Below are 56,695 nucleotides of genomic sequence, written 5' to 3'. Positions count from 1 at the left end.
GTGATCGCGATTGCGAAGCCGTCCGTTCGATGGTAAATCGGACCCATCGCCCAAGGCTCTTCCAGAGGGCTGGCGGAGTGAAGCCGTCAGGACCAGCACTCCAGAGCGTCTCGAAGCCTAGGCCTTACCGGGCAAAAACAAAAACTGCCGTGTCTCCTACCGGAACGCTATCCTTGACGAGCAGATCAGCCGTATCGGCCAGCGCTGAAACGAACCCGGAGCCCGTCGCGCTCAATGTCCTGTTGCAGGCCTGCGGCCAGGGCAATCGCCTGGCCTTCGAAACGCTCTACCGGGTGACCTCGAGCCGGCTGTTCGGCGTATGCCTGCAATACGTGGCAGATCGTGCGGAGGCGGAAGAGGTCCTGCAGGAGGCCTATACCGCTATCTGGCTCAAGGCCGGTACCTTCGACGCCACACTTTCCAGCGCCCTGACCTGGATGGCGACCCTGGCGCGCCACAAGGCCATCGATCGACGCCGCGCCCAGCATCGCCACGAGCCGCTCGACAGCCTGGCCGAATGGCCGGCAACCCCGTCCGTCGCCGAAGACTTCGAGGCCCATCGCCAGCGTCGCCAGATTGATCATTGTCTGAAAACCCTGGGCGAGGACCAGCAGACCTATATCCGGGTCGCCTTCTTCGAGGGCTATTCCTATGCCGAACTGGCCGCCCGCCACCGTATCGCGCTCGGCACGATGAAAAGCTGGATTCGGCGTGGCCTTCTGCAACTGCGAGCGTGCCTGGGCTTATGAACGACGACATCCCCTCTACCGACCGACACGCGCTGCTCATCGCGGAATACGCCCTGGGCGTACTGTCCGCCGAAGAGCGCCTGCAGGTGGAAGAACTCGTTCGGCGGGAGCCTGCACACCAGGCGCAACTGGCGGCCTGGCAGCGGCACTTCGCCGAGTGGCTCGACGAGTTTCCGGTCGTCGAACCGCCGGCTCACGTCTGGCAAGGTATCCAGCAACGGCTCTTCCCGACGGAGCAACCGGCACCCGAGCCGATCCGCCGCTGGAACGACCCGCGCCTGTGGCGCTGGGCGACCGGACTGGCGCTCGTTGCTGCCCTGGTGCTGGCGGTGCTCATGCTGATGCGCCCGGTGCAGGTCGCGACGCCCGCCCTGCTCGCCCGCCTGGAACAGAGCAATGGCAGCCTGGCATTCAGCGTCACCCTGCAGGGGAACGGCCGGCAACTGCTGTTCGTGCCCGCCGGCAAGCCGGATTGGCCAGACAGGAGCGCCGAGGCCTGGATCATCACGGCGGATGGCAAAGCACATGCGCTAGGCCTGCTCCAGGACGCTACGGCCGTGACCCTGACCGTACCCGCCGGACTCGCACCGGCACTGACGCCAGGCGCGGTACTGGCGGTCTCCCTCGAACCGCGAACCGGTTCGCCGACCGGCGCGCCCACGGGACCGATCATCGCCAAGGGAAAAATAATCGCGCTCTGATGCATCCGTTTGCCGGGCCGCTCCGTACATTCATCACCCTCATCCGGAGGGCCGAAGAACTCAGGAGACGCACCATGCACACCTTGCTCAAGCGCATCGCCATCGTAGCCAGTCTCGCGATCCTAGGTGCCACCGCCCCACTCAGCTTCGCCGCCGATACCGTCATGGTCGGCGGTGCGCCCATGTACCCATCCAAGACCATCGTCGAGAACGCGGTCAATTCCAAGGACCACACCACGCTGGTGGCGGCCGTCAAGGCGGCGGGCCTGGTCGACACCCTCAACGGCAGCGGTCCATTCACCGTCTTCGCCCCGACCAACGAAGCCTTCGCCAAGCTGCCGGCCGGCACCGTCGATACCCTGGTAAAGCCCGAGCATAAGGCGGACCTGACCAAGATCCTGACCTACCACGTGGTGCCCGGCACCCACACCGCCAAGCAGTTGATGGCCGAGGCGAAGATGCATGGCGGCATGACCAGGCTGAAAACCGTCCAGGGCGAAGACCTCACCGTGAAGCTGCATGACGGCAAACTCTGGCTGGTCGACGCCAAGGGCGGCAAGGCCGCCGTCACCATCGCCAACGTGATGCAGTCCAACGGTGTGATCCACGTGGTCGATACCGTGCTGATGCCGAAGTAAGGGGCATGGACAACGCGGACACCTGTGAGGGGTGTCCGCTTTTATTTGGTATCGACCCGCATGGCCGTTGACTCTTCCGTCGCGAGCTATATCAGACCGCATTCTGGCGAGTCAGCTACGCGAAACGCGCCTAGATCCCGCAGGTTTTGAATTCTCGACGAAATACCATCTGCGAAGCTAAAAGGCAGCTTTGATGCGATCATGGCGCCGCTTAACGTACATAGACGGGGATTTAGATAAAGCGGAGCACTTGGACCCTGTGGGCCATCGCAGGGCGGGACTGGCTTTTGTAGCGGTAGACCAGTTGATTAAGCTCGCTGCGCTGGCTCAGCTTGCAGCAATCTCCTATCGACTTGGCACCTCTAGCCTATGGATGGATGTGGTCCTGAGTCTGAATCCTGGCGCCTTCCTCAGCATCGGTAAGGATCTGCCGCCGACAGTGAAATCAGTGATTTTCCTTGGCGCGCTGGCAGCTGTGGCAGCCGTTATCTACTGGGCACTCTCGCGTTGGAAGCAGTCCCCAGGTCGCTCGGCGGCTTTGTATCTGATCGCTCTTGGAGGCGGTTCGAATCTGATCGATAGATTCTTCCGCGATGGCCACGTTGTCGACTACCTGGTCCTGAACCTGGGTTCACTCCATACGGGCGTCTTCAACCTCGCAGACGTGACGATCATGGCAGGTGTGGCCTACCTGGCCCTGTCAGGATCTTCGAAAGAACAGAAGACGCTAGCCTGATCTGCGGGGACAGCGACCGGAACAGCTACTTGTAGGCCGACCGCAAGCGCTACGACGTCAACAGCGCCAAGAAGCAGGAAGCCATCGCCGGCGGCGGCGAGAACGTGAAGGACCTGCGCCACACCTATGCCGACCCGCTCTCCGCGCTACGCGCCGCCCTAAGCCGTGGAACCGCCCGCAGTGCGGTACCGTCCCCTCACCTACCAGCTCGCCCTGGGCCGCCCGGAGCTCACCTACACCCTGCAGGGCGTGAAGGCCAAGATTGACGCCATCATCTGGTATGAGGGGAACGTGCAGCACAGCCTCACGGCGGACGGCGTCTACATCACCCGCCTGGCGCTGGAAGCCAAGCTGCCGGAGGACCTGCTCGACGAGATCCAAGGCGACTACACCGGCATCATCGCCTACTACCGTGATCCCAAGACCGGCAAGGAACACACCCTCACCGCCAGCGACCAGAAGAAGCCGCGGCGGCTGTGGCATCTGTACGCGATGAAGGCGACGGCGAAGCGGGCGGTGGAGCAGGAGTGGAAGAAGAAGCAGGAGCGTTCCATCTGACTGTCAAGGCCAAAGAGAGATGTCGCTCGGGCGACCAAATAGAGAAATGTCAGAATAAACCTTTTCAAAAAGTCTGGTGACAAAAATAACTTCCTGTAAAAGATACAAAATTATAGATCGAATGCACAAATTTTAAATTATTAATCGAAGTGAAGAAATAATGGAGCTTGGATATGATTAATGGCACTGTAGTGATAGATCACATTGGATTCTCAGTCTCTTCGCTCGAAGATGCAATCAAATTCTGGACGGAGGCTATGGGTTTCGAAGTTGTACGTAAGGGCGAAATGGGCGGTGACTTCCTGCGAGAAGTAACGGGTGTCGATGATCCACGGTGCCGTATGGCACTTGTTGTATCACCTTCAGGATTCCCTATAGAGCTTCTGGAGTATTCGACCGCTAGCACTTTAGGTAAGGCGCCTGGCAGCGCTGGCGCGATCGGCGCAGCACATATCGCTGTAAGTGTGGAGAATATAAATGTGACTGTCGAAAAGATCAGATTGCACGGCTGGGAAATAAAAGGCTCTTCACAAGCGATCCCGAGCGGCCCGCGTGCAGGGACAGTTGTTGCCTATATAAGCAGCCCTGACGGAATCACTATTGAGCTCATGCAACCGCCCAAATAATTTTTTATCATGGAAGGTCAATAATAACTTATTGGCAAAAAATATTTATAGTTTACCCCGCCTGCGGCAACAGCTCCCGCCGCATCTGCCACCCCGGATCAGCGGGCGTCTGCACGATGTTGCCCAGCACCACAGCGCCCTTCGAGTAGGCGTAACCCTCGCGATAGATCGGGTCCAGCCCGGCAAGGCGGCCTGCACCAGGATGCGGGTGTCGTCGGTCGGATGCGCCAGCTGGATGCCCAGGCTGCGGTAGTAGCCGCGCTCCTCGGGTTCGTGCTGGCCGGTCTGCACGCTCACCAGCAGCGTGGAGCACAGCGACCTCTGTTCACGCAGCTTCTCGGCCGCCCCGGTCGCGTAGGTAGCCATGGCTTCGCGTAGCGCCTCCAGGCGGTACACCCGGTCGCTGAAGATGCGCGAACCGATGAGGTCCGCCTAGCATTCGTCGATCGAATACACCTCCAGGTCCGGCACCATCCCCTGGAGGGTACGCATCACCCGATTCGACAAGTCGGCATAGAGCTCCACAGCTGGAGCCGAAGACGGCCGCGTGGTGCGTTGAATACGCTCCATATCTCACTTTTTCATCAATGCCTGAAGGGTCCGCTTCCGGTCGGATGCCTGGCTTTCCTGATAGACTCGACCTTCATCCCGCACTATGCGGAGTTGGGCCGTAAAGGCAGCGCCCTGTACTTCCAGCGGCTTGACATTATCGTCCCCGCTTCGTCTAGCTACATGATCTTTCGCGCTTGCTACGTTGTAGCAATGCGCCTGCCAAAACCGGCTGAAATGTAGCAACAAGAGCCTAGAACAGACGTACCCAGATGCTTGCCGAAACCGCCTCAAACCCAGCAACCACGCGCCCTGAGCCGTCCCGCCGATTTTCCGTGGCGCCCATGATGGACTGGACGGACCGTCACTGCCGTTATTTCCACCGCCTGCTGTCCCGGCACGCCCTGCTCTATACCGAAATGGTCACCACCGGTGCCTTGCTGCATGGCGATGCCCAGCGGTTCCTGCGCCATGACGAGACCGAGCATCCCCTGGCCCTGCAGCTGGGCGGCAGCGTGCCGGCCGAGCTGGCCGCCGCGGCGCGGCTGGGTGAGCAGGCGGGGTATGACGAGATCAACCTGAACGTCGGCTGCCCCAGCGACCGGGTGCAGAACAACATGATCGGCGCCTGCCTGATGGCCTATCCTGAGCGGGTGGCCGACGGCGTCAAGGCGATGCGCGATGCGGTGGCCATTCCGGTGACGGTCAAGCACCGCATCGGCATCTCTGGGCGCGACAGCTACGACGCCCTGCGGGACTTCGTCGGTCAGGTCGCGGAGGCCGGTTGCCATAGCTTCACCGTGCACGCGCGCATCGCCATCCTTGAAGGGCTGTCGCCCAAGCAGAATCGCGAGATCCCGCCGCTGCGCTACGACGTGGCCGCGCAGCTGGTGCAGGATTTCCCGGATCTCGAATTCATCCTGAATGGCGGGATCAAGACCCTGGACACCTGCCGCGAGCAGCTGGAGGTCTTCGACGGGGTGATGCTGGGTCGCGAGGCCTATCAGAATCCCTACCTGCTGGCTGAGGTGGACGCGGCGCTCTACGGCTGTGACCGTCCGCAACTGACCCGCCATGACGTCATGCTGCAGCTGAGACCCTATGTCGAGGCGCATCTGCAACAGGGTGGGCTCATCCACCACGTCACCCGCCATATCCTGGGCCTGGCGCAGGGCTTTCCCGGCGCGCGGCGCTTCCGTCAACTGCTGTCCACCGATCTGCATCGCAGCCCTGAACCGCTGCGCCTGTATGACGAGGCCACTGAACTTCTCAGGGGCCACTGAGTCACGTCTCCACGATGTCCATTCGTTAACCGAAGGAAAGACCTGCCATGAGCAAGCTGGAACAACTCAAGCAATACACCACGGTCGTCGCCGATACCGGCGATCTGGACGCCATCGCCCGCCTCAAGCCCTACGACGCCACCACCAACCCCTCGCTGCTGCTCAAGGCCGCTGCCCTGCCCCGCTACGAAGAACACCTGCAGGCCGCCTTCAGCGGTGCAGGCGGTGACATCGGCCTGGCCTGCGATCGCTTCGCCGTGGCCGTCGGTGGCGAGATCCTCAAGCTGATCCCCGGTCGCATCTCCACCGAAGTCGATGCACGCCTGTCCTTCGACACCAGCGCTACCCTGGATCGCGCCCACCGCCTGATCGAGCTGTACGAGAAGGCCGGCATCGGCAAGGACCGCGTGCTGATCAAGATCGCCTCCACCTGGGAAGGCATCCGCGCCGCCGAGCAACTGGAGAAGGAAGGCATCCAGACCAACCTGACCCTGCTGTTCTCCTTCGCCCAGGCCGCCGCCTGCGCCGAAGCCGGCGTGTTCCTGATCTCGCCCTTCGTCGGTCGCATCTACGACTGGTACAAGAAGGCCGAAGGCCGTGACTACGAAGGCGCGGAAGATCCAGGCGTGAAGTCCGTGACCCGCATCTACCAGTACTACAAGGCCAATGGCTACGACACCGTGGTGATGGGCGCCAGCTTCCGCAACCTGAACCAGATCGAGCAGCTGGCCGGCTGCGATCGCCTGACCATCAGCCCCGAATTGCTGCAGCAGCTGTCGGAAGCCCAGGGCGACCTGCCGCGCGTACTGAACGCCGACAGCACCGGTGGCGAGCCCAAGCAGCAACTGAACGAGGCGGCCTTCCGCTGGGCGCATAACGAAGACGCCATGGCGACCGAAAAGCTGGCCGAAGGCATTCGCCAGTTCGCGCGCGATCAGGAAAAGCTGGAAGTGCTGCTGCCCGGCAAGCGCTGAGAGCCGACGCGGTCAGTGCCTTTCGAGGGCACTGACCAGATCGCGAAAGGCGTTGCGATTGGATTCATTGAGGCCCATCAACACCCGATGGGCTTCAAGCACACGACTGCGCACCTCGGCTTCGGACTGGTCCTGCGGTGGCAGGTCGGTCAGGCAATCCGGGCAAGGCAGTACGGTCTCGACGATGTTGAACACCTGGTCGAAACCCATGGAATCCAGCAGGCGCAGGATGTCCGGGTTGTTGGTGGTCAGCATGGGCAGCAGCCCGATGCGCTGCCGCGACAGGATCGACAGTTTGGCCAGGAGGCCCAGGGTGGTGCTGTCGATGCTCTGCGTCTCGGTCAGGTCGATGACGATGGACGAGAAATTCAACGACGAGAAGATGTGCTCGATGGTCGCGTCCAGCGCCGAGCAGAGGGTCAGACGCACCTCGCCGGTAAACTTCAGGACGAAGGTGCCATCCTGCTCGGCAAATTGGATTTTTCCAGTGCTCATGCCAGGTTCCTGCTCAACACCAGCAAAGCGATATCGTCAGGCATCTCGGTGACGGATGCCAGATCCAGGGCTTCGCTCAGGCCTGCCAGTGTACCGCCGGCGCGGCGGACGTAGTCGGGCAAGCTGTGTTCTTTCTCTTTCAAATTGTCTCCCGGCAGCAGGTCGAAGATGCCATCCGAAAAGAGGGTCAGGCTGAAACGCTCGGGCAGATCCATCTGGTGGTCATTGTAGGTCGCCTCCTGGAACAGGCCGACCGGCAGCCCCTTGCCGACCAGGAATCGCGTTTCTTCCGGGGTATGCAGGACCGGCAGCGGCAGATGGCCACCGATGCTGTACGCCAGGGTACCTGTGGTTTCGTCGATGACGCCACCCAGCATGGTCACGTGCTTGCCCAATTTGCAATCCAGTAGACCCCTGTTGATGTGGCCGAGCACATCCGAGGGCTTGAATTCGGGCAGGGTGCCGTTGCGCTTGGATTCGTAGAGCAGGCGCGTGGTCATGAACTTGAGCAGCACGGTCACGAAGGCCGAGGACGCGCCATGGCCGGAGACGTCGGCCAGGTAGAAGGCAACGCGGTGTTCGTCGATGCGAAAGTAGTCGACGAAGTCGCCGGACAGATACAGCGACGGGATGATCTCGTGGGCGAAGTTCAGCCCTTCGGTTTCCCAGGGCGTCACCGGCAGCATGTTCATCTGCACGTGGCGTCCGGCGTTCTGGTCTTCCTGCAGCAGGCTCAGGCTGGCCTGCAGCTCGCGATTGGTGTTTTCCAGCTTGACCCGGTAGCGATCGTTTTCCAGGCGCAGGCGGGCGCGATCCAGGGCACGGTTGACCGAGTGCTCGAGCACCATCAGGTCTTCCAGCGGCTTGATCAGGTAATCGGCGGCGCCCAGGCGCAGGGCTTCCACGACGTCGCTCATGACGCCGGCACCGGACAGCACCAGCACGGGCGTATCGATGGACAGCTCGCTGATGCGACGCAGCAGCGTCAGCCCGTCGACCTGCGGCATGCGCAGGTCGCAGATGATGAGGTCAGGCTGTTCGCGCTCGAATATTTCCAGGCCCTGCTGGCCATTGCTGGCCTGCAGGACGTTGAAGCCACTGTCTTCGAGATAGTCGGCGAGACTGAGGCGAACCACCTCGTCATCGTCAATGATCAAGAGCGTGGCAGGCGAATTAGACATAGAGGATCCAGGCATGCACCCGAACGGCAAACCGGCGGACACTATCCGACACGGGCCACGGTGATTACGACACGGCGGAGACACTACTCCCATCCACCGGGGCGTTCAAGCTTGCCAACCGGATGGAATTTCTTTACAGGGTGCCGTTATGGAGTTTATACCTCCAGCAACCCGCCATCCATCCTCCCCAGCAGTAGGATTGCCATGAGTACCATCGACCGTTCTTACAGTGAAAAGCGCGACTTCATTCGCATGCACGTCGACTCCAAGGCCGTATTGAAGGTCGGCGACGCCTCCTTCGAGGCGCGCTGCGTCGATCTGTCCAGCACCGGCTTCCAGATCGAGGCCGCCACCAGCCTGCAGGTCGGCGACAAGGTGACCGTGCTCATCCCCTCCAGCCATGCCGAACTCCCCGGGCTGGAAGCCGATACCGAAGTCCTGCGCGTCCAGGCCACGGACGCCGGCAAGCAGCTGCTCGGCCTGTCGGTGTTGGAAATGCGCTAGACGCGCCGATCCCCAATAAAAAAGGCAGCCCGCGGGCTGCCTTTTTTATTGGGCCGGGACTAGAAGTCGTCGACCACCTGGCCATCCTTGACCTTGAATTCGCGGGTCTGCAGGTAGGCATTGCGGATGAACACGTACTTGTCGCCGGTGATCAGGCGCTCGGCCTGCAGCAGACCGGCACGGGTGTCGACGGTGCTGAGCGCGAAGGCGCTGTTGCGCACGGCGACGTCGTCCACATAGGGATAGGCGCTGGTGTAGCTGTCCGGGATGCGGCCGAGGCCGTCACGCACGCTGCTGGGGCCGAAGAACGGCAGGACCAGGTAGGGACCGCTGTTCGCGCCCCACTTGCCCAGGGTCTGGCCGAAGTCCTCGTCGTTGCGCTGCAGACCGGCCTTGGTGGCCACGTCGACCAGGCCGAGACCACCCAGGGTGGTGTTCATCAGCAGGCGCGCGGTATCAACCCCGGCGTGCTCGACCTTGCCTTGCAGCAGGTCGTTGGCCAGGTTGCGCACGTCACCCAGATTGTTGAAGAAGTTGCTCACGCCGGTCTGCACGAAACCGGGCGTGAAGCGCTGATAGCCCTGGGCGACCGGCTTGAGGGCATAGGTGTCCAGGGTATCGTTGAACACGAAGATCTTGCGGTTGAAGCCTTCCCAGGGATCGGGATTCTCGGCTTCGGCCGCCATCGCCTGACCGGCAAACGTCAGGGCCGTTGCAAGGAGCGCTCCCCAGACCCTGGAACCACGTCGCTCGACCGTCATCGCTTCTCTCCTCGTTGCACTCAGACGCCTGAAAGGCGCCGATTATAGTCATAGCTTTGCCAGTTTGGCTTAGGGCCAGGCGCAGTCACTCGATCTTTGACCCAACGTTGCGGTCAAAGAGTCCGGACACAGGAGAAACGCCATGACCACCTCTCATCTGCAGGAACAACTCGACCACCTCCGCCACCAGTTGGACCAGGATCCGCCCGCCTCGCCCGAGGACCGGGAAGAGCTGGAACTGCTGATCCGGGACATCGAATTCCAGCTGGCCAACGAAGACGCCACCCATACCCGGGATGGCAGCCTGGTGGAAGGCGTCAATCTGGCGGTGGAGCGCTTCGAGGTCAGTCACCCGACCATGGCCGGCACGCTCCGCTCGATCATGAACAGCCTGAGCAGCATGGGCATCTGATCACTGCCGGACGTAACGCTCCGCGGCGGGCTGGATGGCGTCACTGCTTCGGTAGGGATTGATGTCCAGTCCGCCACGCCGCACATAGCGGGCGAACACGGTCAGCTTCGCCGGCTTGAGCAGCCGCCACAGATCCAGATAGATGCGCTCGACACACTGCTCGTGGAAATCCGCATGCTGGCGGAAGGCGACCAGGTAGCACAGCAGACTGGCCGGTTCCAGCGTCAATCCCTCTTCATAGTCGATCACCACGGTACCCCAGTCCGGCTGGCCGGTGACCGGGCAGTTCGACTTGAGCAGGTGGCTGTAAAATCTCTGACCATCCCGCGCTTCACCCACGCTCAGCAGTTCCGCCTGCGGGTGGGCGTAGCGATCCACGCTGATATCCAGATCATCGACGCACTGGCCAGCGGGGCGTTGCACACCCCGTGCCGTCCAGTCATCCAGGGACACCAGGCTGACACCGACGGTACCGCCGGCTGCGGCGCTCAGGTCCCTGACCAGTACGGCTTCGAGTTCGGCCAGGCTGGCGAACACCGACTGGTTCAGGGAGTTGAGGTACAGCTTGAAGGACTTGGACTCGATGATGTTCGGCGAATCGGCCGGGATGGCGAACTCGCCAATGGCCACCACCGGCTTGCCAGACGGCAGCAGCCAGGACAGCTCATAGCAGGTCCAGACGTCCACGCCGCGAAACGGCAGGTCCTGCCCGTCCAGGCCCAGTTCCGCCCACTTGGGCGCGCGCGGGATCGGATACAGCAGCGACGGAGCGTACTGGCTGACGTATTCGGTGCTTTTGCCCAGGGGCGATTGTTCTACGCTATGCATGACGCTCTGACACTCAATGACGCATGCCGCGCCCGCTCACGAGCAGGCGGATGCTGACCAGATAAAGCACGACCACGGCGAACAGCATGAAGGCGATCGCCACCCCGATGCGGATGTCGGATACCCCGAGGATGCCGTAGCGGAAGGCGTTGACCATGTGCAGGATCGGATTGATCAGGGACACCTTCTGCCAGAAGGCCGGCAGCAGGTCGATGGAGTAGAAGACCCCGCCCAGGTAGGTCAGCGGCGTCAGCACGAAGGTCGGCACGATGGAGATGTCGTCGAAGTTGCGCGCGTAGACGGCGTTGATGAAACCGCCCAGGGCGAAGATCGCTGCAGTAAGGATGATCACCAGCAGCATGATGCCCAGGTGGTGCACCTGCATGTGGGTGAAGAACAGCGACAGCACGCTGACGATGGCGGCCACGGCCAGGCCGCGCAGGATGCCGCCCATGGCATAGCCGATGAGGATGACGTGCGGCGATACCGGCGAGACCAGCAATTCTTCCACCGAGCGCTGGAATTTGCTGCTGAAGAAGCTGGAGACCACGTTGCTGTAGGCGTTGGTGATCACCGACATCATGATCAGGCCCGGCACGATGTACTGCATGTAGGTGAAGCCACCCATACCACCGATGCGATTGCCGATCAGATTACCGAAGATCACGAAGTACAGGACCATGGTGATCGCCGGGGGCAGCAGCGTCTGCGCCCAGATGCGGGTGAATCGGCGCACTTCGCGATGGACGATGGTCCGCAGCGCCACCATGTTGGCTTGGAATTCGGTACTCATCGGGCGACCTTGGCTAGATTCTTTTCCACCAGGGAGACGAACAGCTCTTCCAGGCGATTGGCTTTGTTTCTCAGGCTCTGCACCTGGATGCCGGCGGCGTCCAGCTGGCGGAACAGGGCGTTGACCCCGCTGGCCTTGTCGATCTGCACCTCGAAGGAGTGATCGCCCAGCAGCTTGGCCGGATAGCCGTCCAGCTGCGGCGCTACCGTCAACGGCTGGACCACGTCGACGATGAAGGTCTCGACATTGAGCTTCTGCAGCAGCTTGCGCATGCTGGTGTGCTCCACCAGCTCGCCATGGTCGATGATGGCGATGTTGCGACAGAGGTGCTCCGCCTCTTCCAGGTAGTGGGTGGTGAGGATGATGCTGGTCCCCTGCTTGTTCAGCTCGGTGAGGAAACCCCACATGGAGCGGCGCAGTTCGATGTCGACCCCGGCGGTGGGTTCGTCGAGGATCAGCAGGCGCGGCTTGTGGATCAGGGCGCGGGCGATCATCAGACGGCGCTTCATGCCGCCGGAGAGCATGCGCGACGGCGTATCGCGCTTGTCCCACAGCCCGAGCTGGGTCAGGTACTCCTCGGCGCGTTCACCGGCGATGCGTGCCGGGATGCCGTAGTAGCCCGCCTGGGTCACCACGATGTCGAAGGCTTTCTCGAACTGGTTGAAATTGAATTCCTGGGGCACCACGCCGAGGCAGCGCTTGAGGCCTGCCGGATCCTTGTCCAGGTCGTTGCCGAACACCGACACCTCACCGCCCGACTTGTTGACCAGGGTCGAGAGGATTCCGATGGTGGTCGACTTGCCCGCTCCGTTCGGACCGAGCAGCGCGAAGAAATCACCTTCGACCACATCGAGGTCGATGCCCTTGAGGGCGGTGAAGCCGTTGTTGTAGGTCTTGGTCAGACCGCGAATGGAGAGAGCTAGACTCATGTGCCTCCCGGCAAGAACTGATTCGCAAAGAAAAGTGCTACTTCCTATAACCCCGGCGAAGGGCAAAGGTTCGATCCTAGTCGAACCAGACAACGTCGGACAGTGCCCCTATACTGCGCAGCCGCTTTTTCAGGAGACATCCATGGCCACTTCCTATCTCGACCACCACGTTGCCCTCCTCGCCCAGTTGCGTGCGCTCCTGGCCGACGTCGGCACGGCCGAGCAGGTGCCGTCGGAAAATCACGCGCTGTTCCTCGACCGCTTCGACGAGCTGGTCGCTGGCCTGCCGCAGGCGCCCGAAGAATACGCCTATCTCGGCCAGGACCTGCTCAGCCAGATCTTCAGCCGCTATCCGCAGATCGCCCACCGGGTACCGCGCGACCTACTGTGGTTCTTTGGCGGCGATTGCCTGCACTTCATGCCGGACGAAGAGCTGGCGCTCTATCAGCGACTGGACGAGCGTCGTCACGACGCGGAGTCCCGCGACGAAGTCTTCGACTGGGCGCAGGAACAGCGCCTGATGGCCCTGCCGGCTGACGCCGCGCGCCACTGAAACGCCGAAGGGCTATCGAACCGGTCGATAGCCCTTCGTAACCGCAAAACGCTCTACTCTAGTAGTAGGCGTTTTCGCGGTTGGTGTGGTCGGTGACGTCGCGCACGGCGGTGAGCTCGGGGATCCGCTCCAGCAGGGTGCGCTCGACGCCATCCTTGAGGGTCAGATCGACCTGACCACAGCCCTGGCAGCCGCCACCGAAACGCAGCACGGCCACGTTGTCGTCGACGATGTCCACCAGGCTGACCATGCCACCGTGGCTGGCGAGCCCCGGATTGATCTCGGTCTGCAGGTAGTAGTCGACGCGCTCGTTGAGCGGGCTGTCCTCGTTGACCATCGGCACCTTGGCGTTGGGCGCCTTGATGGTCAGCTGGCCACCCATACGGTCGGTGGCGTAGTCCACCAGGGCGTCTTCGAGGAAGGGCTGGCTGATGGCATCGAGGTAGGCGGTAAAGCTCTTCAACCCTACGGGCTGGTCATCGGGCTTCTCTTCGCCGGGCTTGCAATAGGCGATGCAGGTCTCGGCGTACTGGGTGCCGGGCTGGGTAATGAAGATGCGGATACCGATCCCGGGGGTGTTCTGCTTTTCCAACAGGTCGGCCAGGTAATCCTGAGCCGCGTCGGTAATCGTGATGGCGCTCATGGTCACTCCTCAACAGGTGTTCCAAGTTTACGCCACCCCACCCCGCGACGAAAGCCCTAGTGAAACAGTCGGATAATCGTCTCAGTCGAGCCGCTGCACGAAACTGGTCACCCGGTTGCGCCCGGCGTGCTTGGACTCGTAGAGCGCCTTGTCCGCCTGCTGGATCATCTGCTCGTGATTGCCCAGGGGCACCGACAGATCGGTGAGGCCGATACTAATGGTGAAGGCGATGGGCGTTCCCAGCACATCGAGACGCATCGCCTCCACGGCCTCGCGCAGGCGCTCGGCAAGCAGCCGCGCGCCTTCCACGCCGGTGTCGAGCAGCACCACGCCGAATTCCTCGCCACCGTAGCGCCCGGCGATGTCGGCATTGCGCACATGGGTCTTGATCACCGCGGCCAACGCCTTGATCGCCTGGTCGCCGACGGCGTGGCCGTGGGTATCGTTGATGCGCTTGAAGTGATCGATGTCGAGCATCATCAGCGCCAGGCGGCCGCCATAGCGCTGGTGCCGGGCGAATTCCTCGGTGAGGCGCTCTTCCCAGTAGCCGCGATTGGCCAGCCCGGTGAGGCGATCGGTACGCGACAGCTCCTGCAGCTTGTCGTTGGAAAGCTCCAGTTGCCGCTTGTTGATGGCGACATCGGTGACGTCGTAGATCACCACGCAGATATGGGCGATGGCCCCGGTGGAATCGCGCAGCGGCAGCAGGGTCACGTTCTGGTACATGAAGGCTTCCACGCCGGTGATCGGCTGGTAGCTCTTGAAGTGGACCAGGTAGGGTCGCTGTTCCCAGATGGAAAAGGCCCGGGTGCCCAGCAGCACCACGCTCTCGGCCTTGGCGCGAAACCAGGCTTCGTCGATCTCGGCGAAGACGGCGAACAGCGACTGCTGGCTGACCTCGCTCAGGATCCGCCCGGAATGGTTTTCCATGAAGCTGTTCCAGACCTCGATGCGGTAGTCGAGATCCAGCACCACCACGCCGACATCGATGTTCTGCACGATGTCCAGCAACCAGTGGAGTTCGTTGATATCGATCTGTGCGGCCATGCTCAACTCATCAGGTAGCCGATCTTGCGGGTGATGCGTTTCACCGAATCCTCGGTGAACAGCAGCAGCAGATCGAAGTGGACGTTATGGCCTTCCAGGCTGTAGCTGAGTTCGACCGCCAGGGTCTTCTTCCAGCGCGTCCTGTTGACGACGATAAGTTCGTCGATGGACGCATGATGACCGAGGATGGTCGGGTGGCCCTGGGAAAAGCGGATGTCGAACTGTTCGGCGATGCCGGCCAGGCAGGCGCCGATGATAATGCTCGACAGGTCCAGCAGCATCTCGATGTCGCCGGACTCCCCCGCCTCGCGCCAGCGCACCAGCTGGGCCATGTCGTCGAATTCGGAATCATGGAAGATCAGCAACGCCTCGCCGGCGATGCCCTCGCCGATGTAGCCCTGGCAGACCGCACTGAGGCGATCCTCGCGCTGGGCGTCCACCAGCGTCATGTGCAGTTCGCTGACTTCAAGGATATTGACGTTGGGAATCGGCAGCTGGACGAAGACATTCAGCGCCTTGGCCAGCAGCGCCCCGGCACGGCCCATGGAAACGTTGACCACCTCGCGGAAGGCATCGCGGAAACTGACCTCAAGCTCGGGGCGCGGGACGGGCTCCGCCGGCACTGCCGGATTGGGGCTGTAGAGGCCGTGGCGCGCGAGCACCGCGGCCAGTTCGGCGGGATCGGCGGGCTTGCGCAGGAAGTCCAGCGCGCCCAGTTCACGCACCCGGGCCACCGCCTGCTCCTGGACGTCGCCGGAGACGACGATCACCTTGACCGCCAGGCCTTCGTTGCGGATGGCCGCCAGGGTGCCATAGCCATCCAGGATCGGCATGGTCAGGTCCAGCAGCATCACCTGGCCCAGACCCTGGCGCAGCGCCGTGAGGGCTTCCTCGCCGTTGGTGGCCTGGGTGATGGATACCGCCCAGCCTTCAGGCAGGGAGCGAACCAGCTGCTTGCGCGCCATGTTCGAGTCGTCGCATATCACCAGAGGAATCACGGCCACCTTCCATGACGCAGTTTTGACGCACAGTAAACGTCGGTCATCTGTCAGTAAAGCAGCACTTCGAGGGCTTGCCCATCGGCCGCTCTAGAACGTCAGACGTTTACGCCATGAAAGACTCGCCGACCCTGCATGAGCGCTGTTCATCATGGCCCGCCGCCAATGCCGGAGCAGCTGCCGGCTTTTGCTATGCTGCCACCCTTTGTCCAGCGTCTCTTCATCTCTGTGGAATGCCCATGACCGATCGCAGCTCTCGCCTCGCCGCCCTCCGCCACGCCCTCGCGCAGCGCATCCTCATCCTCGACGGCGGCATGGGCACCATGATCCAGAGCTATCGGCTGGAGGAAGCGGACTACCGCGGCGAGCGCTTCGCCGACTGGCCAAGTGACGTCAAGGGCAACAACGACCTCTTGCTGCTGACCCAGCCGCGGATCATCGCCGAGATCGAAAAGGCCTACCTGGACGCCGGCGCCGACATCCTCGAGACCAACACCTTTAATGCCACCCGCGTCTCTCAGGCCGACTACGGCATGGAGGAGATCACCTACGAACTGAACCTGGCCGGCGCCCGGGTCGCCCGTGAAGTGGCCGATGCCAAGACCCTGGAGACCCCGGATCGGCCACGCTTCGTCGCCGGGGTGCTCGGCCCGACCAGTCGGACCTGCTCCATCTCTCCGGACGTCAACAATCCCGGCTACCGCAACGTCACCTTCGATGTGCTGGTGGAGAACTACACCGAGGCCACCCGTGGCCTGATCGAAGGCGGCGCCGACCTCATCCTGATCGAGACCATCTTCGACACCCTCAACGCCAAGGCGGCGATCTTCGCCGTCCAGGGCGTATTCGAGGAGGTCGGCATCGAGCTGCCGATCATGATCTCCGGCACCATCACCGACGCCTCCGGCCGTACCCTGTCGGGCCAGACCACCGAAGCCTTCTGGAACTCGGTGCGCCACGCCCAGCCGCTTTCCGTGGGCCTCAACTGCGCCCTGGGGGCCAAGGAACTGCGGCCCTACGTCGAGGAACTGGCGACCAAGGCCGACACCTTCGTCTCCGCCCACCCCAATGCCGGCCTGCCCAATGCCTTCGGCGAATACGACGAAAGCCCCGAGCAGATGGCGGCGGTGGTCGAGGAATTCGCCGCCAGCGGCCTGCTCAACATCGTCGGCGGCTGCTGCGGCACGACGCCGGCGCATATTCAGGCCATCGCCGAGGCGGTCGGCAAGCATGCGCCGCGCCCGTTGCCGGAAATTCCCAAGGCCTGCCGCCTCTCCGGCCTGGAACCCTTCACCATCAGCCGCGAGTCGCTGTTCGTCAACGTCGGCGAGCGCACCAACATCACCGGCTCGGCCAAGTTCGCCCGCCTGATCCGCGAAGAGAATTACGCCGAGGCCCTGGAAGTGGCCCAGCAACAGGTGGAAGCCGGCGCCCAGGTCATCGACATCAACATGGACGAGGGCATGCTGGATTCGAAGGCGGCCATGGTCACCTTCCTCAACCTGATCGCCTCCGAGCCGGACATCTCCCGGGTGCCGATCATGATCGACTCCTCCAAGTGGGAGGTGATCGAGGCCGGGCTCAAGTGCATCCAGGGCAAGGGCATCGTCAATTCCATCTCCATGAAGGAAGGCGTCGAGTCCTTCATCCATCACGCCAGGCTGTGCAAGAGATACGGCGCGGCGGTGGTGGTCATGGCCTTCGATGAAGACGGCCAGGCCGACACCGAGGCGCGCAAGAACGAGATCTGCGCGCGCTCCTACGACATCCTGGTCAACCAGGTCGGCTTCCCGCCGGAAGACATCATCTTCGACCCCAACATCTTCGCCGTGGCGACCGGGATCGAGGAGCACAACAACTACGCGGTCGACTTCATCAACGCCTGCGCCTATATCCGCGACAACCTGCCCTACGCCCTGACCTCGGGCGGCGTGTCCAACGTCTCCTTCTCCTTCCGCGGCAACAACCCGGTGCGCGAGGCCATCCACTCGGTCTTTCTCTACCACGCCATCCAGAACGGCCTGACCATGGGCATCGTCAATGCCGGCCAGCTGGAGATCTACGACGAGATCCCGGCCGCGCTGCGCGAGCGGGTCGAGGACGTGGTGCTCAACCGCACCCCGGCCGGCACCGATGCCCTGCTGGCCATCGCCGACGACTACAAGGGCGGCGGTGCCGTCAAGGAAGCCGAAACCGAGGAGTGGCGCGGCCTGCCTGTGGGCAAGCGGCTGGAGCATGCGCTGGTCAAGGGCATCACCACCTATATCGTCGAGGACACCGAGGAGTGCCGCCAGCAGTGCGCGCGCCCCATCGAGGTCATCGAAGGTCCGCTGATGAGCGGCATGAACGTGGTCGGCGACCTGTTCGGCTCGGGCAAGATGTTCCTGCCCCAGGTGGTCAAGTCCGCCCGGGTGATGAAGCAGGCGGTGGCCCACCTGATCCCCTTCATCGAGGCGGAGAAAGGCGACAAGCCCGAGGCCAAGGGCAAGATCCTCATGGCCACGGTCAAGGGCGACGTCCACGACATCGGCAAGAACATCGTCGGCGTGGTGCTGGGTTGCAACGGCTATGACATCGTCGACCTGGGCGTCATGGTCCCGGCGGAAAGGATCCTGCAGACCGCCATCGCCGAGAAGTGCGACATCATCGGCCTGTCCGGCCTGATCACCCCCTCGCTGGACGAGATGGTCCACGTCGCCAAGGAAATGCAGCGCCAGGGCTTCAGCCTGCCGCTGATGATCGGTGGCGCCACGACCTCCAAGGCCCATACCGCGGTCAAGATCGAGCCGCAGTACAGGAACGATGCCGTGGTGTATGTCACTGACGCTTCCCGCGCCGTGGGCGTGGCTACCCAGCTGCTGTCCAAGGAACTCAAGGCCGGCTTCGTCGAGCGTACCCGCGCCGACTACGTCGAGGTCCGCGAGCGCACCGCCAACCGCAGCGCCCGCACCGAACGCCTCTCCTACGAAAAGGCCGTGGCCAACAAGCCGGCCTTCAACTGGCTCGGCTACAAGGCACCCAAACCGACCTTTACCGGTGCCCGGGTGCTGGAAGACATCGACCTGGCGGTACTGGCCGAATACATCGACTGGACCCCCTTCTTCATCTCCTGGGACCTGGCCGGCAAGTATCCGCGCATCCTCACCGACGAGGTGGTGGGCGAAGCGGCCACCGCGCTGTTCCACGACGCCCAGGCCATGCTCAGCAAGCTGATCGACGAGAGGCTGATCAAGGCCCGTGCCGTGTTCGGCTTCTGGCCGGCCAATCAGGTGCGCGACGACGACCTGGAAGTCTATGGCGAGGACGGCCGGCCGCTGGCCACCCTGCACCACCTGCGCCAGCAGACCATCAAGCCCGAGGGCAAGCCCAACCTGTCCCTGGCCGACTTCGTCGCGCCCAGGGAGAGCGGCGTCACCGACTACATGGGTGGCTTCATCGTCACCGCGGGCATCGGCGCCGAAGAGCTGGCCAAGGATTACGAGCGCAAGGGCGACGACTACAACTCGATCATGGTGAAGGCCCTGGCCGACCGCCTTGCCGAGGCCTGCGCCGAATGGCTGCACGAGCAGGTGCGCAAGGAGCACTGGGGCTATGCCGCGGACGAGACCCTGGACAACGAGGCCTTGATCCGCGAGCAGTACAAGGGCATCCGCCCTGCTCCCGGCTACCCGGCCTGCCCCGATCACACCGAGAAGGCCACCCTGTTCAAGCTGCTGGATCCCGGGGCCAGCTTCAACGAGGCCGGTCGCAGCGGCGTCTTCCTCACAGAGCACTACGCCATGTTCCCCGCCGCCGCCGTGAGCGGCTGGTACTTCGCCCATCCCGAGGCCCAGTACTTCGCCGTGGGCAAGATCGACAGGGATCAGGTGGGCAGCTACACCGAGCGCAAGGGCCAGGAGCTGGCGGTGACGGAGCGGTGGCTGGCGCCGAATCTGGGGTACGACAACTAGCCTGGCAGACGCCTCAGGTAACAAAAACGCGGCCCTTTTCGCGGGCGTCCCTACTAGGGTGTAGGGACTTCCATCGACGAGGACCGCGTGCCCATGAAAGGCCTTACCCTAGCCGCCGGCAGTCTCCTGCTCGGTCTCGCCACCCTGAATGCCAGTGCCGCGCCCCAGGTCCTGAGTGAAGCTCAATGGCCCTTCACCGCCACGCCACGGGCCACCCTGGATGCGCCCTGGGCCCTCGCCTTCCTGCCCGACGGCACCGCGCTAGTCACCGAGAAAGGCGGCGTCCTCAAGCACCTGAACGTACAGACCGGCAAGGCCCAGGACATCAGCGGTGTGCCCAAGGTGGTCGCCGCCGGCCAGGGCGGGCTGGGCGATGTCATCCTGCATCCCCAATACGCCAGCAACGGGCTGATCTACCTGAGCTATGCCGAAGCGAGTGAGGACGGCACCCAGGGTGCTGCCGTGGCGCGGGCCAAGCTGACCTTGAAAGAAGACGGCAGTGGTTCGCTCGGCGAGCTCAGGGTGATCTGGCGGCAGACGCCCAAGGTCACTGGCAACGGGCACTATGGCCATCGCATGAGGTTCGGCCCGGACGGCAAGCTGTGGATCACCTCGGGTGAGCGGCAGAAATTCACCCCGGCCCAGGACATGAGCGGCAACCTGGGCAAGCTCATCCGCCTCAACGACGATGGCAGCACGCCTGCGGACAATCCCTTCGCCCAGCAGGGCGGCGTGGCGGCACAGGTCTGGTCGCTCGGCCACCGTAACCCGCTGGGCATCGCCTTCGATGCCCAGGGCCGGCTGTGGGAACAGGAAATGGGTCCCCAGGGCGGTGACGAGCTGAACCTGATCCAGCGCGGCGGCAACTACGGCTATCCCGAGGTCTCCAACGGCGACCACTACGGCGGCAAGCCGATCCCGGATCATTCCACTCGCCCGGAATTCGTTCCGCCAAAGATTACCTGGACGCCAGTGATCTCACCGGCCGGATTGATGATCTACGAGGGCAGCCGCTTCCCCGCCTGGAAGGGCAACGCCTTCATCGGCGGGCTGTCGTCCAAGGCGCTGGTGCGGATCGAACTCAAGGGCGAAGAGGCTCGCGAAGTGGAGCGCTATGCCATGGGCACGCGCATCCGCGACGTCGAGGAAGGCCCCAACGGCAGTCTCTGGATCCTGGAAGACGGTGCCAAGGCACGGCTGCTGGAGTTGCAGCCGAAATAGCCACCAGGATCACCCAGGGACGGGTGACCGCGGTCTCAACGCAGCTCGGAAGGCGAGCGACGGACGATCTTGATCGAATGCTTGATCTCGGGCTTGCGGGTCACGCTGATCGGCCGCTTGGTGACGGTGTCCAGGGTGATGTTCCAGAAGCCGGTACTGGGTACCGTGATTCGCGCCGGAAAGGTATCGAAGGCACCGCCGTGGTAGGAGTGGCGGCCACCGTTCTTGAAGCTGCGGAAATTGGCATCGTTCATCAGGCGGATGTTGCACACCCCCGAACTCTGGATGACGACCAGGTCGCCCTCGTTGAGATGCTCGCGCTGGTGGATGAACTTCATGACGGGTCCTCGTCTTGCAAAGGACTAGGATAGCATCCCTGCCCTGTCCTATTATCGCCGCCCGCCCTCGACCGGCCCTTTTCCCATGCGTATTTCCGATGTCGTCCAGTTGCTCGCCGATGCCGGCGCCAAGCCCAAGCACAGTGCCCGGATCCTGCGTGCCTGGTGCCAGGGGCTGCCCCTGGACACCGGCACCCGGCGGCAGCAGGCGGAGAACTTTCTGCCGCTGGACGTACGCAACGCCATCCCGGCGCTGACCGAGCGCCTGGAGGGGCTGGCGCGGGTCACCTCGGCACATCCCGGTGCCGACGGTTCGGCGCGGATGCTGGTGACCCTGGGCGATGGCCAGGCGGTGGAAAGCGTGCTGCTGCCGCGCGACGGACTCTGCGTGTCGTCCCAGGTGGGCTGCGCGGTAGGCTGCGTCTTCTGCATGACCGGCAAGAGCGGCCTCCTGCGCCAGGTGGGCAGCGCCGAGATCGTCGCCCAGGTCGCCCTGGCGCGACGCATCAGGGCGGTCAAGAAGGTGGTCTTCATGGGCATGGGCGAGCCGGCACACAACCTGGACAACGTGCTGGAGGCCATCGACCTGCTGGGCACCGCCGGCGGTATCGGTCATCGCAACCTGGTGTTTTCCACCGTCGGCGATCCGCGGGTGTTCGAACGACTGCCCCAACAGACGGTCAGGCCGGCCCTGGCGCTGTCGTTGCACAGCACCAATACCGAGCGTCGGGCCCGTCTGCTGCCCAAGGCGCCTCGCTACGAACCGGGCGAGCTGATCGAACAGGGTGAAGCCTATGCCCGACTGATCGGCTATCCGATCCAGTACCAGTGGACGCTGCTCGCCGGCATCAACGACAGCCAGGACGAGATGGACGAATTGCTGCGACTGATGAAGGGCAAGTACGGCGTGCTCAACCTCATTCCCTACAACAGCCTGGAAGTGGACGACTACCAGCGCCCCGACGGCGAGCGCATCGTACAGATCGTCCGCTACCTGCACAGCCGCGGCCTGCTGACCAAGGTGCGCAATTCCGCAGGCCAGGATGTCGATGGCGGTTGTGGCCAGTTGCGCGCCCGGGCGGAGGTGCTGCGCCCCGTACGCGTCGGCGCCTGACCGATCATCCTGCGCGTGGCCCCGCCCATCAGTTGCGGCTGAACGCCAGGCCGGGCGCCCCCTCAGAGTGCACTCGCACCATTCAGAGGGAAGCTTTTCCATGCAGGATCGCATCAAACGCCACGACCCCTTCATCGCCGGTCTGAAGGAACGCCTGCCCGAAGAGCTGCGTGAATCCTTTACCGACGAGCAGCTGGAAGCCCTCAAACTGGCTTTCGGCACCCGCAGCTGGGGCAAGCACAGCGTCGATCTGCGCGGCACCGTCAAGTTCTGGCACCGCCGTTACTACTTCGTCTTCCTCGCCGGTCGCAACTACCGTCAACTCTCGCGCCTGGAGCAGGAATTGTCCCTGCTCGGCAAGGCCACGGTGCTGGCGGTGATCCTGCTGGCCTGCGGCCTCGTGGGTCTGCTGCTGCTCTATCTGCTCAAGTCCGCGCTGGGCATCGACATCTTTCCCGACTACTCCTTCGGAGTTTGGACCTGGTTCAAGGGTCTATTCGAGTAGCACGGATTCGCTCGACCCTGGCAGGGAGGCTTGCCCCTTGGGAGACCGTCCATGCCCCACCTGAATCGCCGTCAGACACTCGGCCTGCTGGCTGCCAGTGCCGCCCTGCCCCTGCTGGGCGGCTATCCGCTCCACGCCTTCGCAGCGGGCGATGAATACCTCGCCCTGGTCGAGAAGGAAGCTCCCGGCATCGGCTTCTATCGCCTGGCCGATGGCAAGCGCGTCGGCAGCCTGGAATTGCCCGAGCAACCCCATGAGATCGTCGCCGACCGCCAGGGTCGCTATGCCTATGTCGGCCAGTATGGCGTCAAGAGCTGGCAGGCGCCTGGCGAGGGCGGCCACCAGGTCAGCGTGATAGATCTCGCCGAGCGCCGCCTGGTGAGGTCCATCGACCTGTCGCCCTATCACCGCCTGCACGGCATGCGCCTGGACGACCAGGGTCGCCTCTATGTGCTCAGCGAGACCGACTCGCTGCTCATCCGCTTCGATCGCCCCGCCACCGCCGAATCGCCCAGCCAGATCGTCCCGGTCGGCGGGACCCGCAGCCACTACTTCGTACTGACCCGTGACGGCCACCGTGCCTATGTCGCGGACACCTTGAGCGGCCTGGTGATCCTGGTGGACGCGCACAATCCCGCCGTGCTGCCGGTGAAGAAATATCTCGGCCAGGCGCCGGAGGGCTGCTGCCTGAGTCCGGACGAGCGTACCTTCTATGTACTCGACCGTTTCGCCGGCATCCTCCATGCGCTGGATGCACGCGACCTGGCGCCGATCCGCCAGATCAAGCTGCGTGGCGAAGCGGTACGGGTAGCCCCCCTGCCCGATGGCCGCCTGCTGGTATCCAATCTGGCGGACAAGAGTCTTTCGCTGCTGCGGCCTGACACCCTTGCCGAGGTAGCCTATATGCCCATGGGCAGCGCGGTGCCCGGACTCAACCTCGATCCCCGCGGCGAGCGGCTGTTCGCGGCGCTGGAAGACAACCAGCTGGCGGTGGTCGATCTGCGCAACTGGCGGGAGATCCGTCGCTTCGCCACCGGCAAGGCACCGGATACCGCCGTGGTCTTCCAGGCCTGACGCGCGCCTGCACCCCGATCCGCTGCCAACCAGTCGGCGGATCCACAAGGCACGAGAATCATCCGCATTTAACAATCCGAATCATTGTGATACAAATCACCGACCTCCGGGCGCCTCTGCGCCCTTAGCTTCCGTCGGTGATAGCTTTCATGCTCGTTCCCTTTCTGATCATGCTCCGCGAAGGCATCGAAGCGGCGCTCATCGTTGGCATCATCGCCAGCTATCTGCAGCGCACCGGGCGTGGCCACTGGATGCCCGCCGTCTGGATCGGTGTGATGCTGGCCGCCGCCCTGTCCCTGTTCGTGGGCGCCGGGCTGCAACTGGCCAGCGCCGAATTCCCGCAGCGTCAGCAGGAACTGTTCGAAGCGGTAGTCGGCCTGGCGGCCACGGCCATCCTCACCTCCATGGTGTTCTGGATGCGCAAGGCAGCGCGCTCGATCAAGACCGAACTGCACGACTCCCTGGAAAACACCCTGTCCGCCTCGCGCAACCAGGTCTATGCCCTGATCGGCATGGTCTTCCTGGCGGTGGCCCGCGAGGGCCTGGAAACCGTGTTCTTCCTGCTCGCCATCTTCCAGCAGAGCGCCGGCCCCGGTGCGCCCCTGGGGGCCCTGCTGGGCCTGATCATCGCCATCGCGGTGGGCTACGGCCTCTATACCGGCGGCGTGCGACTGAACCTGGGCAAGTTCTTTCGCTTCACCGGCCTGTTCATCCTCTTCGTCGCGGCCGGCCTGTTCACCAACTCGGTCAAGGCGCTGCATGAAGCCGGCCTGTGGAATTCGCTGCAGCAGGTGCTGTTCGACTGGAGCCACGTGCTGCCCGCCGACGGCCCGGTCGGCACGGTGCTGGCCGGCATGTTCGGCTACCAGGACACCCCGACCGTGAGCACCCTCGGCGCCTATCTGCTGTTCCTGGCGGTCACCCTGCCACTGTTCTTCCGCACCCCGGCGCCGCCCCAGCGCCCTGCCATAACCTCCCCTGCCTCGCTGGAGCGCCCGTCTTGAACAACGCCAACCCCCATTCGCCGAAGCAGGGCTCCACGGCCATGCGCCTGGCGGTGGTCGGCTCCGCGACGCTATTGATCGTCGCGGCTGCCGCCTTCTATTACGCCTCGCGTTCTGCAGGCGAGCGTCACGCAACCGTGGCCGACGGCGAAATCAAGGTCGACATCCTGGCCAATCGCTGCGAGCCCAACGCCCTGGAAGTGCCGGCCGGGCCGGCGCGCTTCCGTATCGTCAACCGCTCGGACCGGGCGGTGGAGTGGGAAATTCTCGATGGCGTCCTGGTGGTCGAGGAGCGCGAGAACATCGCCCCCGGGCTAAGCCAGGTCATCAATGCCACCCTGGCCCCCGGCGACTACGCCATCACCTGCGGTCTGCTGAGCAATCCGCGGGGCACGCTGAAGGTACTCCCGACGGCCGCTTCGGAAGCCGCCAGCAAGGCGGGCCCGACCCTGACCCAGTTCGTCGGCCCGCTGTCGGAATACCGCGTCTACCTGAATCAGCAGAGTCGCCTGTTGCTGCAGGGCATCGGCACCCTGCAGCAGGCCCTGGCCGCGGGCGACCTGGAGCAGGCGCGCGCCGCCTATGCGGCTGCCCGCCTGCCCTACCAGCGCCTGGCGGCGACCGCGCAGCGCTTCGCCGAACTGGACAATCGCCTCAACGCCCGCGCCGACTACTACGAAAAGCGCGAACAGGATCCGGCCTTCGGTGGCTTCCATCGCCTCGAACAAGGCCTCTTCGCCGGCAACAGCACTCGGGACCTGGAACCGGTGGCCACCCGCCTGCAACAGGACGCCGCCGCCCTGCGCGATGCCCTGCTCGGCCAGTCGCTGCCGCCCGAGCAACTCAGCGGCAACGCCGCACGCCTGCTGCACAACCTGGCCAGCACCCGGATCTCGGGCGAGGAAGAACGCTACAGCCAGCTCGTCCTGCCCGGTTTCGCCGCCAATCTGGATGGCACCCGCAAGGTGATCGAGTTGCTGCGCCCGCTGCTCGGCAAGGGTCATCCCGAGCTGCAGCAACGCCTGGATACCCAGGCCAACGCCTTGGCCGCGGCCCTGGGCGATGTCCAGCGTCCCTACGCTTCTCTTTCCCCTGACGACCGCCAGCGCATCGCCGCCGCGGCCCGGGCCCTGGCCGACTCCCTCGACCAGGTCGCCCCGGCCCTCGGCCTGGCCGCGACCAGGACCACGCCATGAAGAAGTCCGCTCCCGATCAGCCCAATATCGACCGTCGCCGCCTGCTGGGTGGCCTCGGCGCTGCCGGCGTGGCCCTGGCCGGTGCCGGGCTCTGCCCGATGCACGCCAGGGCGGCCAGCACCGCCGAGGTGACCCGTGCCCCCGGCAGCGCCAATACCCACCAGCGCCAGGCGTTCCTTGGCCGGCACCAGAGCGGCATCGTCACCCCACGGCCGGCGGCCGGGATGGTCGTGGCCTTCGATGTGCTGGCCAGTGATCGTGAGGACCTGGAACGGCTGCTGCGTACCCTCGACGAGCGCATCCGCTTTCTCATGCAGGGCGGCCCGGTACCGGAGGTCGACCCCAGATTGCCGCCACTGGATTCCGGCATCCTCGGCCCGGTGGTGACGCCGGACAACCTCACCATTACCGTCTCGGTGGGCGAGTCGCTGTTCGATGACCGTTTCGGCCTGAGCTCGGTCAAGCCGCGCCAGCTGCAGCGCATGACCGGCTTTCCCAATGACGCCCTGGAAGCGGACTGCTGCCACGGCGATCTTTGCCTGCAGTTCTGCGCCAACACACCGGACACCAACATCCACGCCCTGCGCGACATTCTGAAGAATCTGCCCGACCTGCTGGCGATCCGCTGGAAGCAGGAAGGCAGCGTGCCAGTGCAGGATCCGCCACCCGGACAACCGGCGGAAAGCGCGCGCAACTTCCTCGGCTTTCGCGACGGCTCGGCCAACCCCGATTCCACCGACGCCCAGGCGATGGACCGGATCGTCTGGGTCCAGCCCGGCAGCGGCGAGCCCCCCTGGGCCGCCCAGGGCAGCTACCAGGCGGTGCGCATCATCCGCAATTTCGTCGAGCGCTGGGATCGCACCCCGCTGCAGGAGCAGGAAGCCATCTTCGGTCGGCGCAAGGCCAGTGGCGCCCCCATGGCCGGCGGTCACGAGACCGATGTGCCGGATTACGCCAGCGATCCCAAGGGCAAGGTCACGCCGCTAGACGCCCATATCCGCCTGGCCAATCCCCGCACCGCGGAGAGCCAGCGCAACCTGATCCTGCGCCGCCCCTTCAACTACTCCAACGGCGTGCGCAAGAACGGCCAACTCGACATGGGCCTGCTGTTCATCGCCTACCAAGCCAATCTGGAACAGGGCTTCATCGCCGTGCAGAAACGTCTGGATGGCGAACCCCTGGAGGAATACATCAAGCCCATCGGCGGCGGTTACTTCTTCGTCCTGCCGGGGATCACCGATGCCAAGGACTACCTCGGCCGCAGCCTGCTGGCCGCCGCATCGCTTTAAAACCTCGACAGGAGAAGTCGAATGAAACGCTCGTTCCTCGCCGTTGCCCTCGGTCTGGCCCTCGCCACGCCGGCCTTCGCTGCCAACTCGCCGCTGGATCTGGTCGGCCCCATCTCCGACTACAAGATCTATGTCACCGACAACCTGGCCAAGCTCACCGAGCAGACCCAGGCCTTCACCGCGGCGGTCAAGCGCGGCGACCTGGCCACCGCGCGCAAGCTCTATGCCCCGACGCGGGTCTCCTACGAGCAGGTCGAGCCCATCGCCGAACTCTTCAGCGACCTGGACGCCGCCATCGACTCCCGCGAAGACGATCACGAACAAGGGGTCAAATCCGAGGACTTCACCGGCTTCCATCGCCTGGAGCACGCCCTCTTCACCCAGAACACCACCGAAGGCCAGGGCCCCGTCGCCGACAAGCTGCTGGCAGACGTCAAGGACCTGCAGGCCCGCGTCGACGGCCTGACCTTCCCGCCGGAGAAGGTGGTGGGTGGCGCCGCGGCCCTGATGGAGGAAGTGGCGGCGACCAAGGTGTCGGGCGAGGAAGAGCGCTATAGCCACACCGACCTCTATGACTTCCAGGCCAACGTCGATGGCGCCAAGAAGATCGTCGACCTGTTCCGCCCGCAGATCGCGAAGCAGGACCAGGCCTTCGTCGCCAAGGTCGACAAGAACTTCGCCACGGTCGACAAGATCCTGGCCAAGTACAAGACCAAGGACGGCGGCTTCGAGACCTACGACAAGGTCAGCGAGCGTGATCGCAAGGCCCTGGTCGGTCCGGTCAACACCCTGGCGGAAGACCTCTCCACCCTGCGCGGCAAGCTGGGCCTGAACTAACCGCGGCTGCCAAAACCACTGCGCGTCCGCCAGGCGGGCGCGTGCAGTGCTCGGGAATCCTCATGTACCGATCGTCCACTCGTGCGCGAACCCGGTCCGGTTCCTGCGCGCCGCGCGTAGCCGCCTGACAACCGCTCGTGACGTTTGATCAACCACGGCATTCATAATGCGGTATCCGGCGCCGCCCACCCGCTTTCCGCTTATCGCCGGAATAGATTTATATATAAAGAAACATCGCTTTTAAGCATATAGACCTGCTGCTATCGTGCACGGCCTAGAAAAGTCGTCAGAGCGCCCCCTGGGTGCCCAAGACTTCGATCACGCGCAGCCGTGCGCGCCGCCTGACAGCAGGATGACCATGTACGTTTACGATCAGTACGATCAGCGGATCGTCGAAGAGCGTGTCGCCCAGTTTCGCGACCAGACCCGCCGCTTCCTGGCCGGAGAGCTGGGTGGCGAAGAATACCGCCCGCTGCGCCTGCAGAACGGTCTCTACATCCAGCGCTATGCGCCCATGCTGCGCGTCGCCGTGCCCTATGGCTTGCTGAACACCACCCAGGTGCGCAAGCTGGCGCAGATCGCCCGTGACTACGACAAGGGCTACGCCCACATCAGTACCCGGCAGAACTTCCAGTTCAACTGGCCGGAGCTGGAAGACGTCCCCGAGATCCTCGCCGAGCTGGCCACCGTGCAGATGCACGCCATCCAGACCAGCGGCAACTGCATCCGCAACACCACCACCGACCAGTTCGCCGGCGTCGCCCATGACGAACTGATCGATCCGCGCCCCTGGTGCGAGATCATCCGCCAGTGGTCGACCTTCCACCCCGAATTCGCCTTCCTGCCGCGCAAGTTCAAGATCGCCGTCAACGGCGCCGCCCTGGATCGCGCCGCCATCGAGGTGCACGACATCGGCCTGGAGGCGGTGCGCAACGAGGCCGGCGAGCTGGGCTTCCGCGTGCTGGTCGGCGGCGGCCAGGGCCGTACTCCCCACACCGGTGAATTCATCCGTGAATTCCTGCCCTGGCAGCACCTGCTCAGCTACCTGGAAGCCACCCTGCGGGTCTACAACCGCTACGGCCGCCGCGACAACAAGTTCAAGGCGCGCATCAAGATCCTGGTCAAGGCCCTGGGCGCCGACGCCTTCGCCGAAAAGGTCGAGGCCGAGTGGGCCCACCTCAAGGACGGCCCCATCACTCTGACCGACGCCGAGGTCGCGCGGGTCTCCGCCTTCTTCGTAGATCCGCCCTATGCCGAGCTGCAGGACCAGGACGCCGCCCTCGCCCGCCTGGACGCCGAGCAACCCGGTTTCGCCCGCTGGCGCCAGCGCAACACCTTCCGCCACAAGCGTCCGGGCTATGTCGCCGTGACCCTGTCGCTCAAGCCCACCGGCGTCGCGCCGGGGGACGTGACCGATCGCCAGCTGGACGCCATGGCCGAGCTGGCCGATCGCTACAGCTTCGGCGAGCTGCGCACCTCGCACCAGCAGAACGTCATCTTCGCCGACGTCCGCCAGGACCAGTTGCTGGAACTCTGGCACGCGTTGCGCGAACACGGCTTCGCCACCCCCAACATCGGCCTGCTGACGGACATGATCTGCTGCCCGGGCGGTGATTTCTGCTCCCTGGCCAACGCCAAGTCGATCCCCATCGCCGAAGCCATCCAGCGTCGTTTCGACGACCTGGACTACCTGTTCGACATCGGCGAGCTGGACCTCAACATCTCCGGCTGCATGAACGCCTGCGGTCACCACCACGTCGGCCACATCGGCATCCTCGGCGTGGACAAGAAGGGCGAGGAGTTCTACCAGGTGTCCCTAGGCGGCGACGCCGGCCGCGACGCCACCCTGGCCAAGATCCTCGGCCCCTCCTTCGCCCAGGACCAGATGCCCGAGGTGATCGGCAAGCTGATCAACGTCTACGTCGAGCAACGCACCGAAGACGAGCGCTTCATTGACACCTACCGCCGTATCGGTATCGACCCCTTCAAGGAGCGCGTCTATGCAAAGAATCATTAAGGGCGACCAGCTGGTCACCGACAACTGGCACCTGCTGCCCAAGGACGTCGCCCTGGTAGACGTCCCCAACAGCGACGACGTGATCATCCCGGCCGCCCTGTGGCTGGAGCACGGCCATGCCCTCACCTGCCGCGACGGCAAACTGGGCATCTGGCTGGACAGCGACGAAGAGCCGGAGAGCATTGCCGGCGACCTCGCGCATTTCGATCTGATCGCCATCAACTTCCCGGCCTTCGTGGACGGTCGCGGCTACTCCTATGCCCGGCTGCTGCGCGAACGCTTCGGCTGGACCGGCGAGCTGCGCGCCATCGGCGATGTGCTGCAGGATCAGTTGTTCTTTCTCAAGCGCTGCGGCTTCGATGCCTATGTGGTCCGCGCCGACCGCGATCCGGAAGCGGCCATGGCCGGTCTGCGCGATTTCAGCGTGACCTACCAGGGCGCGGTAGACCAAGCGGAGCCGCTGTTCCGCCGTCGCCAGGCCTGAGCGCCGCGAACGCAAAAGAAAACCCGCCGCGGCGGGTTTTCTTTTGTCCGGCCTTCGCTCAACCGAGATCGACCACCACGCGTCCCACCATCTTGCCCGCCAGGATCTGGCTGATGGTGTCGGGCAGCTCGGCAAGGCCGACCTCGCGGGTCAGGCTGTCCAGGTCGTCCAGCTTCCACTGCACCGAGAGTTTGTCCCAGAGCGCTGCCTTGGCCATCAATGGCAACTCGACGGAATCCACGCCCAGCAGATTCACCCCGCGCAGGATGAAGGGAAAGACCCCGGCGGCGAAGGTGGTGCCGGCGGTCATGCCGCAGCAGGCCACGCTGCCGCCGTATTCCAGCGACTTGATGACATTGAAGAGGATGTCGCCACCGACGGTATCCACCGCCCCGGCCCACTGCTGGTCCAGCAGCGGCTTGCCGACGCCATCGGCCAGGGTGGCACGGTCGAGGATCTGCCGGGCACCCAGGCGATGCAGCCACTCCGCGCGCTCCAGCTTGGCGGTGGAGGCGGCCACGTGGTAGCCCAGGCGTGCCAGCAGCTTGACCGCCAGACTGCCTACGCCACCACTGGCCCCGGTGACCAGCACGGTGCCGGCCTCCGGGGTCAGGCCCATCTGTTCGAGTTTCTCGACGCACAGCGCCGCGGTGAGACCCGCGGTGCCCAGCACCATGGCCTCACGCAGGCCGAGATTGTCCGGGCGACGGATCACCCAGGCGGCCGGCACCCGGATGTACTGGCCGAAGCCGCCCGGCGTGCTCATGCCCAGGTCATAGCCCGTGACCAGGACCTCATCGCCCACGGCGAATTCGCCGGCACTGGAGTGTTCCACCACGCCGGCCGCGTCGATGCCCGGGGTGTGGGGATAGCGTCGGGTCACGCCGCGGTTGCCGATGGCCGACAGGGCGTCCTTGTAGTTGAGCGAGGAATAGCGCACCCGAATCAGCACCTCGCCCGCGGGCAGGTCGTCCAGGCTGCGCGTCACCACCTCTTGCCGGAAAGCACCATGGGCCCCTTCGGTCACCCAGAGCGCCTGAAAATTGCTCATCGCAGAACCTCCGTTGGAGTCTTGTTATCGGCCGCCAGTCCTTTGGACCTCAGCGCCAGCGGGTCGACTCGGCCAGGCGCTCCCACCAGGTGCTCACCAGACGATCGATGCCGAGGCTCGCGGCCATGCCCAGGCGTTCGGGCAGCGATTTCTTCTCGACGAAGCGCAGCGAAAAGACTTCGACCACCTGGGCTCGTTCGGCCAGGTATTCGTCGCTGGTACGCAGCTCGTCCACCAGCTGCTTGCCCAGCGCGGCCTGGCCGAGCCAGACCTCGCCGGTGGCGACCTCGTCGATATTGAGCTGCGGCCGGTAGTGGGCAACGAAATTCTTGAACAGCACATGGGTGGTATCCAGATCGTGCTGGAATTTTTCCTTGCCCTTCTCATCGTTCTCGCCGAACACCGTGACGGTGCGCTTGTACTGGCCGGCGGTGAAGACCTCGAAGTCCACGTCATGCTTCTTCAGCAGGCGGTGGACGTTGGGCAACTGGGCAACCACACCGATGGAGCCGAGGATGGCGAAGGGCGCGCAGAGGATACGGTCGCCGATGCAGGCCATCATGTAGCCGCCACTGGCGGCCACCTTGTCGACGCAGATGGTCAGAGGAATTCCCGCCTGGCGGATGCGCGCCAGCTGCGAGGCGGCCAGGCCATAGCTGTGCACCAGGCCACCGCCGCTTTCCAGCCGCACCACCACCTCGTCCTTGGGCGTCGCCAGGGTCAGGACAGCGGTGATCTCGTTGCGCAGGTGTTCGTTGGCCGTGGCCTTGATGTCGCCATGGAAATCGAGCACATAGACCCGCGACTTGCCGGTCTCGCTCTTACGCTTGCTCTTCTCGGCCTTGGTCTCGCGCTTGCGCAGGGCCTTGAAGGCCTCCTTGCCCAGAACGCTCTGCTGCAATCTCAGCCGCAGATCGCGATAGAAGTCGTTGAGCTTCTGCACCTGCAACTGGCCAGCGGAACTGCGCCGGTTGCGGCCGCGGACGGCGGCGGTGAACAGCAGCACGGCGATGATGGCAACCACCACGGTGACGGTTTTGGCCAGGAAACTGGCATAGTCGGCAAGAAACTCCACGGACTCTCCTAGGATGGCGGCAGCAGTGCCCTGCCCAGCATACCGAGTCGCCCGACCGATAGAAACTCGGCGACTCCCGGCGGTCTTCCGGCACCGGCTAGCCATTGGCCGCGATCAGGCCGTGCGCGCGCCCCAGGCTTTCAAACAAGCGTATGAATATCCGTTGACAGGTCTCCTGTCGCCCCCTACCCTCGGTCGAGTGCCCTGCCCCTCCCGCTGGAGTGGGCCTCATCGAAAAAGACCACAAGGACCCTCGCCATGAGCGCAGCCGAAGCCATCGCCACCCTGAAGAGCAAGTTCGACCCCTCCGCCGCGGCCGGCCTGGATCTCACCTATCAATTCGACGTCGAGGGCGGTGACAACTACTACGTGGTCGTCAAGGACGGCACCTGCGACGTCCAGCAAGGCGACGCCGCCGACCCGGATTGCACCCTGATCATGGACCAGGACACCCTGGCCGGCATCGTCAACGGCGAAACCGACGGCATGCAGGCCTTCATGTCGGGCAAGCTGCGTGTCGAAGGCAACATGATGCTGAGCATGAAGCTGGGCGAACTCTTCCCCAACTAAGCGCCAGTCGTGAAAAAGCCGGGCAATCGCCCGGCTTTTTTGTGCCCGGGATCAAGGCCGCCGCGGCGGCGCCGGCGGGGTGAGATTGCCATCCCAGCCACCGCCGAGCGCAGCGATCAGCTGGACGCTGGCACTGAGGCGGCTGCCCAGCAGGGTCAGGTTGGTGCGCTCGTTGCTGAGCGCGGTGGTCTGCAGGGTGACCACGTCGAGATAGCCGATCAGCCCGGCCTGGTACTGGTTCTCGGCCAGTTGCAGGGCGCGGCGCGCGGCATCCAGGGCCTCCTGGCGCACGCCGGCTTCGTCGCCGTAGGTGCGCAGCTGCACCAGATAGTCCTCCACCTCGCGGAAGCCGGCGAGCACGGTCTGGCGATAGCCGGCGACGCTGGCATCGTAGCTGGCTTCGGCGGACTCCACCTGGGCCCGGCGCAGGCCACCATCGAACAGCGACAGGGCAAAGGATGGCCCGATCGACCAGAAGCGATTCGGCGTGCTGATCAGATTGCCCCACTGGCTGGCGCTGTAGCCGCCGCTGGCACTCAGGGTCAGGTCGGGATAATAGGCGGCTTCGGCGACGCCGATGGCGGCATTGGCGGCCATGACCTGGCGCTCGGCCTGGGCGATGTCTGGACGCCGTTCGAGCAGCGTCGAGGGCACGGCGCTCGGCAGCGGCGGCAACTCGGGAATCGTCTTGACCGCGGCCAGCTGGAAATTGGCCGGGACTTCGCCGACCAGCACCGCTATGGCGTTTTCCAGCTGGGCACGCTGGTACCTGAGATCGATGGCGTCGGCCTGGGTGCTCTTCAGCTGGGTGGTCGCCTGGGCCACGTCCGCCGGCGTGACGATGCCGGCGCGGTACTGGTTCTGGGTCAGGCGCAGGGAACGCTCGTAGGTGGCCACGGTGGCGTCGAGCAGCCGCTGCTGGGCATCCAGCACCCGCACCTGCAGGTAGTTGGTCGCCAGTTGCGTCTGCAGACTGAGACGGGTGGCTGCCAGCTCCGCGGCGCTGGCCTGGGCGGACGCCCGATCCGCCTCCACCTGGCGCCTTACGCGCCCCCAGAGATCCAGCTCCCAGCTCACCCCCAGGCTAGCGTCGTAGGCATTGCTGATGGTGCTTGTGCCACCGCTGCTGAAGGTGCTGCTGGTGCCATTGGAGTTGCGGATGACGGTGTTGCTACCCGAACCACCGCCGCGCCCGGAGCGGGTGGCGCCCAGGCTGCTGGACAGGGTCGGGAACAACGAGGCCCGCGCCTGGCTGACCAGGGCCAGGGATTGCCGATAGGTCGCCTCGGCCTGGGCCAGGCTCTGGTTGCGCTGGTTCAGCTGGACCATCAGGCGATCCAGGGTCGGATCATCATAGCGACGCCACCAGTCGTCACGGACCTCCAGATCCTTGGGCGCCGCCGCCTGCCAGCCTTCGGCGTGGCGGTAGGCGACCGGCACCGGGGTGGCGGGCCGCTGGTAATCCGGGCCCAGGGTACAGCCGGCCAGCAGCAGAGCCAGGGTCAGCGTCGGCAGGCGCAGGATTGGGGTCATAGCGGCGTATCCAGGGCAGCGTCGGTACGGATGCCGCGCCAGCGATTGACGCGGCGGCGCAGGCGTTCGAAATAGAGATAGACCACCGGGGTGGTGTAGAGCGTGAGGATCTGGCTCAAGACCAGGCCCCCGACGATCACCAGGCCCAGTGGCTGGCGCATCTCCGCGCCTTCGGTATTGCCGATCAGCAGCGGCACGGCGCCAAGGATGGCGGCCATGGTGGTCATCAGGATGGGCCTCAGGCGCAGTAGACAGGCCTGGCGAATGCCCTCCTCGGGCGTCAGTCCCTGCTGGCGCTCCAGCTGCAGGGCCAGATCCACCATCATGATGGCGTTCTTCTTCACCACCCCGATCAGCAGGAACAGGCCGAGCATGGAAATCAGGCTGAACTGGCCACCGGTGAGCTGGATGGCCAGCAAGGCCCCTACCCCGGCCGACGGCAGCGTCGAGAGGATGGTCAGGGGATGCACGTAGCTCTCGTAGAGCACGCCCAGGACGATATAGACCAGCACCAGGGCGCCGAGAATCATCAGCGGTTGCCCTGACACCGTGCTGGCGAAGATGTTGGCGGATCCACCCAGGCGACCCTGGACATCGGTCGGCAAGCCGATGGCCGCCACCGCGCGCTGCACCGCCCGGGTCGCCTGTTCCAGGCTGACGTCCGGCGCCAGGTCGAAGTTGATGCTCTCCGAGGCGAACTGGCCATCGTGGGTAACCCGGTCCTCGGCGAGGCTGTTGGTGTAGTAGGCGAAGGCCGACAGCGGGACCTGAGCGCCGCTGGCGGTGATGACGCGCACCTGCTCGAGCACGGTCGGGTCCTGGGCATAGCGCGGATTGATCTCCATCACCACCTTGTACTGGTTGAGCGGCTCATAGATGGTCGAGATCTGCCGCTGAGCGAAGGAGTTGTTGAGCACCGCGGCGACCGTCTCCATGTCAACGCCGAGGCGCTTGGCCTTCTCGCGGTCGATCTGCAGGGTGATCTGCTGAGTGCTGCCCTCGCGTCCGTCCACCGCGGTCAGCTCCGGCAGCGCCTTGAGTGCGGCCAGCACCTTGGGTTGCCAGGTTTCCAGCAGCCCGACGTCGCCCGAGAGCAGGTTGTACTCATAGGACGAGGTGCTCTGCTGGCGCCCACCGAATCTCAGGTCCTGGTCGGCCATGAGGAACAGCTGGGCGCCCGGCACCTTGGGAGCATTGGCGCGGATGCGCTCGATGACCTTTTGCGCATCCAGCTTGCGCTCGGCAATGGGCTTGAGGCGAATCAGCATCACCGCATTGTTCACCCCGCTACCGGAGCCGGAGCTGCCGACGAAGCCGGAGGCGCTGGCCACCGCCGGATCGGCCAGCAACGACTTGCGCAGGATCTCGATCTTCGGCTGCATGACCTGGAACGACAGGGCATTGTCGCCACGGATGAAACCGATCAGCTGCCCGGTATCCTGCTGGGGCATGAAGGTCTTGGGTACCACGACATAGAGCAGCACGTTGAGCGCTATGGTGGCGATCAGGCTCAGCAGCGTCAGCCGGCGGTGGCGCAATGCCCAGCCGAGGGTCCGGTCGTAGCCGGCCACCAGGCGGCGATGGGCACGCTCGCTGAAGCGCTGCAACCGGCTCTCGTTGGCGGGATCATGGGGCCTTAGCCAGCGGGCGCAGAGCATGGGCGTCAGCGTCAGGGACACGACCAGAGAGACCAGGATGGCGGCGGCCAGGGTCAGGGAGAATTCGCGGAACAGTTTCTCGACGATACCGCCGATGAAGAGGATGGCCACGAAAACGGCCACCAGCGAGACGTTCATCGACAGCAGGGTGAAGCCCACCTCGCGGGTGCCCTGGTAGGCGGCCTTGAGCGGCGCCATGCCGTTGTCGATGTGCCGGGCGATGTTTTCCAGCACCACGATGGCATCGTCCACCACCAGCCCCGCCGCCAGGATCAAGGCCATCAGCGAGAGGGTATTGAGCGAGAAGCCGAGCAGGTACATGACGGCGAAGGTGCCCACCAGGGAGATCGGTACCGCCAGGGCCGGGATCACCGCGCTGCGCAGCCGGCCGAGGAACAGCCAGACCACGCCGATCACCAGGAAGACGGCGATCACCAGGGTCAGCTCCGCCTCGTGGAGGGTGGCCTTGATCACCCCCGACCGGTCCATGGCCACTTCCAGGCGGGCACTGGCCGGCACGATGGCTTCCAGTGCCGGCAGGCGCGCCTTGAGCGCGGCGATGGTCTCGATGATGTTGGCGTTGGCCTGCCGGTTGACCACCAGCAGCACGGCGCTCTGGTCGTTGTAGAAACCGGCGTTGTAGCGGTCTTCCACGGCATCGCTGACCTTGGCGACATCGCGCAGGCGCAACGTCGCGCCATCCTGGTAACGGATGATCAGGGGCGCATAGTCGGCGGCCTTGAACAACTGGTCGTTGGCCTGGATCTGCCAGTTGTGTTCGTCATTGGCCACCGCGCCCTTGGGGCGGCGCTGGTTGGCGCTGTTGATGGCGGTGCGGACGTCGTCCAGCGCCAGCCCGTAATGCTCCAGCTGGCGCGGTTCCAGCTCGACGCGCACCGCCGGCAGGGAGCTGCCACCGATCTGCACTTCGCCCACGCCGCTGACCTGGGACAGGCTCTGGGCCAGCACCGTGGACGCCAGGTCGTAGAGCTCGCCCTTGCTCAAGGTCTTGGAGGTCAGCGAAAACACCATGATGGGTGCCTGGGACGGATTGACCTTGCGATAGCGCGGCATCTGGCGCATGCCGCTCGGTAGCAGGTTGCGCGAGGCGTTGATGGCCGCCTGCACCTCGCGGGCAGCGGTGTTGACGTTCTTGTCCAGATCGAACTGGATGATGATCTGCGTCGAGCCCTGGCTGCTGCGACTGGTCATGGAGCTGATGCCGGCGATGGTGCCCAGGGAACGCTCCAGCGGCGTGGCGACGCTGGAGGCCATCACCTGGGGACTGGCGCCGGACAGGGTCGCCGAGACCGTGATGGTCGGAAAGTCCATCTGCGGCAGGGGCGCCACCGGCAACAGCCGGAAGGCGATGGCGCCCAGCAGCAGCAACGCCAGGCTCAGCAGCAGGGTCGCGACCGGCCGGGCGATGAAGGGCGCCGAGAGATTCACCTCAGACCGCCCTGCGTCGACCCAGGCGCTCGCCCAGGCTGTCGAAGGCCAGGTAGATCACCGGGGTGGTGAACAGCGTCAGCACCTGGCTCACCAGCAGGCCGCCGACCATCACCAGGCCCAGCGGCTGGCGCAACTCGGCGCCGGCGCCGGTGGCCAGCATCAGCGGCACCGCGCCGAACAGCGCCGCCAGGGTGGTCATGAGGATCGGCCGGAATCTCAGCAGCGCCGCCTGGTAGATGGCCTCCTCCGGCTGCAGTCCCTGGTGGCGTTCGGCATCGAGGGCGAAGTCGATCATCATGATGGCGTTCTTCTTGACGATGCCTATCAGCAGGATGATGCCGATCACCGCGATCAGGCCGAGGTCATTGCCGGTGAGCAGCAGCGCCAGCAGCGCGCCGATGGCCGCCGAGGGCAGCGTCGAGAGGATGGTCAGCGGGTGGATGAAGCTCTCATAGAGCACGCCCAGGACGATATACATCACCACCACCGCCGCCAGGATCAGCAGCAGGGTACTGGACAGCGAAGCCTGGAAGGCCGCTGCCGCGCCCTGGTAGTGGGTATTGATGCCCACCGGCAGGCCGATCTCCTGCTTGGCCGCGTCGATGGCCGCCACCGCGGCGCCTAGGGAAACGCCATTGGCCAGGTTGAACGACAGGGTCACCGCCGGGAACTGGCTCAGGTGGTTGATCACCAGCCGGGTCGGCCGCTGCTCCATCTTCACCAGGCTGGACAGCCGCACCGGGGCGCGACTGGTGTCCGTGGTGGTCTCGGTGGTGCTGGCGGTGCCGGTGCCACTGCTGCCGCTGCTGGACGAGGAGCCACTGCCCGCCTTGACCCAGACCTGGCTGAGGGCATCCGGTCCCAGGCTGTCGGCGGCGGCGCTGGCCAGCACCACCCGGTACTGGTTGGCCTGGGTATAGATGGTCGAGATCTGCCGCTGACCGAGGGCGTCATAGAGGGCGTCGGTAATGGCCGAGACCTGCACGCCGAGGCGGGCCGCGGCGTCGCGATCGATGGTCAGGTACAGCTGCAGCCCCTTGTTCTGCAGGTCGCTGGTGACATCGGTGAGTTCCGGGCGCTCGTGCAATGTCTCGATCAGGCGCGGCACCCAGGTGTCGAGCAGGCTGGCATCGGGCGAGTCCAGGCTCAGCTGGTACTGGGTCCGGCTGACCCGGTCCTCGACGCTGAGGTCCTGCACCGGCTGCATGTAGAGGGTGATGCCCACCACCTTGGCGACCGCGGGCCGCAGCCGGTCGATGACCTCCTGGGCGGTGACGTCGCGCTCGCCCTGCGGCTTGAGATTGATCTGCATGCGACCGCTGTTGAGGGTGACGTTGTCACCGTCGACGCCGATATAGGAAGACAGACTGGCCACCGCCGGGTCTTGCAGTACCACCTCGGCCAGCGCCTGCTGGCGCTCGCTCATGCCGCGGAAGGAGATCGACTGGGGCGCCTCGGTGATGCCCTGGATGGAGCCGGTGTCCTGGGCCGGAAAGAAGCCCTTGGGCACCAGCAGGTAGAGCACGGCGGTGAGCACGAAGGTCGCCACCGCCAGCAGCAGCATCAGCGCCCGGTTGGCCAGCGACCAGCGCAGCGCCCGGCCATAGCCGGCGATCAGCCGCTCCAGCCAGACCAGCCGGTGCTCGCCGGCCTCCTCGCGCTTGAGCAGCCGCGCGCACATCATCGGTGTGAGCGTCAGCGAGATCACCAGGGAGATGAGAATCGCCACCGCCAGGGTGATGGCGAATTCGCGGAACAGTCGGCCCACCACGTCCTGCATGAACAGCAGCGGGATGAGCACCGCGATCAGCGAAACGGTCAGGGACACCAGGGTGAAGCCGATCTGCCGGGCCCCCTTGAGCGCGGCCTCCAGCGGACTGGCGCCCTCCTCCAGATGCCGCGAGATATTTTCCAGCATGACGATGGCATCGTCGACGACGAAGCCGGTGGCGATGGTCAGGGCCATCAGCGACAGGTTGTTCAGCGAGAAACCGGCCAGGTACATGGCGCCGAAGGTGCCAATCAGCGACAGCGGCACCGTGACCGAGGGAATCAGGGTGGCGCTGAACCGGCGCAGGAAGACGAAGGTGACCATCACCACCAGCCCTACCGCCAGCAGCATCTCGTGCTGGACGTCGGTGACGGCGGCGCGGATGGTCTCGGTACGGTCACTGAGCACGGCGATGTCGAGACCGGCCGGCAGGCTTTCCCTGAGGCTGGGCAAGAGCGCCTGGATGCGGTCGACGGTCTGGATGACATTGGCGCCAGGCTGGCGCTGGACGTTGACCAGGATGGCACCGCTGCGATTGGCCCAGGCGGCCAGGCGGTCGTTTTCCGCGCCCTGGGCGATGGTGGCCACATCCCCCAGACGCAGGGCGCCGTTGTCGGCGTAGTTGAGGATCAGGTCGCCATAGGCCTTGGGATCGCGCAGCTGGTCGTTGGCGTCCAGGGTGGCGACCCGGGTGGGGCCGTCGAAGCTGCCCTTGGGCTGGTTGGTGTTCTCGCTGGTGACCAGGCTGCGCACGTCGGCCAGGGTCAGGTTATGGGCCGCGAGCTTGTCCGGATCGACCTGGATGCGCACCGCCGGGCGCTGGCCGCCGGCGAGGCTGACCATCCCGACCCCGGTCACCTGGGCGAGCTTCTGCGCCATGCGGGTGTCAACCAGGTCGTAGAGTGTGGGCAGCGGCAGCGTCCTGGAGCTGATCGCCAGGGTGACGATGGGCGTATCGGCCGGATTGACCTTGTTGTACACCGGTGGCGCCGGCAGATCGTTGGGCAGCAGGTTGTTGGCCGCGTTGATCGCGGCCTGGACTTCCTGCTCGGCGACCGAAAGGTCCAGTTCCAGGTTGAATCTGAGAGTGATGACCGAGGCACCACCGGAGCTGGTCGAGGCCATCTGCGACAGGCCCGGCATCTGGCCGAACTGGCGCTCCAGCGGCGCGGTGACGGCGCTGGTCATGACATCGGGACTGGCGCCGGGATAGAGGGTGAGCACGCGGATGGTGGGATAGTCCACCTGCGGCAAGGCCGCGACCGGCAGCAGCCGATAGGCCAGCAGGCCGGCGATGAGCAGGGCCACCATCAACAGGGTGGTGGCGACCGGGCGCAGGATGAAGGGGCGCGAGATATCCATCGCGGCCGATCAGCCCTGAGTCTTGCCGGGCTTGCGTACCGCCGGCTTGGCCGGTTCGCTGGGCGCCGCCGAAGCCCCGGTGACCACTTCCACCTCGTTGCCCTCGCGCAGCCGATCGGTGCCTTCGGTCACCACGCGGTCGCCAGCGGCCAGGCCTTCGGTGACCACGGTCAGGCTGCCGTCATCCGGACCCAGCTTGAGGCTGCGGACCTGAATCTTGTTGTCGGGCCCCACCACATAGGCGAAGGTGCCATTGGAGCCGAACTGGATGGCCGCCGAAGGCACCACCAGCGCCTGATCCAGCACCTGCTCGCGCACCCGGACGGTCACGAACTGATTGGGGAACAGCGCCTCGTCGCCGTTGGCGAAGCGGGCGCGGAACTTGAGGGTGCCGGTGGCGGTGTCGATCTGGTTGTCGAAGCTCTGCAGGGTGCCATCGGCGACCTTGCGCGAGCCACCGCGATCCCAGGCTTCGACCGCCAGGGTCTGGCCGGCGCGGGCGCGCTTGAGCAGTTCGCCGAGCTGGCTTTCCGGCAGGGTGAAGACCACCGAGATCGGCTGGGTCTGGGTGATCACGGCCACCACGGTGCTGTCGTTGGCGGACAGCAGGTTGCCGCCGTCGAGCTGACGCAGGCCGACGCGGCCGGCGATAGGCGCCTTGATCTGGGTGAAGGCCAGATTCAGCTTGGCATCGGCCACCGCCGCCTGACTGTTCTTGAGGGTACCGCGATACTGGTTGACCAGGGCTTCCTGGGTATCCAGCGTCTGCTTGGCGATGCTGTCTTCCCGGAACAGACCCTGGTAGCGCTTGAGGTCCAGCTCGGCGTTGCGCAGCTGCGCCTGATTCTGCTGCAGGGTGCCTTCGGCTTGCTGCAGCGCCACCTGATAGGGTCGTGGATCTATGGTGGCCAGCAACTCGCCGGCCTTGACCTTCTGGCCTTCCTCGAAGGCGACGCGTACCAGCTCACCGGCAACCCGGGTGCGGACATTCACCGTATTGAGCGCGGTCACCGTGCCGATCGACCTGCGCACGATGGGAAAGCTGCGCTGTTCGACCGCCACCACGCGCACTGGGGTCGGCCCGGTCATGCCAAAGGGGGAGCGCACGCCCTTGCCAGCGGCGGCCTCGTTCTTCTGTCCGTGCTGGTGATACCAGTACCAGCCACCAGCGGCCGCCAGCAAGACGAGGACGAGCAGCCAGACGAGTCGGCGACGGGGGGAAGAGCGGAGCGAAGAGTCGACCATCGGAGAATACGTGCACGCTGGGGAAGGCGGAAGATAAGCAGTAGCGAGACGGCTAACCAGCGCCTTTACTGCGATTTTACCTAAAGCAAAACGGGCAGACACAAAAGGCGCCTGCCCGCTTCGAAGCGCCCACCGCGCTGGGCGGTGGGTTGTCGGCGATCAGCCGAGGACGGCGAGTGCGGCCGCGTAGTCCGGCTCCTGGCCGATCTCGGGCACCAGCTCGCTGTGCAGCACCTTGTCCTGCTCGTCCAGCACGACCACGGCGCGGGCCGCCAGGCCTTGCAGCGGACCGCTGGCCAGGGCGACGCCATAGTCCTGCAGGAATTCGGCACCACGCAGGGTGGAGAGGTTCATCACCTTCTCCAGGCCTTCCGCACCGCAGAAACGCTTCTGGGCGAACGGCAGGTCGGCGGAGATGCACAGCACCAGGGTGTTATCCAGCTTGTCGACTTCGGTGTTGAACTTGCGTACCGAGGCCGCGCAGGTCGGGGTATCGACGCTGGGGAAAATGTTGAGCACCTTGCGCTTGCCGGCGAGGCTGGCCAGGGTGATGTCCTGCAGATCGCCATTGACCAGGCTGAACGCCGGGGCCTGCTGACCAGGCTGCGGCAGGTTGCCCTGCACCTCGACCGGGTTGCCACGCAAATTGACGGTTGCCATGAACGGCTCCTTTCTCATGAGACGGGACAGGGAGTAAACACGTTTTCCGCAAGCGATCAAAGCGTTACGCACCCCTGCTTCAAAAATCGCGGCGATAGAAGAAATCCAGGGAATTGGCCAGCCCGCTGGCGATCTCGAGATAGAGCCGGCGGGTGAGCTGGTAGCGCAGGGCCACGGTGTTCGCCGAAGCGAATACCCCGACCCCATAGCGCACCGACAATCTGTCGGTGAGATTGCCCGAGGCCACCACACTGGTCTTGTCCCCCGAACCCGCCGTATCCAGCTGGAAGTTCTGAATGCCCAACCGCTGCGCCAGGGCGCCCGCGGTGCCGGAACTGCCAGCCAGGCCCAGGGCCAGCGCCGCCTGGCCGAGCACGTTGTTGTCGCCTTCGCTGCCGCTGGACAGCGGGCGACCCAGTACCAGGTAGGCCAGCGCCTGCTCCTGGCTCATGCTCGGCTCGGAAAACACCTCGATGCGCGGCTGCTGGGCAAAGCCCGAGAGCCGCAGGCCCGCGGTGACATTCTGCTCCTGCACCACCCGCACGGCCTCCACGTCGATATAGGGCTGGGCGATGGGGCCCTGGAAGAACAGTCGGGCGCGTCTCATGGTCAGGCGCTGACCATAGGCGTTGTAGCGTCCGTTGCGCAGATTCAGCTCGCCGCGGGTGTCGAGATTGTCGCCGATATGCACCTTGCCGACGATTTCGGCGGACAGGCCGAAGGCATCGAAGGTGAGCTTGTCGGAACCGACCAGCACATCGACGTCCATGGCGATCTGCATCGGCTGCTGCCTGGCCGGCGCCTCCTGGCCGACGATAACGGCATCGTCCGACACCTTGACCGTGGACGGCGGCAGCTGCTGGACCCGGATGCGCCCGCGCGGCACCCGCACCTCGCCGGCCAGGGCCAGACGACCGTCCTTCATCAGGATCTTGAGATTGGGCGCCACTTCCAGCTGGGCATAGGGTTCGACGTTGACCGGCAGCTTGTCGCCGGTGACCGCCACGTTGACGTCCAGGCCATTGGCCCAGCCGACGCTGCCCTGGATCTGGCCACGCCCCTGGGTCCCGCTGCGCCAGCCGCCGTCGAGCACGGCGCTATCGCCCTGGATGCGGGCGGTCAGGCCGAGATCCTGCAGGCGCGTCGGTACGCTGCCACCGCCGATGTCGCCGCCGCTGAGCTGGATCTGGCCATTAACGCGCGGTTGCAGCAGCGTCCCTCCCAGCTCGCCCGCGCCATTGATCTTGCCTTCGAGGTGCTCGATGCCTTCGACAAAGGCCTTGCCCAGAGCCAGATTCAGGCCCTGCAACTGGAAGCGACCGGCCAGCGCCTGGCTCGGATCATGGGGATCCAGCCGGGCCTGGACGTCGAGCCGGCCAAGATCGGCACTGGTCAGACGCACCTGGGTGTCGACCTGCTGCGGTTTCAGGGCGCTGGTAACGTCCAGGCTGTCGTAGCTGAAGGTCTGCCACTGACCGGCAGCGTCACGCAGCCTGAGGCTGCCCCGCCCGGCCTGCAGCCGGATTTCGCCATCGGGTCCGGCCTTGGGCAGGCGCAGATCGACATCGCCGTCGAGGGTGCCCTGCCAGGCCAGCTCCGGCGGCAGCAGCGGTTGCAGACTGGCGAGCGGGAAGGCGCGCAGGTGCCAGGCGAGACGGGTATCGGGCAGCAGTTGCTGATCGTCGCCACAGATGCTGGCCGCGCCGGAGCGCCAGCAGTGGCGACCCAGCTCCAGACGACCACTGTTCAGACGCTCGATGCGGGCCGGGGTCTGCAGGGTCCAGTTCTGGCCGCTGGCCGCGACCGATCCACGAGACAGCTGCCCCTTCCAGTCCCCGTTGTCGGCCAGCGTGCCACCGGCTGCGAGCATCAGGTTCAGTTGCGACCCCTTGAGCGAGAGATCCGCCTGCTGCTGACGGCGATCCCCCTGCCCCTGCAGGCGCAGGACCCCGAAATCGCGACCGGCGGCCTGCAGCCCCTGGGCGGTCAGATCCAGCGTGCCGCGTTGGCGATCATCCAGGGTGGCGGCCAGCGCGAGGCTGCTGATGTGGTTGTCGGCATAGGCCAGCTGGCGACCGTCGAGGCGCAACTGGCCGGCAGGCGCCTTGAGGGTCCCGGCCACGTCCAGGCGGCCCTGGGCGCTTCCGGAAAGATCGGGCCAGAGCTGGGCCAGGCGGCGCAGGTCCAGCTGGAGCTGACCTTGCAGACGCTGGTCGAGGGCGCCCTGCCCCCGAATCCGGTTGTCGCCCAGGCGGATGTCGAGCTCGGATACCTGCCATTGCTCGCCAGCGCCCCTGGCCTTGGCCGCCAGCACGGCCGGCTGGTTGCGCAGTCGACCCTTGAGGTCCAGATCGGCATCCAGCTGCAGGCGACCATCCTTGAAGGCGCCCGAACTGCGCAGCGGACCGCCCAGGCTGCCGGGTAGCTGGGCCACCCAGAAGGCCGGATCGAGGCGGCTCAGGTCCAGCGCCACCTGCCAGCTGACGCCGTCGGTGAAGCCCAGATTGACCTTGCCCTGCGCCCGCCCCTCGCCGGCCTGGAGATCCAGGGACGGCAGATTGAGCTGGGTGGTGTCGCCACTGAAGGGGGCGGCCAGGGTAAAGGCGCCGGCCGGGCCGGTGGCGGCGGCCTTGAGATTGCCCAGGTAGGCGCCATCCCGATAGGCCACTTCGCCTTGCAGACGCTGCAGGCTCACCGGGGGCTCCGCCATGGGATACAGCCGCCGCCAGGGGAAGTCGCGCCAGTCCAGCGTGGCATCGGCGGCCAATCCCTCGTGCCAGTCGACCTGTCCGGCCAGCACCACCCGTTGTTCGGGCGTGGCCTGCAGGCGCAGGGCGGCGATTCGCGCGCCCCGGGCATCGACGCGGCCATCCAGATTCAGCTCCACCGGACCGCCCTCGCCCGGCAACCGGGCCTGGCCGACCAGGGCGTAGCCCCCGGCCAGGTCGCCCCGTGCGGTCAGCTTGAGATCGTTCAGTCGCAGGGTATCGGGCAGGCTGGCGGCCGCCTTGAAGCCATCGGCCACCAGTTGCAGGTCGGCCGGGACGTTTTCCACCAGCGGTTGCACCGTGCCGCTCAGGCGTCCGGGCAGATAACCGCTGCTGTCGGCCTCCAGCTGCAAGGTCTTCTGCAATTCACCGTCCAGCTTGAGCGCCAGCGACCAGGGCGCGGCCTCCGGCGCGGGCAGACCCAGGGTGCCCTGCAACTGCAGTGGCCAGGCGCCACTCGGTTGCAGCCGGCCGTGGGTATCCAGGGTGATGCCGTGGGCCACGCCGGCCAGCCGCTCGATGGCGATGCCATCAGCCTGCCAGCGCGCCTGGAGCGCCAGGTCGCGAGCCTGTTCGGCGCCGTTGTAGCGGATCTCGCCGATTCGCACCTCGCCCAGCTGCACCCCCAACGGCAAGCCGAGGCTGGGCAACTGGATGGGCCCACTCTGCTCGGGCGCAGGCTCGGGACTGGGCGCCTGGTCGATGGCGATACGCGAAGCGGTTAGGGTGTCGATGCACAGCTGCAACCGGAGCAGGCAACCGGGCCGCCAGGCGAACTCGGGCGCCTCGACCGTCACCCGGGTAGCACCACCGTCCCAGACCAGCTGCCGGGCTTGCCAGTGGCCACCGAGGCGGCCCTTGAAATCAACCAGGGTTAGCCCCGGGACCCGTTCCAGCAGCAGACGGCTGACGCTGTCGTTGCCCAGTACCAGAGCCAGCAGCAGGATCAGCCCACCGAGCAGGGTCGCCAGCACGCCAAGGATGACACCACCTACCGACTTCACAGCTCAGGTCCTATGGAAAAGTGCAGGCGGATGCCGCCGGGTTCGTCGAGGCCGTGGGCCAGGTCGACACGGATCGGCCCTACCGGCGAGACCCAGCGTACGCCTATGCCGACGCTGGTCTTGAGTTCGTAATTGTTGAGGTCGTTGAAGGCGCTGCCCTGGTCGATGAAGGTCGCCAGGCGCCATTTGTCCCGCAGGGGATACTGGTATTCGACGCCGCCCGCGACGAGATACCGGCCTCCCACATAGTCACCTTCATCGTTTTCCGGCGACAGGGTCTGGTAGTCGTAGCCGCGAACGCTCTGATCGCCGCCGGCGAAGAAGCGCAGCGACGGCGGCACCTTGTTATAGCCGTTGGTGAAGTTGCCACCCAGCTGCAGGCGCCCGAGGAAGCGGTGCCCGTCGCCCACGGTGATCAGCCCACGGGCCAGCGCCGTGGCATGGATCATGTTGGCATCCGAGAACAGTCCTTCCTTCGCCGCCGACACGCCGAATTGCAGGCGGTAGCCGCGATTGGGGTCGATGCGGTTGTCGCTGCGCAACAGGGAGAAATCCACCCCGGGCATCACCAGATTGGAGGTGCCTTCGTCATTACCCAGCCGATAGCTTTCGTTGCGCCATTTGAGCGAGAGTACCCGCTCCCAGCCGTTGGGAAACTTGCGATGCCACTCGGGACCCACGGTCAGCAACTGGCTGAGGGAGTCGTCGTTGGCGATCTGCTCGTACTGGTAGCCGCCAGCGAAGCGGAACTTGTCATTGATCGGGTCCTGCCCGGGAATGTCGTACCAGGTGGCAATGCTCTGGCGGGGCGCCGACAACTCCGCTTCCGCACCCAGGCTGTGGCCCTGGGGATTGAGCCAGTGGTTTTCCCAGGTGAATCTCAGCCTTGGTCCGACATCGGTGGAATAGCCGGGGCCGAAGCCGAAGGTCCGTGGCTTGCGGGTCCGTAGCGTGACCGTCACCGGCACCTCGGCGGCGCCTTCCTGCTTGGGATAGGTGTCGAGCCGTGCGCCATCGAAGAAGCCGCTGGCCAGCAGATTGCTCTGGAAATCGGCGATCAGCTCGGAATCGTAGGGCGTGCCCTGGGCAAACGGCACCATGCGCTGGAGCAGATCGGGATCGAAGGGCGCATCCCCTTCGAAGGACACCTTGCCGAGGACAAAGCGTGGCCCGCTGGCGAATACCAGGGCGATATCGGCAAAGCCGGTGGCGGGATCGATACGCAGCTGATGCTCGGTGAAGGTGCCACGAAAGAAGCCATAACGCTGCGCCTGATTCTGGATCAGGCTCTTGGCGTCTTCGTAGAGGCCCTGGTTCAGCGGCTGGCCCGCCTTGAGTCCGGCCGGTATCGGCTGGCGAAAGGCGCGCAACTCGCGCGCCGGGCCTTCGATGCGGATATCGACGTTGCGCAGCCTGACCGGCTCGCCCGGCCGTACCTCGACCACTAGCCGTGGCGTCTCCCCCGGCTCGACCCGGGTCTCGATCTGCGCGTGGTAGTAGCCAAGGGCCTGGGCTGCCTGTTCGGCCTGCCGTTCCGTCGCCGGACGCAGGCGCTGCAGCCCGGCTGCATCCCGTCCCTCGACCGAGCCGATATAGGCCTGAATGTTGTCTCGCAACGCGTTATTGGCGGGCTGGACGCGAACGCTGACTTCGGCCGGTGCCGCCCAGGCCACCCCGTGCAGACAACAAATTCCAATCAGGGCGCGACGTAGAGCGTTCGGCTTATTCATACAGGGATGCTAACGGGCGTTGCGCTGTGAGACAAACGGGAGTGGCCAGGGTTCGCCAGGTGGCGGTTTCGGCGAGAGGCTTTCTGCTAGGCTAGGGCCATCCATATTTCGGGAGGGCGACATGAAGGTAGTTTGCTTCAATATCAACGGCTTGCGCGCAAGACCTCATCAACTTTCTGCCATCATAGAACGCTATGATCCGGATGTGATCGGCCTTCAGGAAACCAAGGTCGCGGATGACCAGTTTCCCCTGGCAGAGGTGGAGGCCCTGGGTTATCACGTGCACTACCACGGCCAGAAGAGTCACTACGGCGTGGCCTTGTTGTCACGCCTGGCACCCCTGGAGTTGCACAAGGGCTTTCCGGACGACGGTGAAGAATCCCAGAAGAGATTCATCTATGGCGTCTTCGCGGATCGCCAGGGTCAGCCACTGGTGATCATGAACGGCTATTTTCCTCAGGGCGAGAATATAGCCCACCCGACAAAATTTCCTGGTAAGAGGAAGTTCTACGCGGATCTTCAGAATCTACTTGAAGAGCGTTTTTCTCCGGACACGCCCTTGCTGCTCATGGGCGACTTCAATATCTCGGCCCAGGATCGCGACATCGGCATCGGCGCCGCGAATGCCAAGCGCTGGCTGCGTACCGGCGCCTGCAGCTTCCAGCCGGAAGAGCGCGAATGGATGCAGCGCCTGCTCGGCTGGGGCCTGATCGACAGCTACCGCCAGCTGCACCCTGAGGTCGACGACCGCTTCAGCTGGTTCCCCTATCGCAGTCGCGGCTTCGAAGACGAACCCAAGCGCGGCCTGCGCATCGACACCATCCTGGCCTCGCGGATCCTGCAGGAGCGTATCGTCTCCGCCGGCGTCGACTACGACATCCGCGGCATGGAGAAACCCTCCGACCACGCGCCGATCTGGCTGGAATTGACGTGAGGTCCTGTCATATCGGCGTCATGCGACGCTCCTAAGGTGTCGGCCTCGCCTTAGGCTCGAGGCCGACCCATGAACTGCTCTGCTTCGGTATTCCGTCGCGCCTTGCTGCGGCGAGCGATGCTCGCGACTTTGCTTCCGCTGCTGTCTTCCCCCCTGCTGGCCAGCGACAGCCCAACCACCCTCCTGCGTCTGCAGGGCTCCAATACCATCAACGCCCGCCTGGGTCCGCGCCTGGTCGCGGCCCTGCTCGCCGAGCGCGGCTACCGCGATCCCCAGGTAGTGCCCACCGCGGTGATGGATGAATGGCAGCTGGTGGCGCGCGCCCCGAACGGCGCTAGCGTGGCCGTGCAGATCGCGGCCCATGGTTCTAGTACCGGCTTCACCGCCCTGGCCGCGGGCACAACCGATCTCGCTGCCGCCTCGCGCCCGGTCACCGATAGCGAGGCGAACACCCTGGCCGGTCTGGGTGACCTGCGCAGCAAGGAGGGGGAGTACGTCATCGGCCTGGACGGCCTGGCGATCATCGTGCATCCCGGCAATCCGCTGCGGGAACTCGATCTGCAGCAGCTGGCGCAGATCTTCTCCGGCGCCATCGACGACTGGCAGCAACTGGGCGGCAAGCCCGGCCCGATCCGGCTCTATGCGCGGGATGATCGCTCGGGCACCTACGACACCTTTCGCGAGCTGGTGTTGACTCCCGCCGGCAAACGCCTGAGCGCCGCCGCCAGGCGCTTCGAATCCAACGAAGAATTGGCCCAGCGGGTGGCCGAGGATCCTGCCGGCATAGGCTTCACCAGCCTGGCGGCGGCTGCCGGGTCGCCAAAGCTCGCCCTGCGCGACGGTGAAGGCCGCGCCATAGCGCCGAGCGAAGCCAGCATCGCCACCGAGGACTATCCGCTTGCCCGCCGGCTCTTCCTCTATGCGCCGCCGGCTCATCGTTCGGACTGGGCGCAGCGCCTGCTGGAATTCAGCCAGACCCCGGCGGGTCAGGCGGTGGTGCAACAAAGCGGCTTCGTCGCCCAGCGCATCGAGCCTCTGACCATGGACGACACCCGCGGCATGCCAACGGCTTACGGCGAACTGGCGCGCCGGGCGCAGCGCCTCACCGTCAACTTCCGTTTCACCGCCGGCAGTGCGCGCCTGGACAACAAGGCGCTGCGTGATGTCGAGCGGCTGGCCGCCTTCATGCGCCAGCCGGAAAATACCGGTCGGCAGCTGATTCTGGTGGGCTTCAACGATGCCACCGAAGATCCGGCACGCGCAGCCCTGCTGGCGCGCCTGCGGGCCACCGCGGTCGCCACGGCATTGCGTCACCAGCAGGCCTTTGCCGGCGAAGTGCTTTCTCTCGGCGACCAGCTACCCGTTGCGGGACTGTCGCCCAACGGCCGAGTGAAGAACCGGCGTGTCGAGGCCTGGATTCAATAGTGGGCAGGGCGTCATGCCAGCAACGGGAAGAGGTGCAGCACACCCATATGGCGCCAGCCGCCAGTGCAGGCACAGAGGCCGCCAGGCAACTCATACGCCTAAAAAACTTAAAGTAACATATTAAAAGCAGATTCTACTTAAGGTTATAAAGTCAACATAACTTATTGATTTATATGAAAAATATAAAATAATCCTGATACCACATCGAAGGACTACCGGGAGGCAGGCGCGACCTTTTCCAGCCCCTGTACAGGTGCGCCTGGCTTGATCCCATGCCCTGAAAACCAGCCGGCCTGGGTTTCCAGCGCGTAGCGCGCCGGGGCCTTTGAGCAATGATGGGTATCGGTGAGTGGCTGCATCTCGACGGTATTGAGGATCCTGCCACTCTTGTCGATGAAGGCGGCGGCCAGTGCGCTGGGGGTATCGCGCATCCACAGGCAACGTTCGTCATCCCCGGCGAAGACGAACAGCATCCCTTCGCGGGCGTCCAGTGGCGGTCGCCCCATGAGTCCCTGAGCCCGCTGCGCAGGTGTGGTCGCCACCTCTACGGCCAGGCGCTGCTCACCGATCCGCACGTCGATCCGTTCCGCTGCCCAGCAGGGCATGGCGACCAACAGCAGGAAACCGACCCAAGTAGGATCTGGCGCTCGTTTCGCTTCCTCGCGCGCATGGACAAAAAATGTCATCGCATGTGACCTTTACCGGACGAAAGCAATCTATCCCACATTGTCAGACAACCTCTCGAGTCCGATGTCGACCGCCAGCCTACCGCCCGTACCCTCACCCGCTCTGGCCACCCGCATTACCCTGGGCACGGTGCTCTTTACCTTTATCGCCTACCTTACCATCGGCATCCCCCTGGCCGTGCTGCCGGGCTACGTGCATGACCAGCTGGGCTTCAACTCCATCATCGCCGGCCTGGTGATCAGCAGTCAGTACCTGGCGACGCTGTTTTCGCGCTCCCACGCCGGACGCATCATCGATACCGTGGGCGCCAAGCAGTCGGTGCTCTACGGCATGCTCGGCTGCGGCCTCAGTGGCGTGCTGATGCTGGCCTCGGTGCTTCTGCAAGCCTGGCCCTGGGTCAGCCTCACCGCCCTGCTGCTCGGCCGACTGGTGCTGGGTTGCGCCGAAAGCCTGTCAGGCACCGGTGCCATCTCATGGGCGATCGGCCGGGTCGGCCCGACCAATACCGCCAAGGTGATTTCCTGGAATGGCGTCGCCAGCTACGGCGCCCTGGCCATAGGCGCGCCGCTGGGCGTGGCCCTGGTGGATACCCTGGGGCTGTGGATCATGGGCGTCAGCATCATCGGGCTGGCTGCCATGGGTTATCGCATCGCCAAACCCCGTCCGCCGATCGTTCCGGTGCGCGGCGAACGCCTGCCCTTCACCACCGTGCTGGGTCGGGTCCTGCCCTTCGGCCTTGGCCTGGCGCTGGGCGGCATCGGCTTCGGTACCCTGGCGACCTTCATCACCCTCTATTACGCCAGTCAGGGCTGGAGCGGCGCGGCCCTGTGCCTGACCGTGTTCGGTTGCTTCTTCATCGGTGTGCGCCTGGTCTGTGCCAACGCCATCAACCGCCACGGCGGCTTTCGCGTCGCCATCGTCAGCCTGGCGGTGGAAGCGGTCGGTCTGGCCGTCCTCTGGCTAGCCCCCAGCGTGACCACCGCCCTGGTGGGCGCCGCCCTCACCGGGATCGGTTTCTCGCTGGTGTTCCCGGCGCTCGCCGTGGAAGCGGTGCAGCGGGTTCCGTCTTCCAACCGGGGCGCCGCCCTGGCCGGCTATTCGGTATTCATCGACCTTTCGCTGGCAGTGACCGGCCCCCTGATCGGCGCCGTGGCCACCCACTTCGGCTATGCCGCCAGCTTTCTCTGCGCCGCCCTGGCCGCGCTCGCCGGCCTGGCCCTCAGCGTCCGCCTCCTCTGCCGATTCGACGAGTCCTCTCGAGAACAGCCATGACCACGACCGCCCCTCCCGCTACCTCGCTCGCCATCACGCTGCGCATCGTCTCGATCGTCGTCTTCAGCTTCCTGCTGTTCCTGGCGATCGGCCTGCCGCTGGCGATCCTGCCGGGCTACGTGCATGACGATCTCGGCTACGGCTCGGTGATCGCGGGCCTGGCGATCAGTATCCAGTACCTCGCCACGCTGTTCACCCGCCCCCTGGCCGGCAAGCTGGCCGACAGCATCGGCGCCAAGCGCGGGGTGATCTACGGCCTGTTCGGCTGCGTCGCCTGTGGCGTGCTGACCCTGCTGGCCACTTCGCTGCAGAGCGTGCCTGGCCTCAGCCTGGGCCTGCTGATCGTCGGCCGGGTCATCCTCGGCATGTCACAGGCCCTGATCGGCACCGGCTGCCTGAGCTGGGGCATGGGCAGCGTCGGCATGCAGCATGTGAGCAAGGTGATCTCCTGGAATGGCATCGCCGCCTACGGCGCCCTCGCGATCGGCGCGCCGCTGGGCGTGGCCATGGTCGCCGGCCTGGGCCTGTGGAGCCTGGGCGTGGCCATCGCGCTGCTGGGCGCCCTGGGCCTGGCACTGGCCTGGAACAAGGAACCGGCGCCAGTGATTCCCGGTGAGCGACTGCCCTTTCACAAGGTGTTCTGGCGGATCAGTCCTTTCGGTCTCTGCCTGCTGCTGAGCTCCGTCGGTTTCGGCGCCATCGCCACCTTCGTCACGCTCTACTATGCGAGCAATGGCTGGCCCAACGCCGCCTTCTGCCTCACTGCCTTCGGCGCAGCCTTCATCTGTGCGCGGCTGCTGTTCGCCGGCACCATCAACAAGCTGGGTGGCTTTCGGGTCGCCCTGGCCTGTTTCACCGTCGAGACCCTGGGTCTGCTGCTGCTCTGGCTGGCGGTCACCCCGCAAATGGCGCTGATCGGCGCGGCCATGGCCGGCTTCGGGTTGTCACTGGTCTATCCGGCCCTGGGCGTGGAGGCCATCGTCAAGGTACCGCCCACCAATCGCAGTGCCGCGCTGGGCGCCTACTCGCTGTGCCTGGACCTGGCGCTCGGTATCACCGGGCCGCTGGCGGGGGCCATCGCCAATGGCTTCGGCTTCAGTGCCATCTTCCTGTTCGCCGGCCTCATGGCCCTGGCCGGCCTGGGCCTCAGCGCCCTGCTCTACCGCCGCGCACTGCGTGAGCGGCCGGACCTGGCGCCAGCCTGACCGGCTGGCAACGCCAGCGCCAGGCACCGGCTAATCACTCAGCTGATGTCGCCAGTCGGCTCCCTGCAGCGCCTACAGCGGACCGGGATCCGGGATCGGTGCTGGCGGCTTGGCGGGTTCGGTCAGGTTCTCGACCACTTCGTCTGGGATCTCGGTATCGATTTCCTCGTCGGCCATGTCGGAATCGTTGAGCGGTGCCTGATCGCCACCCAGCCAGAGGGCCAGCGGCGAGGTTGTGTCGGGCGCGGGAGAGAGAGAAAGGATCATGCCGTGGCTCCTGTGCCGGTAGGTCTCAGAGATTAGTAGGTCGGCAGCGCCAGATGTTTCATCCAGGTCCCTACCGCACGTCGCCGGATGGCAGGCAACTGACTGGTGCACGCCAGAGCGGCCGGTGCCGTTCTAGGGCAGGCTTCGCCAAGCTTGGCAGCAGGTGCGGCCGCGGATCCTGGCGATTGGCCAGGCGCAAGGCCCAGGCCTGACTAGACTGAAGAGATTCTCCACTCAGGAAAGGTCGCCCATGGATACCAACGCCCGCCCCCCTCACACCTCGAATCTGCTCGCGGTCGTTTCGGAAGACGAGTTGCTGCTGCAAGCGCTGGTCCGTGAGGTCCTGAAACAGGAAGGCTTCCATGTGGAGACCTTTGGCACTGCCGATGCCGCCCTGCAGTTTCTCGAACTGCACTGGCAACAGGTCAACGTGGTGGTGTCCAACGTGCGGATGCCAGGCGTGATCGATGGCATCCAGCTGGCGAAGATCGTCAATGAACGCTGGCCCGGGGTGCCTTTCGTGCTGATGTCCGGTTATGCCGGGTTGAGAAGTGACATTCCCGCCGGTGTGCCCTTCCTCCATAAACCCTGGACCCTGGATCAATTGACCGAGGCCGTCTGGCAGGTGGTACCGCTACCATCGCCTTGAAGACCGTAGACAGGATCTGCAGCTGTCTGCTGGGCAGACGCAGAATTCAGCGGGCGACGGTAGCCCAGATAGACCCCGGTAGACGCGAGCCGTCCAGAGCTGCTGCTGAAGAGGATAGCCAAGGCGACATTATCAATACGACCGACAACCCTTGCTGTCGCCAGGGACGGATGAAAGACCTGCCGGCCATGACGAGTATGCGCACACGGCGATATCGATAAGAAGCGATTGGAAGGTAATGGTCAATTAGCAATTCGCCGCTTGGCCAGGATTACGGAGCCTTACCGCCAATGAGCACCGTATCGGCTTGCAACGGTAAATGGGAGCCTTTAAGGCGAAGTTCGTTGACGGCGTACAGCACCATGATATTAAGTGCTTCGACATTCAACACCGTGCGTTTGACAATCAGGCGAGATACCTTTGCTGGCACCCTAGGATCCAGGAGCGTCAGCAAAACATCTTCACCCCGGTATTCGATGAAATGCTTCACCGGTGGATCCAGCATTTCCAACGCCTTTTTCAGCCTGTTCATGGAGCCCCCGGGGTAAAACTACTGAAACGTTTCATCTTTTTGACATACCGCTTTCCGTGCTGTCCCTGACCATCCATCCGGCGCCTTGGCTTCAGGCTATTTTCTAACCGTCGCGACACTGTTTCTGTAGCCCTATCAACAGGTACCGGAGAACGTCGAATGAACGAACAGGACCGGACACATGGCCTTCTGCTGCTGGAGCGATACGCCGCCGAACAAGATGCAATCAATCAGCTATTGCGGCAAATCTACGAATGCCATGGCACTTCTGACTCAGAAGCGCTCAGGGATATGCTGACGCTGTGCATCGCTGAAATACAGGATCGGCAGACCACCGTTCAAAGTGCGTTCCGCTTTTTACTTGATCTCAAGGAAAAGCCGGGCAAGGAATAACGAAGCGGCGATCAACCCGCATAAGCCGCTCTTCGGTAGTCGCTCATGCGCGGCAATCTCCAGCAAGGAATGTCATTGCCTATTAACCGCTTCGCCTTATATAAAACGGATAGCTTGGTCGGCAGCCTACACTTACAGCATACCGATTGTTTTCGACGTTGCCGATTGCATCACCCAACCCAACCTTGTTGCTCTACGATTTTTGGAGAAGGGTTAGCCCTATATGGCTGATGGAAAGGGACATCATGATGAATGTGGAGAATAGCCAGGCCACCCTGACATAAACCTAAAGAACATAGGCTTTTATGCCTGGAGGCCATGCCTCAGCGAGGCGCTCGTTTGAACCGAGAAGAACACGTCGAGGCAAGCCTATAGAGTCAGCCTGGCAATTACCTATCAGCGCCTATCGCGATCCGCCGCCCTCGTTAGCGGCGCTCCCTTACCCACCGCCGTTCGTGAAAGAGC

General features: G+C 64.6%; 51 protein-coding genes and 1 pseudogene. 29 read left to right on the top strand and 23 right to left on the bottom strand.

Features of this window, described 5'->3' with window-relative positions; translation table 11 throughout:
* Positions 1 to 173: 173 nt before the first annotated feature.
* The 6 genes and pseudogenes from PVZ77_RS09545 (at position 174) to PVZ77_RS09520 (ending at position 4,008) form a co-directional block, all read left to right on the top strand.
* Positions 174 to 749: a sigma-70 family RNA polymerase sigma factor gene (locus tag PVZ77_RS09545; RefSeq protein WP_273829826.1), complete on the top strand. Its 576-nt coding sequence runs from the start codon at positions 174 to 176 to the stop codon at positions 747 to 749.
* Positions 746 to 1,450 carry an anti-sigma factor gene (locus tag PVZ77_RS09540; RefSeq protein WP_273807331.1) on the top strand — a complete coding sequence of 235 codons (705 nt, stop codon included), beginning with the start codon at positions 746 to 748 and terminating at the stop codon, positions 1,448 to 1,450. Before PVZ77_RS09545 ends, PVZ77_RS09540 begins: the two co-directional genes overlap by 4 nt.
* A 74-nt stretch (positions 1,451 to 1,524) precedes the next feature.
* A complete protein-coding gene (locus PVZ77_RS09535; protein WP_273807330.1) occupies positions 1,525 to 2,088 on the top strand; it encodes a fasciclin domain-containing protein in 564 nt (187 codons plus the stop codon).
* A 259-nt stretch (positions 2,089 to 2,347) separates the two neighbouring features.
* Positions 2,348 to 2,824, top strand: coding sequence for a signal peptidase II (locus PVZ77_RS09530; RefSeq protein ID WP_310045617.1), 477 nt, complete (start codon positions 2,348 to 2,350; stop codon positions 2,822 to 2,824).
* A 50-nt stretch (positions 2,825 to 2,874) separates the two neighbouring features.
* A pseudogene (locus tag PVZ77_RS09525) lies at positions 2,875 to 3,382 on the top strand (phage late control D family protein); the annotation flags it as partial.
* A 173-nt stretch (positions 3,383 to 3,555) separates the two neighbouring features.
* Complete coding sequence (locus PVZ77_RS09520; protein ID WP_273807328.1) at positions 3,556 to 4,008, top strand: VOC family protein; 453 nt, start codon at positions 3,556 to 3,558, stop codon at positions 4,006 to 4,008.
* A gap of 45 nt (positions 4,009 to 4,053) precedes the next feature.
* On the opposite strand, the gene PVZ77_RS26050 is transcribed toward PVZ77_RS09520, so the two are convergent.
* Positions 4,054 to 4,419 carry a DinB/UmuC family translesion DNA polymerase gene (locus tag PVZ77_RS26050; RefSeq protein WP_443218052.1) on the bottom strand — a complete coding sequence of 122 codons (366 nt, stop codon included), beginning with the start codon at positions 4,417 to 4,419 and terminating at the stop codon, positions 4,054 to 4,056.
* Positions 4,420 to 4,829: 410 nt separating this feature from the next.
* Here PVZ77_RS26050 and dusA point away from each other — a divergent pair, with 410 nt between their 5' ends.
* Together dusA and tal are read left to right on the top strand one after the other, a co-directional pair.
* The gene (dusA, locus tag PVZ77_RS09515; RefSeq protein WP_273807327.1) at positions 4,830 to 5,840 is read left to right on the top strand and encodes a tRNA dihydrouridine(20/20a) synthase DusA; all 1,011 of its coding nucleotides are present in this window, start codon (positions 4,830 to 4,832) and stop codon (positions 5,838 to 5,840) included.
* 47 nt (positions 5,841 to 5,887) lie between these two features.
* Positions 5,888 to 6,814, top strand: a complete 927-nt coding sequence (tal, locus tag PVZ77_RS09510; protein ID WP_273807326.1) for a transaldolase — start codon at positions 5,888 to 5,890, stop codon at positions 6,812 to 6,814.
* A gap of 12 nt (positions 6,815 to 6,826) precedes the next feature.
* On the opposite strand, the gene rssC is transcribed toward tal, so the two are convergent.
* On the bottom strand, positions 6,827 to 7,309 hold the full coding sequence (gene rssC / locus PVZ77_RS09505) for an anti-sigma factor antagonist RssC (RefSeq protein ID WP_007158388.1): 483 nt from the start codon (positions 7,307 to 7,309) through the stop codon (positions 6,827 to 6,829).
* A complete protein-coding gene (gene rssB, locus PVZ77_RS09500; protein WP_133861614.1) occupies positions 7,306 to 8,490 on the bottom strand; it encodes a two-component system response regulator RssB in 1,185 nt (394 codons plus the stop codon). Before rssB ends, rssC begins: the two co-directional genes overlap by 4 nt.
* Positions 8,491 to 8,694: 204 nt before the next feature.
* Between rssB and PVZ77_RS09495 the strand changes: the two genes are divergently transcribed.
* Entirely contained in the window at positions 8,695 to 8,994 is a 300-nt protein-coding gene (locus PVZ77_RS09495) for a PilZ domain-containing protein (RefSeq protein ID WP_183629966.1), read from the top strand.
* A 59-nt stretch (positions 8,995 to 9,053) separates the two neighbouring features.
* Here PVZ77_RS09495 and PVZ77_RS09490 read toward each other — a convergent pair whose 3' ends face one another.
* Positions 9,054 to 9,680: an MlaA family lipoprotein gene (locus tag PVZ77_RS09490; RefSeq protein WP_273861521.1), complete on the bottom strand. Its 627-nt coding sequence runs from the start codon at positions 9,678 to 9,680 to the stop codon at positions 9,054 to 9,056.
* A 217-nt stretch (positions 9,681 to 9,897) separates the two neighbouring features.
* Between PVZ77_RS09490 and PVZ77_RS09485 the strand changes: the two genes are divergently transcribed.
* The gene (locus PVZ77_RS09485) at positions 9,898 to 10,167 is read left to right on the top strand and encodes a DUF4404 family protein (protein ID WP_007158392.1); all 270 of its coding nucleotides are present in this window, start codon (positions 9,898 to 9,900) and stop codon (positions 10,165 to 10,167) included.
* Here PVZ77_RS09485 and queF read toward each other — a convergent pair whose 3' ends face one another.
* Genes queF through PVZ77_RS09470 form a run of 3 tightly spaced genes read right to left on the bottom strand, consistent with a single transcriptional unit; the run spans position 10,168 to position 12,717 of the window.
* Positions 10,168 to 10,995 carry an NADPH-dependent 7-cyano-7-deazaguanine reductase QueF gene (gene queF, locus PVZ77_RS09480; protein ID WP_273807325.1) on the bottom strand — a complete coding sequence of 276 codons (828 nt, stop codon included), beginning with the start codon at positions 10,993 to 10,995 and terminating at the stop codon, positions 10,168 to 10,170.
* Positions 10,996 to 11,008: 13 nt separating this feature from the next.
* Positions 11,009 to 11,788: an ABC transporter permease gene (locus tag PVZ77_RS09475; RefSeq protein WP_133863077.1), complete on the bottom strand. Its 780-nt coding sequence runs from the start codon at positions 11,786 to 11,788 to the stop codon at positions 11,009 to 11,011.
* Positions 11,785 to 12,717, bottom strand: coding sequence for an ABC transporter ATP-binding protein (locus PVZ77_RS09470; protein WP_273807324.1), 933 nt, complete (start codon positions 12,715 to 12,717; stop codon positions 11,785 to 11,787). The genes PVZ77_RS09475 and PVZ77_RS09470 overlap by 4 nt, the downstream gene beginning before the upstream one ends.
* Positions 12,718 to 12,859: 142 nt before the next feature.
* On the opposite strand from PVZ77_RS09470, the gene PVZ77_RS09465 reads away from it, so the two are divergent.
* Complete coding sequence (locus tag PVZ77_RS09465) at positions 12,860 to 13,270, top strand: PA2817 family protein (protein WP_273807323.1); 411 nt, start codon at positions 12,860 to 12,862, stop codon at positions 13,268 to 13,270.
* A gap of 58 nt (positions 13,271 to 13,328) precedes the next feature.
* On the opposite strand, the gene nfuA is transcribed toward PVZ77_RS09465, so the two are convergent.
* From nfuA to PVZ77_RS09450, 3 genes are all read right to left on the bottom strand, one after another.
* The gene (nfuA, locus tag PVZ77_RS09460; protein ID WP_133863080.1) at positions 13,329 to 13,913 is read right to left on the bottom strand and encodes a Fe-S biogenesis protein NfuA; all 585 of its coding nucleotides are present in this window, start codon (positions 13,911 to 13,913) and stop codon (positions 13,329 to 13,331) included.
* Between the two features lie 81 nt (positions 13,914 to 13,994).
* Complete coding sequence (locus PVZ77_RS09455) at positions 13,995 to 14,960, bottom strand: sensor domain-containing diguanylate cyclase (RefSeq protein ID WP_273807322.1); 966 nt, start codon at positions 14,958 to 14,960, stop codon at positions 13,995 to 13,997.
* A gap of 2 nt (positions 14,961 to 14,962) precedes the next feature.
* On the bottom strand, positions 14,963 to 15,925 hold the full coding sequence (locus PVZ77_RS09450) for a response regulator (protein ID WP_405046237.1): 963 nt from the start codon (positions 15,923 to 15,925) through the stop codon (positions 14,963 to 14,965).
* Positions 15,926 to 16,191: 266 nt separating this feature from the next.
* Here PVZ77_RS09450 and metH point away from each other — a divergent pair, with 266 nt between their 5' ends.
* Entirely contained in the window at positions 16,192 to 19,908 is a 3,717-nt protein-coding gene (metH, locus tag PVZ77_RS09445; protein ID WP_273807320.1) for a methionine synthase, read from the top strand.
* Between the two features lie 93 nt (positions 19,909 to 20,001).
* Positions 20,002 to 21,129, top strand: coding sequence for a PQQ-dependent sugar dehydrogenase (locus tag PVZ77_RS09440; protein WP_273807319.1), 1,128 nt, complete (start codon positions 20,002 to 20,004; stop codon positions 21,127 to 21,129).
* Positions 21,130 to 21,164: 35 nt separating this feature from the next.
* Here the strand turns inward: PVZ77_RS09440 and PVZ77_RS09435 are convergent, their stop codons facing one another.
* A complete protein-coding gene (locus tag PVZ77_RS09435) occupies positions 21,165 to 21,467 on the bottom strand; it encodes a DUF1883 domain-containing protein (RefSeq protein ID WP_133863084.1) in 303 nt (100 codons plus the stop codon).
* A gap of 85 nt (positions 21,468 to 21,552) precedes the next feature.
* Between PVZ77_RS09435 and PVZ77_RS09430 the strand changes: the two genes are divergently transcribed.
* From PVZ77_RS09430 to PVZ77_RS09390, 9 genes are all read left to right on the top strand, one after another.
* Positions 21,553 to 22,581, top strand: coding sequence for an RNA methyltransferase (locus PVZ77_RS09430; RefSeq protein WP_273807318.1), 1,029 nt, complete (start codon positions 21,553 to 21,555; stop codon positions 22,579 to 22,581).
* A 100-nt stretch (positions 22,582 to 22,681) separates the two neighbouring features.
* Positions 22,682 to 23,086 carry a 3-phosphoshikimate 1-carboxyvinyltransferase gene (locus PVZ77_RS09425; protein ID WP_273807317.1) on the top strand — a complete coding sequence of 135 codons (405 nt, stop codon included), beginning with the start codon at positions 22,682 to 22,684 and terminating at the stop codon, positions 23,084 to 23,086.
* Between the two features lie 51 nt (positions 23,087 to 23,137).
* Positions 23,138 to 24,160, top strand: coding sequence for a YncE family protein (locus PVZ77_RS09420; RefSeq protein WP_273807316.1), 1,023 nt, complete (start codon positions 23,138 to 23,140; stop codon positions 24,158 to 24,160).
* Positions 24,161 to 24,309: 149 nt separating this feature from the next.
* Entirely contained in the window at positions 24,310 to 25,164 is an 855-nt protein-coding gene (gene efeU, locus PVZ77_RS09415; RefSeq protein WP_273807315.1) for an iron uptake transporter permease EfeU, read from the top strand.
* A 41-nt stretch (positions 25,165 to 25,205) separates the two neighbouring features.
* The gene (gene efeO / locus PVZ77_RS09410; RefSeq protein WP_273807521.1) at positions 25,206 to 26,360 is read left to right on the top strand and encodes an iron uptake system protein EfeO; all 1,155 of its coding nucleotides are present in this window, start codon (positions 25,206 to 25,208) and stop codon (positions 26,358 to 26,360) included.
* Entirely contained in the window at positions 26,357 to 27,649 is a 1,293-nt protein-coding gene (efeB, locus tag PVZ77_RS09405; protein WP_273807314.1) for an iron uptake transporter deferrochelatase/peroxidase subunit, read from the top strand. The genes efeO (PVZ77_RS09410) and efeB overlap by 4 nt, the downstream gene beginning before the upstream one ends.
* A 21-nt stretch (positions 27,650 to 27,670) precedes the next feature.
* Positions 27,671 to 28,486 carry an iron uptake system protein EfeO gene (gene efeO, locus PVZ77_RS09400; protein WP_273807313.1) on the top strand — a complete coding sequence of 272 codons (816 nt, stop codon included), beginning with the start codon at positions 27,671 to 27,673 and terminating at the stop codon, positions 28,484 to 28,486.
* 358 nt (positions 28,487 to 28,844) lie between these two features.
* Positions 28,845 to 30,503, top strand: coding sequence for a nitrite/sulfite reductase (locus PVZ77_RS09395; protein WP_273807312.1), 1,659 nt, complete (start codon positions 28,845 to 28,847; stop codon positions 30,501 to 30,503).
* Positions 30,487 to 30,987, top strand: coding sequence for a DUF934 domain-containing protein (locus PVZ77_RS09390; RefSeq protein WP_273807311.1), 501 nt, complete (start codon positions 30,487 to 30,489; stop codon positions 30,985 to 30,987). Before PVZ77_RS09395 ends, PVZ77_RS09390 begins: the two co-directional genes overlap by 17 nt.
* Before the next feature lie 58 nt (positions 30,988 to 31,045).
* Here PVZ77_RS09390 and PVZ77_RS09385 read toward each other — a convergent pair whose 3' ends face one another.
* Both PVZ77_RS09385 and sohB read right to left on the bottom strand, forming a co-directional pair.
* Positions 31,046 to 32,038 carry a YhdH/YhfP family quinone oxidoreductase gene (locus tag PVZ77_RS09385; protein ID WP_273807310.1) on the bottom strand — a complete coding sequence of 331 codons (993 nt, stop codon included), beginning with the start codon at positions 32,036 to 32,038 and terminating at the stop codon, positions 31,046 to 31,048.
* A 49-nt stretch (positions 32,039 to 32,087) separates the two neighbouring features.
* Positions 32,088 to 33,113, bottom strand: coding sequence for a protease SohB (gene sohB, locus PVZ77_RS09380; protein ID WP_273807309.1), 1,026 nt, complete (start codon positions 33,111 to 33,113; stop codon positions 32,088 to 32,090).
* Between the two features lie 258 nt (positions 33,114 to 33,371).
* Here sohB and PVZ77_RS09375 point away from each other — a divergent pair, with 258 nt between their 5' ends.
* The gene (locus PVZ77_RS09375; protein ID WP_273807308.1) at positions 33,372 to 33,683 is read left to right on the top strand and encodes an SCP2 sterol-binding domain-containing protein; all 312 of its coding nucleotides are present in this window, start codon (positions 33,372 to 33,374) and stop codon (positions 33,681 to 33,683) included.
* Positions 33,684 to 33,734: 51 nt separating this feature from the next.
* Here the strand turns inward: PVZ77_RS09375 and PVZ77_RS09370 are convergent, their stop codons facing one another.
* The 7 genes from PVZ77_RS09370 to PVZ77_RS09340 form a co-directional block, all read right to left on the bottom strand.
* Positions 33,735 to 35,216 (bottom strand): efflux transporter outer membrane subunit, encoded by a 1,482-nt coding sequence (locus PVZ77_RS09370; protein WP_273807307.1) that lies wholly within the window; start codon positions 35,214 to 35,216, stop codon positions 33,735 to 33,737.
* Positions 35,213 to 38,323: an efflux RND transporter permease subunit gene (locus tag PVZ77_RS09365; protein ID WP_273807306.1), complete on the bottom strand. Its 3,111-nt coding sequence runs from the start codon at positions 38,321 to 38,323 to the stop codon at positions 35,213 to 35,215. The genes PVZ77_RS09370 and PVZ77_RS09365 overlap by 4 nt, the downstream gene beginning before the upstream one ends.
* A gap of 1 nt (position 38,324) precedes the next feature.
* A complete protein-coding gene (locus tag PVZ77_RS09360) occupies positions 38,325 to 41,459 on the bottom strand; it encodes a multidrug efflux RND transporter permease subunit (protein WP_273807305.1) in 3,135 nt (1,044 codons plus the stop codon).
* A 9-nt stretch (positions 41,460 to 41,468) separates the two neighbouring features.
* Complete coding sequence (locus tag PVZ77_RS09355; protein ID WP_273807304.1) at positions 41,469 to 42,704, bottom strand: MdtA/MuxA family multidrug efflux RND transporter periplasmic adaptor subunit; 1,236 nt, start codon at positions 42,702 to 42,704, stop codon at positions 41,469 to 41,471.
* 159 nt (positions 42,705 to 42,863) lie between these two features.
* Positions 42,864 to 43,364: a thiol peroxidase gene (tpx, locus tag PVZ77_RS09350; protein ID WP_273807303.1), complete on the bottom strand. Its 501-nt coding sequence runs from the start codon at positions 43,362 to 43,364 to the stop codon at positions 42,864 to 42,866.
* A gap of 79 nt (positions 43,365 to 43,443) precedes the next feature.
* Positions 43,444 to 47,136 (bottom strand): translocation/assembly module TamB domain-containing protein, encoded by a 3,693-nt coding sequence (locus PVZ77_RS09345; protein WP_273807302.1) that lies wholly within the window; start codon positions 47,134 to 47,136, stop codon positions 43,444 to 43,446.
* Positions 47,133 to 48,866, bottom strand: coding sequence for an autotransporter assembly complex protein TamA (locus PVZ77_RS09340; protein WP_273807301.1), 1,734 nt, complete (start codon positions 48,864 to 48,866; stop codon positions 47,133 to 47,135). The genes PVZ77_RS09345 and PVZ77_RS09340 overlap by 4 nt, the downstream gene beginning before the upstream one ends.
* A 121-nt stretch (positions 48,867 to 48,987) precedes the next feature.
* On the opposite strand from PVZ77_RS09340, the gene xthA reads away from it, so the two are divergent.
* Together xthA and PVZ77_RS09330 are read left to right on the top strand one after the other, a co-directional pair.
* Positions 48,988 to 49,800 (top strand): exodeoxyribonuclease III, encoded by an 813-nt coding sequence (gene xthA / locus PVZ77_RS09335; protein WP_273807300.1) that lies wholly within the window; start codon positions 48,988 to 48,990, stop codon positions 49,798 to 49,800.
* A gap of 69 nt (positions 49,801 to 49,869) precedes the next feature.
* A complete protein-coding gene (locus PVZ77_RS09330) occupies positions 49,870 to 51,225 on the top strand; it encodes a substrate-binding domain-containing protein (protein WP_273807299.1) in 1,356 nt (451 codons plus the stop codon).
* Positions 51,226 to 51,437: 212 nt separating this feature from the next.
* Here the strand turns inward: PVZ77_RS09330 and PVZ77_RS09325 are convergent, their stop codons facing one another.
* Positions 51,438 to 51,830, bottom strand: a complete 393-nt coding sequence (locus PVZ77_RS09325) for a DUF192 domain-containing protein (RefSeq protein WP_273807520.1) — start codon at positions 51,828 to 51,830, stop codon at positions 51,438 to 51,440.
* Positions 51,831 to 51,975: 145 nt separating this feature from the next.
* On the opposite strand from PVZ77_RS09325, the gene PVZ77_RS09320 reads away from it, so the two are divergent.
* Both PVZ77_RS09320 and PVZ77_RS09315 read left to right on the top strand, forming a co-directional pair.
* Positions 51,976 to 53,184: an MFS transporter gene (locus tag PVZ77_RS09320; RefSeq protein ID WP_273807298.1), complete on the top strand. Its 1,209-nt coding sequence runs from the start codon at positions 51,976 to 51,978 to the stop codon at positions 53,182 to 53,184.
* The gene (locus PVZ77_RS09315; protein ID WP_273807297.1) at positions 53,181 to 54,389 is read left to right on the top strand and encodes an MFS transporter; all 1,209 of its coding nucleotides are present in this window, start codon (positions 53,181 to 53,183) and stop codon (positions 54,387 to 54,389) included. Before PVZ77_RS09320 ends, PVZ77_RS09315 begins: the two co-directional genes overlap by 4 nt.
* A gap of 72 nt (positions 54,390 to 54,461) precedes the next feature.
* On the opposite strand, the gene PVZ77_RS09310 is transcribed toward PVZ77_RS09315, so the two are convergent.
* Positions 54,462 to 54,656, bottom strand: a complete 195-nt coding sequence (locus PVZ77_RS09310; protein WP_007158427.1) for a hypothetical protein — start codon at positions 54,654 to 54,656, stop codon at positions 54,462 to 54,464.
* A 250-nt stretch (positions 54,657 to 54,906) separates the two neighbouring features.
* Between PVZ77_RS09310 and PVZ77_RS09305 the strand changes: the two genes are divergently transcribed.
* Positions 54,907 to 55,305 (top strand): response regulator, encoded by a 399-nt coding sequence (locus PVZ77_RS09305; protein WP_273807296.1) that lies wholly within the window; start codon positions 54,907 to 54,909, stop codon positions 55,303 to 55,305.
* Positions 55,306 to 55,576: 271 nt separating this feature from the next.
* Here PVZ77_RS09305 and PVZ77_RS09300 read toward each other — a convergent pair whose 3' ends face one another.
* Entirely contained in the window at positions 55,577 to 55,837 is a 261-nt protein-coding gene (locus tag PVZ77_RS09300; RefSeq protein ID WP_273807295.1) for a hypothetical protein, read from the bottom strand.
* A gap of 159 nt (positions 55,838 to 55,996) precedes the next feature.
* Here PVZ77_RS09300 and PVZ77_RS09295 point away from each other — a divergent pair, with 159 nt between their 5' ends.
* Positions 55,997 to 56,230, top strand: a complete 234-nt coding sequence (locus PVZ77_RS09295) for a hypothetical protein (RefSeq protein WP_273807294.1) — start codon at positions 55,997 to 55,999, stop codon at positions 56,228 to 56,230.
* Positions 56,231 to 56,695 lie beyond the last annotated feature (465 nt).

Source organism: Pseudomonas sp. SHLD1, assembly GCF_028640935.1.
Taxonomy (GTDB): Bacteria; Pseudomonadota; Gammaproteobacteria; order Pseudomonadales; family Pseudomonadaceae; genus Chryseomonas; species Chryseomonas aestiva.
Note: the sequence above shows the minus strand (reverse complement) of the source record. Positions and strands in the feature narration are given on the sequence as shown.

Coding starts and splice junctions, on each gene's coding strand:
- PVZ77_RS09450 (WP_405046237.1), bottom strand. CDS start 15,925: ATGGCGCGCAAGCAGCTGGTTCGCTCCCTGCCTGAAGGCTGGGCGGTA.
- PVZ77_RS09395 (WP_273807312.1), top strand. CDS start 28,845: ATGTACGTTTACGATCAGTACGATCAGCGGATCGTCGAAGAGCGTGTC.
- PVZ77_RS09315 (WP_273807297.1), top strand. CDS start 53,181: ATGACCACGACCGCCCCTCCCGCTACCTCGCTCGCCATCACGCTGCGC.
- PVZ77_RS09390 (WP_273807311.1), top strand. CDS start 30,487: ATGCAAAGAATCATTAAGGGCGACCAGCTGGTCACCGACAACTGGCAC.
- PVZ77_RS09455 (WP_273807322.1), bottom strand. CDS start 14,960: ATGGCCGCACAGATCGATATCAACGAACTCCACTGGTTGCTGGACATC.
- PVZ77_RS09420 (WP_273807316.1), top strand. CDS start 23,138: ATGCCCCACCTGAATCGCCGTCAGACACTCGGCCTGCTGGCTGCCAGT.
- PVZ77_RS09465 (WP_273807323.1), top strand. CDS start 12,860: ATGGCCACTTCCTATCTCGACCACCACGTTGCCCTCCTCGCCCAGTTG.
- PVZ77_RS09485 (WP_007158392.1), top strand. CDS start 9,898: ATGACCACCTCTCATCTGCAGGAACAACTCGACCACCTCCGCCACCAG.
- PVZ77_RS09540 (WP_273807331.1), top strand. CDS start 746: ATGAACGACGACATCCCCTCTACCGACCGACACGCGCTGCTCATCGCG.
- efeO (WP_273807313.1), top strand. CDS start 27,671: ATGAAACGCTCGTTCCTCGCCGTTGCCCTCGGTCTGGCCCTCGCCACG.
- queF (WP_273807325.1), bottom strand. CDS start 10,995: ATGCATAGCGTAGAACAATCGCCCCTGGGCAAAAGCACCGAATACGTC.
- efeO (WP_273807521.1), top strand. CDS start 25,206: ATGCGCCTGGCGGTGGTCGGCTCCGCGACGCTATTGATCGTCGCGGCT.
- PVZ77_RS09490 (WP_273861521.1), bottom strand. CDS start 9,680: ATGGCGGCCGAAGCCGAGAATCCCGATCCCTGGGAAGGCTTCAACCGC.
- tal (WP_273807326.1), top strand. CDS start 5,888: ATGAGCAAGCTGGAACAACTCAAGCAATACACCACGGTCGTCGCCGAT.
- efeB (WP_273807314.1), top strand. CDS start 26,357: ATGAAGAAGTCCGCTCCCGATCAGCCCAATATCGACCGTCGCCGCCTG.
- rssC (WP_007158388.1), bottom strand. CDS start 7,309: ATGAGCACTGGAAAAATCCAATTTGCCGAGCAGGATGGCACCTTCGTC.
- PVZ77_RS09310 (WP_007158427.1), bottom strand. CDS start 54,656: ATGATCCTTTCTCTCTCTCCCGCGCCCGACACAACCTCGCCGCTGGCC.
- metH (WP_273807320.1), top strand. CDS start 16,192: ATGCCCATGACCGATCGCAGCTCTCGCCTCGCCGCCCTCCGCCACGCC.
- efeU (WP_273807315.1), top strand. CDS start 24,310: ATGCTCGTTCCCTTTCTGATCATGCTCCGCGAAGGCATCGAAGCGGCG.
- PVZ77_RS09375 (WP_273807308.1), top strand. CDS start 33,372: ATGAGCGCAGCCGAAGCCATCGCCACCCTGAAGAGCAAGTTCGACCCC.
- nfuA (WP_133863080.1), bottom strand. CDS start 13,913: ATGAGCGCCATCACGATTACCGACGCGGCTCAGGATTACCTGGCCGAC.
- xthA (WP_273807300.1), top strand. CDS start 48,988: ATGAAGGTAGTTTGCTTCAATATCAACGGCTTGCGCGCAAGACCTCAT.
- PVZ77_RS09370 (WP_273807307.1), bottom strand. CDS start 35,216: ATGACCCCAATCCTGCGCCTGCCGACGCTGACCCTGGCTCTGCTGCTG.
- PVZ77_RS09295 (WP_273807294.1), top strand. CDS start 55,997: ATGAACGAACAGGACCGGACACATGGCCTTCTGCTGCTGGAGCGATAC.
- PVZ77_RS09495 (WP_183629966.1), top strand. CDS start 8,695: ATGAGTACCATCGACCGTTCTTACAGTGAAAAGCGCGACTTCATTCGC.
- PVZ77_RS09430 (WP_273807318.1), top strand. CDS start 21,553: ATGCGTATTTCCGATGTCGTCCAGTTGCTCGCCGATGCCGGCGCCAAG.
- tpx (WP_273807303.1), bottom strand. CDS start 43,364: ATGGCAACCGTCAATTTGCGTGGCAACCCGGTCGAGGTGCAGGGCAAC.
- PVZ77_RS09330 (WP_273807299.1), top strand. CDS start 49,870: ATGAACTGCTCTGCTTCGGTATTCCGTCGCGCCTTGCTGCGGCGAGCG.
- PVZ77_RS09320 (WP_273807298.1), top strand. CDS start 51,976: ATGTCGACCGCCAGCCTACCGCCCGTACCCTCACCCGCTCTGGCCACC.
- PVZ77_RS09435 (WP_133863084.1), bottom strand. CDS start 21,467: ATGAAGTTCATCCACCAGCGCGAGCATCTCAACGAGGGCGACCTGGTC.
- dusA (WP_273807327.1), top strand. CDS start 4,830: ATGCTTGCCGAAACCGCCTCAAACCCAGCAACCACGCGCCCTGAGCCG.
- PVZ77_RS09520 (WP_273807328.1), top strand. CDS start 3,556: ATGATTAATGGCACTGTAGTGATAGATCACATTGGATTCTCAGTCTCT.
- PVZ77_RS09340 (WP_273807301.1), bottom strand. CDS start 48,866: ATGAATAAGCCGAACGCTCTACGTCGCGCCCTGATTGGAATTTGTTGT.
- PVZ77_RS09475 (WP_133863077.1), bottom strand. CDS start 11,788: ATGAGTACCGAATTCCAAGCCAACATGGTGGCGCTGCGGACCATCGTC.
- PVZ77_RS09325 (WP_273807520.1), bottom strand. CDS start 51,830: ATGCCCTGCTGGGCAGCGGAACGGATCGACGTGCGGATCGGTGAGCAG.
- PVZ77_RS09385 (WP_273807310.1), bottom strand. CDS start 32,038: ATGAGCAATTTTCAGGCGCTCTGGGTGACCGAAGGGGCCCATGGTGCT.
- PVZ77_RS09355 (WP_273807304.1), bottom strand. CDS start 42,704: ATGGTCGACTCTTCGCTCCGCTCTTCCCCCCGTCGCCGACTCGTCTGG.
- rssB (WP_133861614.1), bottom strand. CDS start 8,490: ATGTCTAATTCGCCTGCCACGCTCTTGATCATTGACGATGACGAGGTG.
- PVZ77_RS09300 (WP_273807295.1), bottom strand. CDS start 55,837: ATGAACAGGCTGAAAAAGGCGTTGGAAATGCTGGATCCACCGGTGAAG.
- PVZ77_RS09305 (WP_273807296.1), top strand. CDS start 54,907: ATGGATACCAACGCCCGCCCCCCTCACACCTCGAATCTGCTCGCGGTC.
- PVZ77_RS09470 (WP_273807324.1), bottom strand. CDS start 12,717: ATGAGTCTAGCTCTCTCCATTCGCGGTCTGACCAAGACCTACAACAAC.
- PVZ77_RS09425 (WP_273807317.1), top strand. CDS start 22,682: ATGCAGGATCGCATCAAACGCCACGACCCCTTCATCGCCGGTCTGAAG.
- PVZ77_RS09360 (WP_273807305.1), bottom strand. CDS start 41,459: ATGGATATCTCGCGCCCCTTCATCCTGCGCCCGGTCGCCACCACCCTG.
- PVZ77_RS09440 (WP_273807319.1), top strand. CDS start 20,002: ATGAAAGGCCTTACCCTAGCCGCCGGCAGTCTCCTGCTCGGTCTCGCC.
- PVZ77_RS09535 (WP_273807330.1), top strand. CDS start 1,525: ATGCACACCTTGCTCAAGCGCATCGCCATCGTAGCCAGTCTCGCGATC.